This window comes from Paenibacillus sp. J22FR83 (assembly GCF_059691955.1).
In genome coordinates this window covers 230,687-288,357 of record NZ_JCAUAM010000011.1, presented here as the reverse complement: position 1 = coordinate 288,357, position 57,671 = coordinate 230,687, and the positions used below count along the sequence as shown (strand labels likewise).

The 57,671-nt window shown below is 45.9% G+C and carries 55 protein-coding genes and 1 other annotated feature (2 of these 56 running past the window's edge); of the genes, 48 read left to right on the top strand and 7 right to left on the bottom strand.

Annotated elements, in window-relative coordinates; translation table 11 throughout:
- The 18 genes from AC58PV_RS21200 to leuS all read left to right on the top strand — a co-directional run.
- Window positions 1–627: the 3' portion of a DUF421 domain-containing protein gene (locus AC58PV_RS21200; RefSeq protein ID WP_497434378.1), read on the top strand. Its footprint begins 234 nt before the window's first position; 627 of the gene's 861 nt are visible here — the last part of the coding sequence; the start codon falls outside the window, past its left edge; it ends in the stop codon at window positions 625–627.
- Between the two features lie 23 nt (window positions 628–650).
- The gene (gene spoVAC / locus AC58PV_RS21195; protein ID WP_497434377.1) at window positions 651–1,121 is read left to right on the top strand and encodes a stage V sporulation protein AC; all 471 of its coding nucleotides are present in this window, start codon (window positions 651–653) and stop codon (window positions 1,119–1,121) included.
- 4 nt (window positions 1,122–1,125) lie between these two features.
- On the top strand, window positions 1,126–2,145 hold the full coding sequence (spoVAD, locus tag AC58PV_RS21190; protein ID WP_497434376.1) for a stage V sporulation protein AD: 1,020 nt from the start codon (window positions 1,126–1,128) through the stop codon (window positions 2,143–2,145).
- The gene (spoVAE, locus tag AC58PV_RS21185) at window positions 2,142–2,492 is read left to right on the top strand and encodes a stage V sporulation protein AE (protein ID WP_497434374.1); all 351 of its coding nucleotides are present in this window, start codon (window positions 2,142–2,144) and stop codon (window positions 2,490–2,492) included. The genes spoVAD and spoVAE overlap by 4 nt, the downstream gene beginning before the upstream one ends.
- Window positions 2,493–2,809: 317 nt before the next feature.
- On the top strand, window positions 2,810–3,769 hold the full coding sequence (locus AC58PV_RS21180) for an AAA family ATPase (RefSeq protein WP_497434373.1): 960 nt from the start codon (window positions 2,810–2,812) through the stop codon (window positions 3,767–3,769).
- 4 nt (window positions 3,770–3,773) lie between these two features.
- Window positions 3,774–5,060, top strand: coding sequence for a DUF58 domain-containing protein (locus AC58PV_RS21175; protein WP_497434372.1), 1,287 nt, complete (start codon window positions 3,774–3,776; stop codon window positions 5,058–5,060).
- Window positions 5,053–7,284 carry a DUF4129 domain-containing transglutaminase family protein gene (locus tag AC58PV_RS21170; RefSeq protein WP_497434371.1) on the top strand — a complete coding sequence of 744 codons (2,232 nt, stop codon included), beginning with the start codon at window positions 5,053–5,055 and terminating at the stop codon, window positions 7,282–7,284. The genes AC58PV_RS21175 and AC58PV_RS21170 overlap by 8 nt, the downstream gene beginning before the upstream one ends.
- Before the next feature lie 61 nt (window positions 7,285–7,345).
- Window positions 7,346–8,122 (top strand): alpha/beta hydrolase, encoded by a 777-nt coding sequence (locus tag AC58PV_RS21165; protein ID WP_497434369.1) that lies wholly within the window; start codon window positions 7,346–7,348, stop codon window positions 8,120–8,122.
- 91 nt (window positions 8,123–8,213) lie between these two features.
- On the top strand, window positions 8,214–8,708 hold the full coding sequence (locus AC58PV_RS21160; RefSeq protein ID WP_204787687.1) for a YqeG family HAD IIIA-type phosphatase: 495 nt from the start codon (window positions 8,214–8,216) through the stop codon (window positions 8,706–8,708).
- A gap of 8 nt (window positions 8,709–8,716) precedes the next feature.
- Window positions 8,717–9,832, top strand: a complete 1,116-nt coding sequence (yqeH, locus tag AC58PV_RS21155) for a ribosome biogenesis GTPase YqeH (protein WP_497434367.1) — start codon at window positions 8,717–8,719, stop codon at window positions 9,830–9,832.
- An 18-nt stretch (window positions 9,833–9,850) separates the two neighbouring features.
- On the top strand, window positions 9,851–10,714 hold the full coding sequence (gene aroE / locus AC58PV_RS21150; protein ID WP_497434366.1) for a shikimate dehydrogenase: 864 nt from the start codon (window positions 9,851–9,853) through the stop codon (window positions 10,712–10,714).
- A 20-nt stretch (window positions 10,715–10,734) separates the two neighbouring features.
- Entirely contained in the window at window positions 10,735–11,028 is a 294-nt protein-coding gene (gene yhbY / locus AC58PV_RS21145; RefSeq protein ID WP_056609831.1) for a ribosome assembly RNA-binding protein YhbY, read from the top strand.
- A 12-nt stretch (window positions 11,029–11,040) separates the two neighbouring features.
- Window positions 11,041–11,628: a nicotinate-nucleotide adenylyltransferase gene (nadD, locus tag AC58PV_RS21140; RefSeq protein ID WP_497434364.1), complete on the top strand. Its 588-nt coding sequence runs from the start codon at window positions 11,041–11,043 to the stop codon at window positions 11,626–11,628.
- Window positions 11,618–12,190, top strand: coding sequence for a bis(5'-nucleosyl)-tetraphosphatase (symmetrical) YqeK (yqeK, locus tag AC58PV_RS21135; protein WP_497434362.1), 573 nt, complete (start codon window positions 11,618–11,620; stop codon window positions 12,188–12,190). Before nadD ends, yqeK begins: the two co-directional genes overlap by 11 nt.
- Before the next feature lie 19 nt (window positions 12,191–12,209).
- Window positions 12,210–12,557: a ribosome silencing factor gene (rsfS, locus tag AC58PV_RS21130; RefSeq protein WP_497434360.1), complete on the top strand. Its 348-nt coding sequence runs from the start codon at window positions 12,210–12,212 to the stop codon at window positions 12,555–12,557.
- Window positions 12,554–13,450 carry a CvfB family protein gene (locus AC58PV_RS21125; RefSeq protein ID WP_497434359.1) on the top strand — a complete coding sequence of 299 codons (897 nt, stop codon included), beginning with the start codon at window positions 12,554–12,556 and terminating at the stop codon, window positions 13,448–13,450. Before rsfS ends, AC58PV_RS21125 begins: the two co-directional genes overlap by 4 nt.
- A gap of 1 nt (window position 13,451) precedes the next feature.
- Window positions 13,452–14,213, top strand: coding sequence for a class I SAM-dependent DNA methyltransferase (locus tag AC58PV_RS21120; protein ID WP_497434358.1), 762 nt, complete (start codon window positions 13,452–13,454; stop codon window positions 14,211–14,213).
- A gap of 70 nt (window positions 14,214–14,283) precedes the next feature.
- Window positions 14,284–14,527 (top strand) — a binding site (T-box leader).
- 80 nt (window positions 14,528–14,607) lie between these two features.
- The gene (gene leuS / locus AC58PV_RS21115; protein WP_497434357.1) at window positions 14,608–17,067 is read left to right on the top strand and encodes a leucine--tRNA ligase; all 2,460 of its coding nucleotides are present in this window, start codon (window positions 14,608–14,610) and stop codon (window positions 17,065–17,067) included.
- Between the two features lie 27 nt (window positions 17,068–17,094).
- On the opposite strand, the gene comER is transcribed toward leuS, so the two are convergent.
- Window positions 17,095–17,928 carry a late competence protein ComER gene (comER, locus tag AC58PV_RS21110; protein WP_497434355.1) on the bottom strand — a complete coding sequence of 278 codons (834 nt, stop codon included), beginning with the start codon at window positions 17,926–17,928 and terminating at the stop codon, window positions 17,095–17,097.
- Between the two features lie 227 nt (window positions 17,929–18,155).
- Here comER and AC58PV_RS21105 point away from each other — a divergent pair, with 227 nt between their 5' ends.
- Together AC58PV_RS21105 and AC58PV_RS21100 are read left to right on the top strand one after the other, a co-directional pair.
- Window positions 18,156–18,695 (top strand): ComEA family DNA-binding protein, encoded by a 540-nt coding sequence (locus AC58PV_RS21105; protein WP_497434354.1) that lies wholly within the window; start codon window positions 18,156–18,158, stop codon window positions 18,693–18,695.
- Between the two features lie 98 nt (window positions 18,696–18,793).
- Window positions 18,794–19,306, top strand: a complete 513-nt coding sequence (locus tag AC58PV_RS21100; RefSeq protein WP_497434353.1) for a deoxycytidylate deaminase — start codon at window positions 18,794–18,796, stop codon at window positions 19,304–19,306.
- Window positions 19,307–19,383: 77 nt separating this feature from the next.
- Here AC58PV_RS21100 and AC58PV_RS21095 read toward each other — a convergent pair whose 3' ends face one another.
- Together AC58PV_RS21095 and AC58PV_RS21090 are read right to left on the bottom strand one after the other, a co-directional pair.
- Window positions 19,384–20,646, bottom strand: coding sequence for an MFS transporter (locus AC58PV_RS21095; protein ID WP_497434352.1), 1,263 nt, complete (start codon window positions 20,644–20,646; stop codon window positions 19,384–19,386).
- A gap of 15 nt (window positions 20,647–20,661) precedes the next feature.
- A complete protein-coding gene (locus AC58PV_RS21090; protein WP_497434350.1) occupies window positions 20,662–21,117 on the bottom strand; it encodes a MarR family winged helix-turn-helix transcriptional regulator in 456 nt (151 codons plus the stop codon).
- Window positions 21,118–21,416: 299 nt separating this feature from the next.
- On the opposite strand from AC58PV_RS21090, the gene AC58PV_RS21085 reads away from it, so the two are divergent.
- The 4 genes from AC58PV_RS21085 (at window position 21,417) to holA (ending at window position 27,249) form a co-directional block, all read left to right on the top strand.
- Window positions 21,417–23,972, top strand: a complete 2,556-nt coding sequence (locus tag AC58PV_RS21085) for a ComEC/Rec2 family competence protein (protein WP_497434349.1) — start codon at window positions 21,417–21,419, stop codon at window positions 23,970–23,972.
- Window positions 23,973–24,253: 281 nt separating this feature from the next.
- Window positions 24,254–24,802, top strand: coding sequence for an RNA polymerase sigma factor (locus tag AC58PV_RS21080; RefSeq protein WP_497434348.1), 549 nt, complete (start codon window positions 24,254–24,256; stop codon window positions 24,800–24,802).
- A complete protein-coding gene (locus AC58PV_RS21075) occupies window positions 24,799–26,025 on the top strand; it encodes an anti-sigma factor family protein (protein ID WP_497434347.1) in 1,227 nt (408 codons plus the stop codon). The genes AC58PV_RS21080 and AC58PV_RS21075 overlap by 4 nt, the downstream gene beginning before the upstream one ends.
- A 195-nt stretch (window positions 26,026–26,220) precedes the next feature.
- A complete protein-coding gene (holA, locus tag AC58PV_RS21070) occupies window positions 26,221–27,249 on the top strand; it encodes a DNA polymerase III subunit delta (protein ID WP_497434346.1) in 1,029 nt (342 codons plus the stop codon).
- Between the two features lie 74 nt (window positions 27,250–27,323).
- Here holA and rpsT read toward each other — a convergent pair whose 3' ends face one another.
- Both rpsT and AC58PV_RS21060 read right to left on the bottom strand, forming a co-directional pair.
- On the bottom strand, window positions 27,324–27,575 hold the full coding sequence (rpsT, locus tag AC58PV_RS21065; RefSeq protein ID WP_056609803.1) for a 30S ribosomal protein S20: 252 nt from the start codon (window positions 27,573–27,575) through the stop codon (window positions 27,324–27,326).
- 1,172 nt (window positions 27,576–28,747) lie between these two features.
- Window positions 28,748–29,422 (bottom strand): DNA-binding response regulator, encoded by a 675-nt coding sequence (locus tag AC58PV_RS21060; RefSeq protein WP_497434344.1) that lies wholly within the window; start codon window positions 29,420–29,422, stop codon window positions 28,748–28,750.
- Between the two features lie 261 nt (window positions 29,423–29,683).
- On the opposite strand from AC58PV_RS21060, the gene gpr reads away from it, so the two are divergent.
- The 17 genes from gpr (at window position 29,684) to AC58PV_RS20975 (ending at window position 48,462) form a co-directional block, all read left to right on the top strand.
- Complete coding sequence (gene gpr / locus AC58PV_RS21055) at window positions 29,684–30,682, top strand: GPR endopeptidase (RefSeq protein WP_497434343.1); 999 nt, start codon at window positions 29,684–29,686, stop codon at window positions 30,680–30,682.
- A gap of 178 nt (window positions 30,683–30,860) precedes the next feature.
- Window positions 30,861–32,096 (top strand): stage II sporulation protein P, encoded by a 1,236-nt coding sequence (gene spoIIP / locus AC58PV_RS21050; protein WP_497434341.1) that lies wholly within the window; start codon window positions 30,861–30,863, stop codon window positions 32,094–32,096.
- Between the two features lie 28 nt (window positions 32,097–32,124).
- Window positions 32,125–32,526, top strand: coding sequence for a DUF3679 domain-containing protein (locus AC58PV_RS21045; protein ID WP_497434339.1), 402 nt, complete (start codon window positions 32,125–32,127; stop codon window positions 32,524–32,526).
- A gap of 73 nt (window positions 32,527–32,599) precedes the next feature.
- Complete coding sequence (gene lepA, locus AC58PV_RS21040; RefSeq protein ID WP_497434337.1) at window positions 32,600–34,414, top strand: translation elongation factor 4; 1,815 nt, start codon at window positions 32,600–32,602, stop codon at window positions 34,412–34,414.
- Window positions 34,415–34,499: 85 nt separating this feature from the next.
- Window positions 34,500–35,651 (top strand): radical SAM family heme chaperone HemW, encoded by a 1,152-nt coding sequence (gene hemW / locus AC58PV_RS21035; RefSeq protein WP_497434336.1) that lies wholly within the window; start codon window positions 34,500–34,502, stop codon window positions 35,649–35,651.
- A 142-nt stretch (window positions 35,652–35,793) separates the two neighbouring features.
- Window positions 35,794–36,267: an N-acetyltransferase gene (locus AC58PV_RS21030; RefSeq protein WP_497434334.1), complete on the top strand. Its 474-nt coding sequence runs from the start codon at window positions 35,794–35,796 to the stop codon at window positions 36,265–36,267.
- 110 nt (window positions 36,268–36,377) lie between these two features.
- Window positions 36,378–37,406 (top strand): heat-inducible transcriptional repressor HrcA, encoded by a 1,029-nt coding sequence (gene hrcA, locus AC58PV_RS21025; protein WP_497434333.1) that lies wholly within the window; start codon window positions 36,378–36,380, stop codon window positions 37,404–37,406.
- Window positions 37,403–38,944: a TCP-1/cpn60 chaperonin family protein gene (locus tag AC58PV_RS21020; RefSeq protein WP_497434332.1), complete on the top strand. Its 1,542-nt coding sequence runs from the start codon at window positions 37,403–37,405 to the stop codon at window positions 38,942–38,944. The genes hrcA and AC58PV_RS21020 overlap by 4 nt, the downstream gene beginning before the upstream one ends.
- An 84-nt stretch (window positions 38,945–39,028) precedes the next feature.
- A complete protein-coding gene (gene grpE / locus AC58PV_RS21015) occupies window positions 39,029–39,592 on the top strand; it encodes a nucleotide exchange factor GrpE (protein ID WP_497434331.1) in 564 nt (187 codons plus the stop codon).
- A gap of 216 nt (window positions 39,593–39,808) precedes the next feature.
- Window positions 39,809–41,647 (top strand): molecular chaperone DnaK, encoded by a 1,839-nt coding sequence (gene dnaK / locus AC58PV_RS21010; RefSeq protein WP_497434329.1) that lies wholly within the window; start codon window positions 39,809–39,811, stop codon window positions 41,645–41,647.
- 127 nt (window positions 41,648–41,774) lie between these two features.
- Complete coding sequence (gene dnaJ, locus AC58PV_RS21005; RefSeq protein ID WP_310499106.1) at window positions 41,775–42,908, top strand: molecular chaperone DnaJ; 1,134 nt, start codon at window positions 41,775–41,777, stop codon at window positions 42,906–42,908.
- A 538-nt stretch (window positions 42,909–43,446) separates the two neighbouring features.
- Window positions 43,447–45,177 carry an alkaline phosphatase gene (locus tag AC58PV_RS21000; RefSeq protein WP_497434328.1) on the top strand — a complete coding sequence of 577 codons (1,731 nt, stop codon included), beginning with the start codon at window positions 43,447–43,449 and terminating at the stop codon, window positions 45,175–45,177.
- Between the two features lie 82 nt (window positions 45,178–45,259).
- On the top strand, window positions 45,260–45,937 hold the full coding sequence (locus AC58PV_RS20995; RefSeq protein ID WP_497434326.1) for an ABC transporter ATP-binding protein: 678 nt from the start codon (window positions 45,260–45,262) through the stop codon (window positions 45,935–45,937).
- A complete protein-coding gene (locus tag AC58PV_RS20990; protein ID WP_497434325.1) occupies window positions 45,934–47,139 on the top strand; it encodes an ABC transporter permease in 1,206 nt (401 codons plus the stop codon). Before AC58PV_RS20995 ends, AC58PV_RS20990 begins: the two co-directional genes overlap by 4 nt.
- A 12-nt stretch (window positions 47,140–47,151) precedes the next feature.
- Window positions 47,152–47,943 carry a hypothetical protein gene (locus tag AC58PV_RS20985; RefSeq protein WP_497434324.1) on the top strand — a complete coding sequence of 264 codons (792 nt, stop codon included), beginning with the start codon at window positions 47,152–47,154 and terminating at the stop codon, window positions 47,941–47,943.
- A 94-nt stretch (window positions 47,944–48,037) separates the two neighbouring features.
- Window positions 48,038–48,187, top strand: coding sequence for a YfhD family protein (locus tag AC58PV_RS20980; protein ID WP_497434323.1), 150 nt, complete (start codon window positions 48,038–48,040; stop codon window positions 48,185–48,187).
- Entirely contained in the window at window positions 48,187–48,462 is a 276-nt protein-coding gene (locus AC58PV_RS20975; protein WP_497434321.1) for a hypothetical protein, read from the top strand. The genes AC58PV_RS20980 and AC58PV_RS20975 overlap by 1 nt, the downstream gene beginning before the upstream one ends.
- A gap of 81 nt (window positions 48,463–48,543) precedes the next feature.
- Here the strand turns inward: AC58PV_RS20975 and AC58PV_RS20970 are convergent, their stop codons facing one another.
- Entirely contained in the window at window positions 48,544–49,350 is an 807-nt protein-coding gene (locus tag AC58PV_RS20970) for a glycerophosphodiester phosphodiesterase (protein ID WP_497434320.1), read from the bottom strand.
- A gap of 208 nt (window positions 49,351–49,558) precedes the next feature.
- On the opposite strand from AC58PV_RS20970, the gene prmA reads away from it, so the two are divergent.
- The 5 genes from prmA to deoC all read left to right on the top strand — a co-directional run bounded on the left by prmA (window position 49,559) and on the right by deoC (window position 54,253).
- Entirely contained in the window at window positions 49,559–50,533 is a 975-nt protein-coding gene (gene prmA / locus AC58PV_RS20965; RefSeq protein ID WP_497434318.1) for a 50S ribosomal protein L11 methyltransferase, read from the top strand.
- Between the two features lie 10 nt (window positions 50,534–50,543).
- Window positions 50,544–51,215 (top strand): site-2 protease family protein, encoded by a 672-nt coding sequence (locus AC58PV_RS20960; protein WP_497434317.1) that lies wholly within the window; start codon window positions 50,544–50,546, stop codon window positions 51,213–51,215.
- Between the two features lie 123 nt (window positions 51,216–51,338).
- Window positions 51,339–52,106, top strand: a complete 768-nt coding sequence (locus AC58PV_RS20955; protein WP_497434315.1) for a 16S rRNA (uracil(1498)-N(3))-methyltransferase — start codon at window positions 51,339–51,341, stop codon at window positions 52,104–52,106.
- 6 nt (window positions 52,107–52,112) lie between these two features.
- Window positions 52,113–53,447, top strand: a complete 1,335-nt coding sequence (gene mtaB, locus AC58PV_RS20950) for a tRNA (N(6)-L-threonylcarbamoyladenosine(37)-C(2))-methylthiotransferase MtaB (RefSeq protein WP_497434314.1) — start codon at window positions 52,113–52,115, stop codon at window positions 53,445–53,447.
- A 125-nt stretch (window positions 53,448–53,572) separates the two neighbouring features.
- Window positions 53,573–54,253, top strand: a complete 681-nt coding sequence (gene deoC / locus AC58PV_RS20945) for a deoxyribose-phosphate aldolase (protein WP_497434312.1) — start codon at window positions 53,573–53,575, stop codon at window positions 54,251–54,253.
- Here the strand turns inward: deoC and AC58PV_RS20940 are convergent.
- Window positions 54,216–55,250 carry a Na/Pi cotransporter family protein gene (locus AC58PV_RS20940; RefSeq protein WP_497434311.1) on the bottom strand — a complete coding sequence of 345 codons (1,035 nt, stop codon included), beginning with the start codon at window positions 55,248–55,250 and terminating at the stop codon, window positions 54,216–54,218. The two genes, deoC and AC58PV_RS20940, sit on opposite strands and share 38 nt — an antisense overlap.
- A 120-nt stretch (window positions 55,251–55,370) precedes the next feature.
- Here AC58PV_RS20940 and AC58PV_RS20935 point away from each other — a divergent pair, with 120 nt between their 5' ends.
- Both AC58PV_RS20935 and addB read left to right on the top strand, forming a co-directional pair.
- Window positions 55,371–56,744, top strand: a complete 1,374-nt coding sequence (locus AC58PV_RS20935; protein WP_497434310.1) for a class I SAM-dependent rRNA methyltransferase — start codon at window positions 55,371–55,373, stop codon at window positions 56,742–56,744.
- A 429-nt stretch (window positions 56,745–57,173) separates the two neighbouring features.
- A protein-coding gene (gene addB, locus AC58PV_RS20930; protein ID WP_497434308.1) for a helicase-exonuclease AddAB subunit AddB crosses the window boundary here: on the top strand, window positions 57,174–57,671 show its start. Its footprint extends 3,057 nt past the window's final position; only the first 498 of its 3,555 coding nucleotides appear in the window; it begins with the start codon at window positions 57,174–57,176; its stop codon lies off the right edge, out of view.

The window sequence follows — 57,671 nt, the reverse complement described above, 5'->3', positions numbered from 1 at the left end:
TTGACCTTAAAGAGCAAGACGCTTCGCGTCTGGTTTGAAGGCAATGGTCGAGTTCTCATCAAGGATGGCAAGATTTTAGAAGATAACTTGAAAAAAGAACGATATACGGGTGATGAATTACTCGAGCAGTTGCGTACGAAAGGGGTATTTCGGGTAGCGGATGTAGAATTCGCGATGCTGGAGTCCAGTGGTGATCTGAGCATTCTGCTGAAGTCGGAGAACCAACCCCTAACCCCTAAGCATATAGGTCTTAAGATGGCCATAGAGAAGCCGACGCAAGCAGTTATTATGGACGGTGTTATTCAGGACGAGCCCTTGGCAGCGGCTGCTAAAAGTCGAGGATGGCTCCAAGCAGAGCTTGAGAAATTGGGAGTAACAAAAGACAATGTATTTCTTGGACAAGTGGATTCGCATGGCGAATTAACGGTTGACCTATTTGATGACAAATTAGTCATACCTGCACCTACGGAACGACCTGCCGTACTGGCATGTTTGAAGAAATGTGAGGCAGATCTCGAGCTGTACTCCTTGACGACGCAAAATGCGAAGGCCAAACAGATGTACGAAACATGTTCCATTCAATTAACTCAAGTCATACAGCAAGTACATACGATTCTCAGAACTTAGTTTTGAGGGAATAGGAGATAGTCATGCCTAACAACAAGAAGAAAAACTTAACGATGACCCAACAGGAGTACCAGAAATTAGCTAAGGAGCAGGAACCCAAACGACCTGTTCTCAAGAATTGCGGCAGAGCTTTTCTCGTAGGTGGGACTATCTGCTTGATCGGTGAATGCTTTATGCATATGTTCATCAATTGGTTCGGGTTTACTGAGAAAACTGCCGGCAATCCGACTGTTGCTGTTATGATCATTATCTCAGTTATCTTAACAAGCTTTGGCATCTACGACAAAATTGCACAGTGGGCAGGCGGCGGAACCTCCGTACCTGTAACAGGTTTTGCCAATTCACTCTGTTCTGCAGCGATTGAACATCGTGCAGAAGGTCTTGTGTTAGGTGTTGGCGGTAACATGTTTAAATTAGCGGGCTCTGTCATCGTATTTGGAACTGTGGCGGCCTTTTTTGTAGGGATTGCACATCTGATCTTCACAGGGGGCTGACGAGATGCTGAAGGGGCACCAAAGCTGGTTATTCGAGAATCGGCCTGTTATTCTTTCGACAGGCACTGTTGTGGGACCTGATGAAGCGAAGGGACCGCTTAATGAAGAATTCGATATTGTTCACGGCGATCTGACCATTGGTCAAAAGACGTGGGAAAAGGCGGAGAAAGCGCTTCTTGAAGAAGCTGCTCAGCTTGCACTGAAGAAAGCCGGTCTTACCGACGGCCAAATCCAATTCTATGTTGGCGGGGATCTGATGAATCAGATCATCTCCAACACGTTCGCTGCGCGGACACTGAATATCCCATACCTAGGGATATTCGGTGCTTGCTCCACATCGATGGAAGGACTGGCGCTAGCCGCGCAACTCATCGACTCTGGCGCAGCCAATCATGTTATGGCTGGCACGTGCAGCCATAACTGCACGGCGGAGAAGCAATTCCGTTATCCAACGGAATATGGATCGCAGAAGCCGCCGACGGCGCAGTATACCGTCACCGGAGCTGGCGTCGCCGTGCTCGGGAAGACCGGAGACGGTCCGGTCGTCACCTCGGCCACGATCGGACGCATCGTGGATATGGGGATCACGGACCCCTTTAATATGGGCGCTGCGATGGCGCCTGCCGCTGTTGACACGATTCAAACACATTGCCGCGAATTGAATCGCGACCCTTCCTATTACGATCTCATCGTTACAGGCGATCTTGCTGCAGTAGGAACGAGCATTGCGCGCGAGCTCTTCCATAAGCATCAATTCCCAATCGAGCAGACCACCTATAGTGATTGTGGATTAATGATCTTTGATCGAGAAACGCAAACGGTACAAGCAGGAGGAAGTGGCTGCGGATGCTCTGCAACAGTTACCTATGGGCACTTATTAAAACGCATAGCAAAGGGAGAATTGAAACGAATTCTCGTTGTTGCTACTGGGGCCTTACTTTCACCCATTTCCTTTCAACAAGGTGAGAGTATACCCTGTATCGCACATGCTGTTTCCATAGAGTCTGGAGGTTTATACCAATGAGCTTTTTTTGGGCATTTGTTGTTGGAGGGGCCATCTGTGTACTAGGGCAATTAATGATGGATGTTGGTAAATTAACACCAGCCCATACGATGAGTACGTTGGTTGTGCTAGGTGCCATTGCAGATGGCTGCAATTTATATGAACCGCTGATTGCGTTTGCTGGCGCCGGTGCAACGGTTCCGATCACGAGCTTCGGAAATGCGCTTGTTCATGGGGCTCTGGAAGAGCTGCATAAGGAAGGCTATATAGGTATTATTACAGGTATTTTCAAAGTGACCAGCGCGGGTATATCCGCCGCGATCATTTTCTCCTTCATCGCTGCCCTGTTTGTGAAACCTAAGGGTTGAAATAAGGGATGCGTAAGGCTAAATATCGTATGAAAACAGGCGCCGTGAGGCGTCTTTTTCTTATTCATAGGGAAGTCATTATCCAAGGCTCATTTACGTGGTTAATTTTAACAAATAACTTTAGAGGATTTACAAGTATACGGAAGAAAAACTTTCCTGTAAACTAGATTTACGTACATTTTGTTTGTTTTCTGAGCGAAACAGAAGATGAAGCATGTTCGTATAAATACGCTTAGTTTACGATACAATTATCGATGAAAACTCAGCAATGCTTACGAAGCAAGTATGGCAAGCAAAACTCTAAGGAGGATCAACACATGGAAACTGCCACTCACCATCATGTAGAAGTACTAGCTAGGCTGAAATCAAATTTGGAATCATGTATTCTTGGCAAAAGTGCCGAAATTGAATTGTTGCTTACTGCAATGTTGGCAGGTGGTCATGTTTTGCTTGAGGATGTCCCAGGGACAGGTAAAACAGTACTCATTAAAGCGCTCGCGAAATCGATTAACGGGCAATTTCGCCGTATCCAATGTAACCCGGACTTATTGCCAACGGATATAACTGGCGTATCTATATATCACCCCAAAGAAGAGAAGTTTCTTTTCCGTTCGGGCCCGATAATGACCAATATTTTACTCGTCGATGAGATTAACCGTGCCACCACCAAGACACAATCTGCGCTACTTGAAGCAATGGAAGAACGACATATTACGGTTGATGGTGATTTGCATGAACTTCCATCCCCATTCCTCATGCTGGCCACTCAGAATCCGATTGATTTTGAGGGTACGTATACATTGCCGGAAGCACAATTGGACCGTTTTATGATCAAGTTGAGCTTAGGCTACCCAAGCGAAGCTGCCGAGAAATTGATGATTGCTTCCCAAAGCAAAGTACATCCGATGGAAGCGCTGCAAGTTATTATGGATACGAAACAAGTTCTTGATATTCAAGAACAGGTTCGCCAAGTACATTTGGATGAAGCCGTAGCGGATTATCTAGTTACCATTTCGAGAAAAACAAGAGAACATCAAGCCGTATTCCTCGGTGCCAGTCCACGGGCTACATTGTCATTGGTCTTAGCTTCCAAAGCCTATGCCTTCCTACATGGTCGTGATTATGTCATCCCGGATGATATTAAATATTTAGCTCCTTTTGTGCTGGGTCATCGTATGATCCTTCAAATGGAAGCGCGTATGGATGGTGTCAGCATTGCCTCTGTGCTCGCGACGATTTTTGAGGGAGTACGGGTTCCGGTTAGATTGGAGAAGTGAGCTTATGAAACGACCGGTATTCACACGATTCCGGGAATTCCCCCGGCTTCCGGCACCTTTTTGGCTACTTATGACTTGCTTGTTGTCTAGCTTGTTATTCATGTTATTTCAAGGTGGCAAGCTAGCTTCCATGCTGTTTATTACGATGACTTTTTTGGCGATCTATTTGCTTTCTGGGAATTGGAGCGGCATCAGACGTGTGCAAGGGACTCGGAAGTTTACCAATACCAGCATTGAAGCTAAATTGGAGGCAGGGCAATCGTTGCAAATTGGTCTCGGTGTCCAATTACCAGGTTATTGGCCAGTTCCTTATGTCATGATTAAAGATCAACTTATTCGTCAGAACGGGGACGAAGCTATCTTCGAAGGCTCGATCGTGCCGGATTGGAAGCGTCGAGGTGAATTCACGTATAGCACGCCGCCACTGCGAAGAGGGTATTATCGTTTCGGAGAAACGGAATGCTTAACCGAAGACATATTTGGCTTCTTCCAGCACAAGGGTCGATTAGACCTGCAACAACCGATAACTGTGTATCCACAAACGGTTGCGATTCGCGAATGGGCGCAATTTCATCAGATGCTCAAAGGGATGCAGCATCATTCAACGGCGACGAGCGCACATCGGGAAACGACGCAAATCAATGGTGTTCGTGAATATATTTATGGTGATCGTCTGTCTCGTATCCATTGGAATGCGACCGCGAAGACAGGAACTTGGAAATCGAAAGAGTTCGAGCGTGAATCGCTGCCGAAAACCATCATTTTATTGGATCGAACTGCTCGCGCATACCGAGATGCAGCCGAATTTGAATTAGCTGTTTCCGTTGCGGCTTCTCTATTCCGATATGGAACTGGACGTGAAATGGCACTTGGTCTGCTGTCGATTGGCAAGGAATTTACTTATTTTGAACCGAAGCATAGTCAGCATCATTACAAGGAGATTGTTAAACATCTCGTTGGTGTTGATGCGGATGGACATCAGACGCTTAGCCAGATTTTGAAGGAACGCTCAAAAGATTGGCCAGCAGGAAGTTTAATTGTACTCATCTCTCCGCAAAAAGGGAGTGCCATGCTGCAGATGTTCCAACAAATGGCACTGCTTCAAATGAAGCCATGTCATATCTGGATTCATGCGCAAGCAGATCAAACTTTCCGTCCCCAAGGTGTGGAACGTATTTCCGCTCATGAGGATTATATCAAGGCGATTCGCTCGCAAGGCTATATGGGGTATGAAGTAAGTCAATTAACGGACTTGCCTAACCTCTTGGGAGGGGCGAAACGGTATGCCTAATACATGGTGGAGTAGAATTCTTCTTAAGGATTGGGCGATGCGTGTTTCTGCGATATTCGTTGGAATATTCCTTTACCAATTTCTGATTTGGATTATGAAAGAAGATGGCTTATGGCTCCCAGAGACGGTATCTTTCGTTACTTGGACCTTAGTTCTTACAACAGCGACATACTGTATTCCCAAAATAAAAGACGGATGGCGAGCGTTTCTCCAATTCGTTCTTATCATCTGGTTCCATGGCTTGAGTATGGGCTATCATTGGGTAGCTGTACATATTACATCATGGAAAGAAGCCCTTCGTTTCATTGGACAGAATGCGGGGCAGCTTGAACCGTATATTTGGTTTAGCTTAGGAGCATGGATCATTTATTTATTCGCCATGTGGTCTGTTCAATCCAGGTTTCGCATTGTGGTCCTTATCTTTGTTAGCATTTTGTTTTTTGCGGTTCGCGATTCCTTCAGTATGATTTTTCTATGGCCACAAGTAGCCATGATCCTGCTTTGTGGATTCCTACTCTTAATTGTGAGACATTTCTCCCAATTAAAGAAGAAAGCGCCAGGCGTATGGGAAACGATTTCCGATTATCCGTCCTCATTTACCGTTCCTATTCTTATTCTGATTGGCGTGATTACGTTAGCGGGGGTATTCGCTCCGACCGTTAATCCTGTACTGACAGATCCGTATACAGCTTGGAAAGTGAGTCGTGGAGAATCCGTGCCTTTGCTCGGCAAAGGTGTTAGCATTGCCACATCAACTGCAGACGCCTCATCTGGGTATAGCCGGGATGACAGCCGCCTCGGTGGCGGGTTCCGGTTTGACTACACGCCGGTGATGACCATTGAATCTACCAAACGGACCTACTTTCGAGGGGAAACCCGTTCCATGTACAACGGTAAAGGATGGGAGCTTGGCCCAACGGAGAAGAGGTTGCCAGCATACCGCGTGAATTTAAACCCATTGCCGTTAGATCCAAGATTCGATGTGTCGCAATTGAAGACGCAAGAAGTTACACAAAGTGTCGTGATGGATCGAGATGAAACTTTCCCGGTGTTATTTGGGGGCTATGCGATTCAGAAAATCGTAGAAATCAATCAAGGTGAGAATCTATTCCAACGCATCATATGGACACCGCGACAATCGGAACTTCGCTTTACGGGTCGAACGAATTATCCGAAAGACTATTCGATCGTTGTCCAAGAGCCGATTCTAGAGGAAGATTTATTACGCCAAACGCAGCAAGATTTTACAAACAAGCCGGAATGGGCTGAATACTTACAAGTACCGGTTGATTTGCCTGAGCGAGTGAAGCAACTAGCACTGGATATTACGAAGTCTGCGACGAATTCTTATGATAAAGCCAAGCTGATTGAGAAGTATTTATCCGAACATTATCCGTATACGAATACGCCGGATGAGACGAAAGGAAAGAGCAAGGATTTCGTTGATCGATTCTTATTCGAAGTGAAACAAGGATATTGTGACTATTACTCGACAGCAATGGCCGTCCTCACAAGGTCGATTGGCTTACCTACACGTTGGGTGAAAGGCTACTCCTCTGGCGCTTCTTCTATCGCTGATGACATCCGCGATCAGGGGATATTAAGTCAATTAGGAGCAACGATTGATCTTGATGGTGCTGGTACTTACACGGTCCGTAACTCAGATGCACATTCTTGGGTAGAAGTTTATTTTGAAGGTTTTGGCTGGATTTCTTTCGAGCCAACCTCAGGGTTTGCATTGCCGAATGTGTTCCCTGAAGCAGCACCTGTGGTCGAAGATGTAACGACAGATACAGAAACGACCACTGTGCCTGAAGAAACGACGGAAGCCGCAAGTTTCACTTGGCTCTGGCTGACACTTAGTGGCGTTGTAGTTGCAGCACTTCTTAGTGTCGCTGTATTCTTTCTCCTTAGAAGCGAGGCATGGCATAATTGGCGTGCACACAGGAAGCAGCTGCAAGTTGTGAATTTCAATCAGAAAATTATCGTTGAATTTGAAAAAATGCTTCGTGCTTGTCGGCGTAAGGGGTACACGCGTTATGAGCATGAAACAGTACGTGAAGCAACAACAAGATGGTCAACACAGAGTAAATGGATGAAGAAAGAATTGGACGCGTTAATTGAACTGTTTGAACGTGCCAAATACAGTCAACTAGCTGTGTCCGAAGTCGAATATCAACAAGCGAACCAATTGATTGTACGTGTTAGAGAACAAATTAAATGATGAGCCGAAGCCACTCTCTAATTAAGGAGGGTGGCTTCCATATGAGAGGAGTTTTATTCAAATGGCCTTTATTGATTGTCATTTTCATTCAGAATCCCTTGGTGTTGCAGCATCCATGCATGTTATCTTACCTCAAGTTGCCAAAAGTCAGATCGGACTCGCTTCCCATGCCTATGGCAAGAAACATCCTACGTTACTTTTGTTGCATGGTTTATCGGATGACCATACCATTTGGATGCGCAGAACATCCATTGAGCGCTACGCTTCTCAGCATGGTATTGCGGTAATAATGCCAGCTGTGAACCGCAGCTTTTATGCCGATATGGCCTCAGGTCCGAAGTACTGGGAGTTCATTAGTGAAGAATTACCGGTGTTAGCAAGATCCTTCTTTCCCTTAGCGGAAGAGCGGGAGTTGAACTACGTGGCGGGACTCTCGATGGGTGGATATGGCGCGATGAAGTTAGCGCTTTCGCATCCGAATCGTTATGCAGCGGGAGCGAGCCTATCTGGTGCAGTAGATATTGTTGAACGTGCGTCAGCATTTCCGAATGATTTTAAATTGATTTATGGCGATGTGACGACGATCCGAAATAGTCCTGACGATTTGTTCTATCTTGCCAATCAGCTTGTTGCTAGTGAACAAGAACAACCTAAGCTCTATCAGTGCTGCGGTACTGAGGATTTCCTATATGCAGATAATCTTCGATTCCGGGATCATTGCCTTGCGCAAGGGTTGGAAATTACCTATGAAGAAGAGTCGGCCACACATGAATGGGGCTATTGGGATCTCAAAATTCAGCGTGTATTAAACTGGCTGCCCTTACCTACAAGAGAATAGAGAGAAAATATGTTCTTTTCTTTTTGCAACAAACGAGGCACTGTGATATAGTTTCACGTATATGTCAAGGAAGCAGTTGGAGGGAATTTGTTTGCTGAAAAAGCTTGTACCCAGACAGTCTGTTCATACAATTTATGATATCGATGCCAATCACCTGTGGGGATTCGGTATTCGCGGAATTATAACGGATCTTGATAATACACTTGTCGGTGCACGTGATCCACATGCGACACCTGAGTTAATAGTATGGCTGAATCATCTGCAACAGATCGGATTCAAAGTCGTTATTGTGTCGAATAACCACCATAACCGGGTTTCGACTTTTGCAAAGCCACTGGGCATTCCGTTTATTCACCGTGCCAAAAAACCGACGAATGCTTCCTTCCATAAAGCGATGAAGTTGCTTGGAACGAATGCACGACAGACGACTGTTATCGGGGATCAAATGCTGACCGATGTACTTGGCGGCAATCGAATGGGGCTATACACGATCCTCGTTCAACCCATCTCACGAAAAGATGAAGGCTTCTTCACGAAAGTGAACCGCCAAATTGAGAAATGGGCGCTAGCAAGGATGAAGAAATAGGAGGTTTCATGCGTACAGAAACAATTGGGAATTGTGCGGGTTGCGGCATTGCGCTGCAAACAGAAGACAAAACGAAACTGGGCTTTATTCCAGAGGCTGCCTTACAGAAGGAGCCTTTGATTTGCCAGCGTTGCTACCGAATCAAGCATTATAATGAGTCTTCAAGTATTACCTTACAGCAAGACGACTTCCTGAAATTACTAGGACATGTTGGTCAAACGAAGGCGTTAGTCGTGAAAATCGTGGATATTTTTGATTTTGAAGGCAGTATGATTAGCTCGCTTGCCCGATTTATTGGTAATAATCCCGTTCTGCTCGTGGTTAACAAAATTGATTTACTTCCGAAAGTCACGAACGCTAACAAAATCATTAACTGGGTGCAGCGCAGAGTGAAGGAAGAGAATCTTAAAGTTGTGGATATCGTACTGTGCAGTGCGAAGAAAAACATCGGTTTCGATCGTGTTATTTCGGCTGTACAAGAATATCGTGGCAACATGGACGTATACGTAGTCGGTGCAACGAACGTAGGGAAATCGACGCTTATCAATCGTCTGATCAGTGATTATAGTGATCTGGAAGCCGAATTGACGACATCGCAATATCCGGGAACTACGCTCGATTTAGTTAAAATCCCATTGGATGACGGGAAGTTCATTATCGATACACCTGGGATTGTGTATAAGCATCGTCTGACGGAAATCGTGAAGAAACGTGATTTATCACCGCTAATGCCGGATAAACCGCTTAAACCGATGGTATTTCAACTGAATGAGGCACAAACGTTATTTTTCGGTGCGTTAGTTCGTTTTGATTTTATTCAAGGTGAGCATCAATCCTTCACGATATACACATCGAATGCGATTCAGATTCATCGCACGAAGCTCGAGAAAGCGGATCAGTTATATGAAGATCATAAGGGTGTCATGCTGACGCCTCCGGCGCAGGCGGATCTTGAAGAGCTGCCGAAGTTGGTCAAACATCCGTTGCACATTCCGAAGGGGAAACAGATGGACGTGCTGATCTCTGGTTTAGGTTGGATTAAAGTGAATAGTCTAGCTGGCGCGAGTCTTGCTGTTCATGCACCGAAAGGTATTAAAGTCATTACACGGGAGTCATTGATTTAGGAGGCAAACGGGGAGAACATGGAGAAACTAGTGACGCGGATTGATAGTCATACAGTTTTATATGGGGTTTTCGGGGATCCGATTAGGCATTCTCGTTCACCGATTATGTTGAATCGTGCTTTTCAGGAAGCGGGCATCAACGGCGTATATGCAGCATTTCACGTTAAACCAGAAGCGCTTGGGGAAGCAGTTCGGGGAATCAGAGCACTAGGATATCGCGGCGTGAATGTGACGATTCCCCATAAAGTTGATGTCATGAACTATTTGGATGAGATCGATGAAGGGGCAATGATCGTTGGCGCAGTCAATACCATTGTGAATGAGAATGGCAAGCTCAAAGGTTTCAATACGGATGGGATTGGGTATGTCCGCTCCTTGAAAGAAGAGACAGGAATCGAGCTCAAAGGGAAACGTGTTCTTGTATTAGGGGCAGGCGGTGCTGCGAGAGGTGTAGCCTACGCACTAGCTAAAGAAGGTACGAGCTGTATTTATATCGCGAATCGTACCAAAGAGCGTGCAGTTGAATTGGCAGCAACCATTGGTGCTTTCACTGAAACCGTCGGTCTTGGAATGGACGAGCTAGAGGATGTAGTGGATAAGGTTGAATTCGTGCTGAACACGACGTCAGCAGGCATGCATCCTAATGTGGACGAACTCCCTTTACAGCTTCACCTGCTTCGTCCGCACCACCTCGTTAGTGATCTTATTTATAATCCGCGAATCACGAGATTTCTTCGTGAAGCAGAAGCGGTAGGAGCTCGGATTCATGGCGGGCTCGGTATGTTTATTTATCAAGGCGCGTATGCCTTCGAATATTGGACGGGGACCCCTGCGCCGGTTGCGGCGATGAGACAGGTGGTAGAACAGTCATTAACTGAATAAGAATGAATAGAGGGACATCCATGTTATCAGGCAAACAAAAAAGATATTTGCGCTCTTTGGCGCACCATGTAGATCCAATTTTTCAAGTAGGAAAAGGTGGCGTGAACGAGCATTTGATTCGTCACATCAATGAAGCCATTGAAGTTCGTGAATTGATCAAGATTACGGTTCTGAACAACAGTGGAGAAGATCGTCAAGAGGTCGGAGCTGAATTATCCGAGAAGTCTGGCGCAGAACTTGTTCAGGTGATCGGGAAAATCGTAGTGCTGTACAAAGAATCGCGTGACAATAAGAAGATTGAACTGCCGCGCTAATGAGGTGGACGTATGCTTGTCGGAATTATGGGAGGCACGTTCGATCCCATTCATACCGGTCATTTGATTGCAGCTGAACGTGCAAGGGTGGAAGGGGGCTTGGACGAGGTTTGGCTAATGCCAGCCAACGTCCCGCCGCATAAGCCTAATGCCCCAAAAGGAACGAGCCAGCAGCGTTGGGAGATGGTTTGCCTTGCTGCAGAAGGCAATCCTTTTTTTCGTCCTGTCGATATCGAAATTAACAAAGGCGGCGTATCCTATAGTATCGATACGATCGAGCTGTTAATGTCGCAATATCCGGACATCGCGTTCTCTTATATTATTGGCGCGGATATGGTTCAGTATTTGCCGCAGTGGCATCGTATTGATGACATCGTGCGGCATATTCATTTTATTGGATTAGCCAGACCTGGTTATGAACTGGACCTGGGGCAACTTCCCGAACATATACGAAACCGAGTGAAGCTTGTTCCGATGCCCCTCGTTGAAATTTCATCGACAGCTATTCGGGCGTTGAGACAGAAGCGGGACCCAGTTAGATATCTGGTTCCAGATAAGGTTGGGCATTTCATGGAGGTGAATAGCTTATATGAATCGTGAGGCTCTTATGGCAGCTGTGAAGGAGCAAATGCCCGAGAAGCGTTGGCAGCATACCCTTGGCGTGATGGCAACGAGCGTTATGTTGGCAGAGCGATTTGGCGGGGATGCGGTCAAAGCGGATATTGCAGCGATTTTGCACGACTATTGCAAGTATTGGCCTACCCATGAGCAAGCTAAGATTATTCGTGAGAATGATTTACCACAAGATTTGTTAGCCTTTGACAAAGAGCTATGGCATTCGCACGCAGGTGCATTCATTGCTCAGTCGCAATTCGGAATTGATGATGAAGAAATATTAGATGCGATTCGGTATCATACGTCTGGTCGAGAAGGGATGACCCTGCTCGACAAAATTGTTTGCCTAGCGGACTATATGGAGCCAGGACGTGATTTCCCAGGAGTTGAACATATTCGTGAACTGGCGAAGACGAGTCTTGAACGTGCATTAATTGCCGGATTTGACTCCACGATCAACTTCTTGATTTCCAAAGGAAAGCGCATTTATCCATTAACGATTGGCACTCGAAATGACTTATTAGAACAGATACAACAGACAACTTAATGACATGGAGGATGATTGCATGAGTAAAAACCCAGAAGAAATACTAGCATTCGTTGTTGAGGCAGCGGAAGACAAGAAAGCGGCAGATATTGTTACCCTGAATTTAAAAGGTGTATCCTTAATCGCTGATTATTTCGTGATTTGTCACGGGAATTCGGAAACACAAGTTCAAGCGATTGCGGGCGAGGCTCGTAAAAAAGCCCATGAACATGGTGTTCATATTAGAGGCTATGAAGGTATCGATACAGCAAGATGGGTGCTGCTTGATTTAGGGGATGTAGTTCTCCACGTTTTCCATCGTGATGACCGTGAATACTATAACATCGAAAGACTTTGGTCCGATGCTAAAGTTGTGGAGCGCGTATGAGAATGGAAGCAGGATCCCTTGTTACCCTCGAGGTAGCAAGGGAAGTTCCACCAAACGGCTTTTTTCTAACCGATGGTACGCAAGATTTTCTGTTGCCGTATGCGGAAATCGTAGGGAATCGCATCAGTCCTGGAGATCAAGTGGAAGTGTTCTTATTCCATGATACCTTGGATCGGATGATGGCTACTATGAGGAAACCTCTGTTGACCATGGGTCATGTGGGGCTTCTAGAAGTCGTTGATATTCATCCGCGTTTCGGTTATTTCCTAGAGATGGGGCTAGGGCGGCATTTGCTATTACCTTACCGACATGTACCTGAATTAGACGAGCTTCGACCTCAGGTTGGGGACAAAGTATTCGCAACGCTTGCTCATGATCGCCAGGGCCGATTAATCGCGAAGTTAGCGCTTGAAGACGACTTGGCTCCTCTTTGTGTTCGAGCTCCTTCGAGTTGGACGAACAAATGGGTGAAAGCAAGGGTGTATCGTCCTCTTCAAATGGGGACTTTCGTCATTTGTGATGCTGGTGTGCTGGGCTATGGCATCATCGGGCTTATTATCCCACAAGAGCGGACTCGCTTGCTTCGCGTAGGTGAGGAAGTGGATGTGAGGATTGCGTTCGTACGTGAAGAAGATGGACGAGTTAACCTATCCATGAGACTTCCCAAAGAAAAAGGCCGCGACGAAGATGCGGAACGCATACTAGAAGTGCTGCGTGGACGTCCAGGGAATGCGATGCCATTTTCGGATAAAACACAGGCTGATATTATTAAAGATAAATTCGGGCTCAGTAAGGGAGCCTTCAAACGTGCGCTAGGCAAACTAATGAAAGATGGGCTTGTCTATCAGGAAGCGGACTGGACCTATCTGAAGCAAGAGGAGACGCAAGGCTGAGATGAGTTACGAAAAATTCGCCTACACGTACGATCGCTTGATGAACAGCATGCCGTATGCCGATTGGCTTCGATTCGTGAAGGAAAGTTTCCAACGGTTTGGTATAAAGCCTGCAACGCTCGTTGATTTAGGCTGTGGGACTGGCAATTTATCCATTCCATTGGCTGCAAAAGGCATACAGGTAACGGGTATTGATCTATCCGAGGACATGCTTGCTGTCGCTGAGCAGAAGTACAGCGAACAACCTAGTCAACTTCGCTGTGGCGGCATCCGTTGGATTCAGCAGGATATACGCGAGTGGGAGCTTGGCGAGGAAGTTGATGTTGCGATCTCTTTCTGTGACAGCCTTAATTATTTGTTAGAGGAAGAGGACATCGTGGACGCTTTCCGCCAAACATGGGCAGGACTTAAGCCCGGTGGATTATTCCTATTTGATGTACATACGCCTCAGCAATTGTTCGCTTACGCAGAATCGCAGCCTTTTTTTCTCAATGAAGACGATGTGGCTTATATCTGGACAAGCGAGTTAGATGAGGAACGCGTTCAGATTGAACATGATTTAACGATCTTTGTCAAAGACAGCGGAACAAGCGAAACTTTCCGTCGCATTGATGAGCAGCATGAACAAAGAGCGTATCCCTTGCAGTGGCTGGAACAGATGCTGATCGAAGCAGGTTTCCGTGAAGTGCATCAAGCAGCAGACTTTACTTGGGAGCAGCCAACAGCGAAGACCGAGCGAGCTTTCTTTATTGCAAAAAAATAATACCGACGGAATCGTCATCAGCTTGACAGTGCGGCATTATTTTACATATAATCAAAGCTAATCAGTTGTATGGAAAGCTTAGATGAGGAATAGTACCTTGAACAGCATCTTTCAGAGAGTCGGAGCTAGGGTGTGAGCCGACAGATGTTCGTCTTGAGAACTCGCCTCGGAGCTAGAAGGTGAACCGCCTGATCCTGGATCAGATGCGCTAGCTGGATCGTCTCACCCGCGTTAAGGGGCAGAGTGAACACAGGTGAAGAACGCCTTGTGTTAACTAGGGTGGTACCACGGGAATTATACCTCTCGTCCCTAGCGATATCCGCTAGCGATGTGAGGTTTTTTTGTGCGTATAGGCATACATGAGCAGAGAGTAATTTAAGGAGGCATATAAGCTATGACACAGGAATTGAAAGAAACGAAAGAACAACAGGGCTATAATCCGCAAGCGATTGAACCAAAATGGCAGGCGTATTGGGATGCGAAGAAAACATTTAAGGTGTTGGAAAATTCGGATAAGCCGAAATTCTATGCGCTAGATATGTTTCCGTACCCTTCAGGTGCAGGCTTGCATGTAGGACATCCAGAAGGCTACACAGCGACAGATATCGTTTCTCGTTTTAAGCGGATGAGAGGCTTTAACGTCCTTCACCCGATGGGGTGGGATGCGTTCGGTCTTCCTGCAGAACAATACGCCTTAGACACAGGGAATGACCCTCGCGAGTTTACGAAGAAAAACATCGATACATTCCGTCGTCAAATTAAGTCCCTTGGATTCTCTTACGATTGGGATCGTGAGATCTCCACAACGGATCCGGAGTACTACAAATGGACACAATGGATTTTCATCCAACTGTACAATAAAGGTCTTGCTTATGTTGATGAAGTACCTGTTAACTGGTGCCCAGCGCTTGGTACTGTACTTGCGAACGAGGAAGTCATTGATGGATTAAGCGAACGTGGTAACCACCCGGTTATTCGGAAACCGATGCGTCAGTGGATTTTGAAAATTACGGAGTATGCAGAGCGTTTGCTTGAGGATCTGGAGGAGCTTGATTGGTCCGAGAGTATTAAGGATATGCAGCGTAACTGGATTGGTAAATCCACAGGAGCCGAAGTTCAATTTGCAATTGAAGGTCATTCGGACAAAAGCTTAACTGTGTTCACAACACGTCCAGATACGCTTTTCGGAGCGACGTACTGCGTGTTGGCACCCGAGCATGAGCTAGTCGCTCAGATTACAACAGAAGCGCAAGCTACTGCGATTAAAGAATATCAAGAGAAAGCTTCACGTAAAAGTGACTTGGAGCGTACAGACTTGGCGAAAGACAAATCAGGCGTGTTCACAGGGGCTTATGCAATCAATCCCGTTAATGACACGAAAGTGCCAATTTGGATCGCTGATTATGTTCTTGGCGGTTACGGCACAGGAGCGATTATGGCGGTTCCAGGTCACGATCAACGTGACTGGGAGTTTGCGAAGCAATTTGCTCTGCCAATTATCGAAGTTGTTCAAGGCGGAGATGTGGAGAAGGAAGCTTATGCTGGCGATGGCAAGCATGTGAACTCTGGTCCGATCGATGGCTTAAACATTGAGCAAGGTATCAATCACATGATCACTTGGTTGGAGCAAAATGGCAAGGGCCGCGGCAAAGTAACGTATCGTTTGAGAGACTGGTTGTTCAGCCGTCAACGTTACTGGGGTGAGCCGATTCCGATTCTACACCTTGAAGATGGCACAATGAAGCCAGTTCCAGTGGATCAACTGCCATTATTGCTTCCGGAAGTGGATGAAATTAAACCGTCCGGTACAGGTGAGTCACCGCTTGCTAACGTTTCTGAATGGGTGAACACAATCGATCCAGAAACAGGTATGAAAGCTCGTCGTGAGACGAATACGATGCCGCAATGGGCAGGAAGCTGCTGGTATTACCTACGTTTCATCGATCCGAAGAATGATCAAGCATTCTGCTCAGATGAGCTGCAAAAACAATGGCTTCCGGTTGATCTGTATATTGGTGGAGCGGAGCATGCGGTTCTTCACTTGCTGTATGCGCGTTTCTGGCATAAAGTGCTTTATGATCTTGGTTTTGTTCACACCAAAGAGCCGTTCCATAAGCTTGTTAACCAAGGGATGATTCTTGGCGAAAACATGGAGAAAATGAGTAAATCACGCGGCAATGTCGTGAATCCAGATGATATCGTGAATGATCAAGGTGCGGATACGCTTCGTATTTATGAAATGTTCATGGGGCCACTAGAAGCTACAAAACCGTGGAACACAACAGGTGTAGATGGCATTAACCGTTTCTTGAATCGTGTATGGCGTTTGTTCGTTGATGACAACGGCCAGCTTCATACGAAAATTAGCGGGGATGAGACGCTAGGCAGTGATGCATTCAAGCGTACTTGGCACCGTTCGATCAAGAAAATTACGGAAGATTTCGAGGCACTTCGCTTCAATACAGCGATTAGCCAAATGATGATTTTTGTCAATGAAGCTTATAAAACAGAACGTTTGCCACTCGAAGCGATGAAAAATTTTGTACAGGTGCTTTCACCACTTGCACCTCACTTGGCTGAAGAGCTTTGGGAGAAATTAGGCGGAGTGGAATCTATCACGTACGAACCATGGCCAGCTTATGACGAAGCATGGACGGTAGATAACGAAGTTGAAATCGTTGTACAGATCAATGGCAAAATCGTTGACCGCATCATGATCTCCAAAGATACAGATGAAGCAGCGATGGAGAAATTGGCTTTCGAACTCGACAAAGTCAAAGAAGCGACCGCCGGAAAGGCCGTTCGCAAATTGATTGTTGTTAAAGGTAAATTAGTTAATATCGTTGTAGGTTAAGAACGAAGGATTCATGCATTGGGAAGGCTACTGCTTTTGTTTTATCGTAAGGAGCTGCTCAGCCTTCTCAATGTCTTCTTCATACTTAGCATGCGTAGCACGAATGACTTGAGAGAACACACCGCAAAATTCCTTTTCCAAAATGCGCAAACCTTCTGCTGTAATTCCTCCTGGAACAGATACCCTTTTTTGTAAGGAGATAGGGTTAAATCCTCCCGTTGTAAGCAATTTCCCAGTACCTAATGTCATTTCACTAGCAAGTAAAGTAGCTTCCTCAACAGAAACACCTGTTTCTTCCACAGCTGCATCAATGAATGCTTGAATAAAACTAGCTAGGAAAGCAGGGCCGCAACTTGATAAATCAGATGATATTCTCGTATAACTCTCGGATACTCGAATCGGTGTAGAGATATGTGTGAAAATGTTTTCAAGCCATTCTTTATCTTCAGGCTGCATGCGATTCCCATGAATACATAGCGTAGCACCACTTAACACATAATTCGTAATACTCGGTATGATTTTACTTATTTTAGCTGGTAATAGGCCTTCCAAATGCTTAATCAGAATGGGACTTGTGATGGATATTATAAATTGAGAGGAAAGCACGTCCTCTTTGATTTCATCAATAACCTTTTTAAACTCGGATGGTTTCACACAAAGGAAAATCAAATCACTTCCACGTACGACTTCACGATTCGATTCTGCCACCTGTAGACCAGGATAGTTCTCCGCAAGTAGTTCAACTTTACGCAATGTCCGATTGCTAGCAATAATTTGCTCGGGATTGAATGCCCCGGAATGAATGAATGCTTCTATCAGTATACTTCCCATACTCCCAGTACCGATGAATCCAGCTTTCATCAAGTAATCCCTCCCGATAAAATCAGTCTGTATACGAAAACCAACCTATAATCGCGGTTACTCAGCCATGAAAAGCAAGCCTAAACATACATGCACGTCTCATACATTGTGTGACTAACCGTGTAGCCATGGGACGCTTTTTTATGTATATGGTTGCCTAATGGCAAATATGCTAAGAAAGAAGGTAGCATGTGGATTTATTTGGAAATAGAGTAAGGAGAATTGGAATGATTCTTGGCGGTGTCGCGCTATTCGTTTGGGTGGTGTGGCCATTTCTACGTGGAGGGCAGCCAACGATACAAACAGCGTTCATGCCAATCAATACACAGATGGAAGAATTGCTTATGCAAGGGGAGAATGAGAAAAAAGCGGCAGCAGGAAAAGCAGTGTCTGTCGGCTCAGATAAACCGAAAGCGACACCAAAAGCGAGTGCGACCGCTGCACCTAAGTCTGAAGATGTATCCACTTACACAGCTCCACGATCTGAAGAATCAAACTCCGTAGGAACTGACACGCAGGCTACAGCTTCGCCAATCCCTGTACCTACATTGAATGAATCTCAAAAGGGACTTCTCGATTTGAATACCGCTACATTGGAGCAGTTAGATAAACTTCCTGGGATCGGTGAAAGTAAAGCTAGGGCCATTCTCGAGTACCGTATGAAGAAGGGACGTTTCAAGCGAGTCGAAGAACTTATGGACGTGAAAGGAATTGGAGAGAAAATGTTTGCGAAGATAAAGGGGCAAGTGTTTGTGGTGCCACTCTAGCTCGTCTTTTCATTTCTAGCAAAATATGAGAAAATACTAGAAATAGTTTGAACATCGAAAATGAGTAAAGAAATGTCATCAGGAGGGAGTCAAGCATCATGAGCATCCGGAAAGATTGGGATACCTATTTCCTCGATATTGCCTATATGGCCTCCACGCGCTCGCGGTGTAACCGTAGACATGTTGGAGCGGTGCTAGTTCAAGGAAAAAAGTTGCTCGGAACAGCCTATAATGGCGCACCCATGGGCGTAGCGGATTGCACAGAAGCAGGCTGCATGCTAGTGGAAGAAATCGAGCTGAAGGTCGTTGCTGACGTGGAGGAAGTCATAAGGAAACACCGTTGCATTCGCACCATACATGCGGAACAGAACTTGTTACTGTTCACCGATCGGGAAGATCGGGAAGGCTCAACCGTCTACGTGACGGATCAACCTTGCTGGACTTGTGCGAACATGTTAGCTAATAGCGGGGTAACCGAGATCGTGTTTCATCGAGGGTATCCAAAGGATCATGAGAAGGTGAGCGAATTAATGGGAGCCAGAGGCATATCCTTCCGTCAGTTGAGCGCATATGAGCCCCCAGCGGGCACGGTTTCTGAAGTTGTGAATTAAATCGTGTGGCGCCAGATTGGACAGCTAGGGAGTTGGTCATTAGGTTGACAACTCCCATTGCTGTTTTTGATGAAAATTTATAAACGTACAGTTTGCTTTTTATGTTGTCGCTGTATACGAATAGCGAATAGAGCAGCTATGAAGCAAGTAAGACCGGCAATGAAGAAAGCTTGTGAGTAGCTGCCAAGCCAATCACGCATTAAACCTGCTCCGTATGCCGCAAATGAAGCCCCCATCTGATGAGCCACTACAATCCAGCCAAATATCATGCCAGATTTCTCTTTACCGAAAGTTTCGCCTGCAAGTTTAGCGGTTGGCGGTACGGTCGCAATCCAATCGAGTCCGTAAAATACCGAGAATATGACTAGCATGTAAGGTGTAGTCGCCAATGCATAAGGTAGGAATAGAAGGGATAATCCGCGCAGACCGTAGTACCAGAAAAGCAGCCAGCGGCTGTCAAATCGGTCAGTTAACCAACCAGATATCGTTGTACCGAATAAATCAAACGCCCCCATCATTGCAAGAAGTCCAGCAGCCGCAACTTCCATCATTCCGAAATCTCCGCAAGCGGCAATGAGGTGAGTGCCGATCAAACCATTCGTTGAGAAACCACAAATGAAGAAGGTGCCTGCGAGCAGCCAAAATGTTTTATTTTTCGATGCAAGAACAAGGTTTTGGATAGGGGTAAGAAATACATTGCCCTTGAAAGGTTCTGGCTTTACAACTTCTGTTGTACCATATGGCGCTGCCCCAACATCGGAAGGATTGTTCCTCATCCATAGTGCTACAAGAATAAATACAACTAGGATAGCGACTACCGCTGCATACATCGCATACCGCCAGCCGTAATCCGAAGTCACCTTCGCAATCAAAGGGAGGAATAGCAGTTGACCCGTTGCTGCACTTGCGGTCAGTATGCCAACGACGAGCCCTTTACGCTTGACGAACCATAGATTGCTGACCGTAATACCAAGTACATTCGCCATCATTCCGCTTGCAAGCCCGGAAACGACTCCCCATAGCAAATCGAACTGCCATAAGGAATTAATTAGCGGTGTGACGGCAAGGCTGGCACCTAAGATGGACAGTGCGAGCAATACAACCTTGCGTATTCCAAAGCGCAATAGCAGTGCTGCAGAAAACGGACCTACAAGTCCATATAGCAAAATGCCGATAGAAGCAACACTTGATATCGCCCCGCGGCTCCAACCGAATTCTTCTTGGAAAGGGATCATTAAGACACTGGGCATGGAACGGATGCCAGCTGACACAAGTAATGTGACAAACGTTAGCATAACAATGATCCAGCCATAATGTAACTTGCTTTTTGTCTGATTCATATTCTACACCTCATCTTATATTTCTAACTTCTCACTAGCTGATTCCAAAGATTGCGTCAAGATTGTCGCGATTTCATCTCCAAGAATAGCCTTATAAGACCGAAGAAGCTCCTTTGATGCTGCGCGAATGGTTGGCTCGAGTTCTATAGCCTTTTCCGTAGGAAAGACGAGCACAGTTTTACCCTTCACTTGGCGCTCTACGAGCCGTTTGATTTCCAATTTATCGATAAATCGGGTGAGCGTAGATGGTGTGATATAAAGTTTTTCTGAAAGTTCTTTCTGAGAAATGCCGGGTTTTGCAACAACCAGTCTGAGTAAATAACCGTAAGCAGGTGCAAGTCCTGTTGTTGCAAAGGCATCATCGGCCATTCGACTAATTGCCCGACTAAGCCGATTCGTCGTGAAGTATAGGCATTGATGCAAGAAATCTTCATTGCCATTGGTTTCAGGTGTTTGAGAGTTGTTCGTCATGTTATACCTCCGATAGTATTTTGTATGTACAACGAATATAGAACAAGTTCATTTACCTGTCAATTTAATTTTATGAAACATTGTGATCTGGAAAAAAGTGAGGAAGTAGTTTGAGGGATTCAGAATTGTTAATTAAATGAATGTAGTAAGGGGAAGAACCTCTTTCTTGCGCAGCTATTTGGGGCGCGAGGGAGGTTTTTTGGTGTGGGATCATTAGAAAAAGAAAAAGAAAAAGAAGAACCAAAAGTAAAAATGAAAAGTGAAAAAATGAAAAAGAAAAATGAAGGAGAGATTAACGCGTGAAAAGACCAGTTGTTCAAGGATGCTGTCTGTGGATAAGTGGCTATGTGCTCGCGATTTATACCGAGCTCGCGTGGCTGACATGGATGTCGAGCGCGCTGTTGTTAGCCGCGCTTCTGATTATTTATGTGCTGCGGCTGCCTGGCCGCCAGCCGCTGGGCGCTTTGCTGCTGGTCTTAATAGCCTACGGCTATTATCAAGGGAACGACCAGCGCAACATCACTGCGCTGCCGCTGGCGCAGCAGGGGCAGGTGGGTGAGGCGGGCAGCGAGGTCACGCTGCTCGGCCGGTTTGCCAGCCCTGTCACCATTGACGGTGACAGGGCTAGCTTCACCCTGGAAGCGGAGTCCGTCCGCTTCCCAGAGGGCACCGCTTTCCCGCTCCGCGGGGAAAGCGTGCAGGTGTCGCTGCGCCTGATGGAACAGGCGCAGCAGACCGTGGCGTCGGGCTGGCGCCGCGGCGACGCCTTGACGTTGACGGGGACGCTGCGCAGCCCGTCCCCGGCCCGCAACTTCGGCGGCTTCGACTACCGCCGATACTTGCGCCTTCACCACACCCATTGGCTGCTTTCAGCCAAAGGGGTGGATCAGGCGCAGGTGCAGCCTGCGGCGGCGCAGTTCAGCGTCGTCCAGCCCCTGCGCTGGAACGACGAGCTGCGCGCTGCGCTCAGCAGGCGAATGGACGTGATCTTTCCCGCGTCGCAGGCGGGATTCATGAAAAGCATGTTGATCGGCCTCACGGACGATCTGGATCCAGATCGTTTCCAGCAATTTTCGGAGCTGGGACTTACACATATTTTAGCAATCTCAGGCTTGAATATTGCCGTTTTCCTAGGCGTGTGCATCTGGGTCTTACGACGCTTTAAAGTGACGAAGGAAACTTATTTGCTCATATGCATGTGTCTACTCCCGTTTTACGTTCTCGTCACTGGGGCATCACCGTCCATCGTTCGGGCAGGTCTTATGTCGATGATTGCGTTGTATGCTGCACGTCGAGGAGGAATGAAAGAGGTGCTGCACATCTTAGCACTGGCCGCTTGGTCGATGCTTGTATGGGATCCTTACTTCTTACTTGATGTAAGCTTCCAGCTCTCCTTCCTAGTCACACTTGGACTCATCCTCGGGGTACAGAGAGTAACAACCTTAATATCTCCTTGGATGACTTCTTCCACACTCAAAAACACCCTCGCCATCACACTCGTTTCCCAATCCGTTTCTTTTCCTGTTTCGATCTACTATTTCAATCAATTTTCATTGTTATCTTGGTTGGCGAATGCCGTGTTGGTCCCTGTCATCAGCATGATTGTGTTTCCAGCAGGCTTAGTCGCCTTAGCGCTTGGATTAGTATACATTCCGTTAGGTCAAAGAATTGGTCAACTCATTACATGGCTGAATCAAGCGATATTCTGGATTACGGATCAACTTCAACAGATTCCTCATCTCACCATGATCTGGCCATCGCCAAGTATGGCATGGATCTGCTTCTACTATGGATTCCTAGTTATTATCTATTTACTCTGGCATCGCAGTTACCTAAGTTCGAAGGATGAGATACCTATCCAATTGGAACTTGATCCGAAGGGAAATGCACAGCGAATGCCGATTAAACTTAGTCTCCTTCTTGCAATAGCTGGCTTTCTCATCCTGTTATGGATGGGGTATTCACCGAATCGGTTTCAACGAACAGGTCTAGTCCAATTTATTGATGTTGGGCAAGGGGATGCCATTTTAATTCGAACGCCGTACGGTCGTCATATATTAATTGACGGTGGAGGGACACTAACATTCCGTAAGGCAGGGGATGAGTGGAAAATCCGCAAGGATCCATTTGAAGTCGGGCAAAAACTACTAGTTCCTCTGCTTAAAAAACGAGGTATTCAAAGTCTAGATCTTCTCGTTCTCACACATGAGGATGCCGACCACAGCGGTGGTTTACAAGCTGTTATCGAACAGATTCCCGTGAAACAATTTCTATTTAATGGCACATTTAAAGAGAGCAGCACCATGACGACCTTTTTTTCTACATTGGTTCAAAAGAAAGTCCCCTTATTACCTGCGCAAGTAGAAGATTGGATCCCCATTGATCCTGTTACGAAATTGCAGGTGATTTACCCGCTTGAAACCAACTCCACAATGGTTGAAATTGTCAAAGAGCAGAATGCGAGATCGGTTGTTTTCTTGCTTGACATGCAAGGAACTCGTTGGCTTTTTACAGGAGATATGGAGAAAGAATCCGAAGCGGCAGTACTGGAATACCTGCGTGATCCCCGCAACTCCCCTAACACAGCCCCGACCCCGAACAACAAGATCGATGTTCTTAAAGTTGCCCACCACGGCAGTAAAACCTCAACAACCTCGGAGTGGTTGACATACTGGCAGCCATCCGCAGCAGTTATCTCGGTAGGCGCGATGAATACTTACGGACATCCTTCACCAGAAATTATAGATCGCTTGGTAGAGGCAGACGTGGCTATTTTTCGTACTGATCGCATGGGGGAAGTGCAGATGGAGGTGCAGAACTCGGGGATTTTGACACGGATGAAGTTATGGAAATAGTAATGACAATATTTTCATAGATAGACGCTGGTGACTTATTAAAATAGTCTTGGAACAGCCGTAGCAGTAATATTTCCGAATGGAAATGCCTGTCTAGGGCATTTTCTTTTATAAAAATCGACTGTTGTGAAACTAATTTTCATTTTTTACGTCTAAAAGATGTTATGTAGCTTATTATTTGTTATTCTGATAGATGCAAGTTATTAATATATTTATTCTAAAAAAATGCAACCTTATGAGACGCGCTCACGTCTGTAAGATTGCAAGGGGGAGGGATCCCAGTGATAGCACCCGAACTGGTAAGAAAAGCACAAGCCGGTGACCGTGATGCGCTCATTACCCTATTGCGAGAGATTGAGTCTCACGTTTATCGAACGGCTTTTTATATTTTGAATAATGAACAGGATGCGCTTGATGCTTCGCAGGAAGCTCTTCTTCGGATTTATACCAAAATTAATTCCTATGAAGAAAAAGCTTTGTTCAAAACGTGGGTTCAGCGGATTGTTACGAACATCTGCATCGATAAATTTCGCAGAGCGAAGCCAACGGTTTCAATGGATGAGCATGAGATGACTTTTACAGCTGATAATGATGTAGAACAAGAAATATTGACAGGCTACCTCGCTCAGGATATCAGAGAGGCAATTGAAAAGCTTCCCGAACACCATCGCACTGTAGTTGTTCTACGTTATTTGCAAGACTTTTCGTATCATGAAATTGCAGAATCGCTTAACTTACCACTCAATACGGTGAAGTCTTACTTATTCCGAGCTAGACACACCTTACAGTCGTTACTCCAAGATTATCAGAAAGGAGGTGTTCGGGGATGAAATGTCAAGAGGTGATGATGTACATGCAAAGACAGCTAGATGGAGATTTAGCTCCAGAAGAAGAAAATGAGCTGCATGCTCACCTAATGCATTGTTCGGACTGTGCACAGATGTTTGAGCGTCTGCGGGCATTGTCGAACGAATTGTCCCAGCTTCCTAAGGTTACGCCACCTTTTAGTTTGGTTGATGCTATTATGCCGCAACTGCTCCAATTGGATAAGCAAAATGAGGCGAATGCAGCGGACAATGTCGTTGTATTCCCATCGAAGGTTGCAAGGACAGAATTAGAAGAAGACATGCCAAAGCGCACAGGCTTGAGCCGGTTTAAAGATCAGTTCTCGTGGAAATTCGCTAGCGGTGTCGTTGCCGCGGGATTGATTATTGGATTCTTCGCATTTAACTTGGGGAATCCCGTTATCGACAATGCAGACGGAATCATGTCACGCTCAAGCTCGGATAGCAAACCAGCACCTGAGAAGCGTGCAGCTGCAACTTCCCAAGAGAATCAAAGTATAGAGAACAATCAGATTGCAAAAAACCAGGAAAACGCTGGATTAAGTGAAGCAGCACCTGTTGCCCCAACAGCGGATGTGTTTGTAAAAGGAACAGACACAGCTAACACGCCTAGGGATAATGGTGGGAATGCGCCGCAAGCTACTTCCAATGCCCAGTTGGAAAAACCTGGTGCTTATAGTTCACCAGCAAGTGGTGGTGAGTTAAAGACCAACAAGATTTTACCTTCTACCTCGGCTCCTGAGCGATTGAAAGATCCGGAAGTTTCGGTTCCAAAGTCAGATAAGGTTGATCCAATTCCAGAAGTCACAAGTCCGACTGCTAGCTTAAATGTTCCGAAATCGACGTTAGAACCGAAGCCGACAGAGTCTTCCAAGAAAATGGCTCCTGCACCTTCCGTTGATCCATCGAGTTCAGATCGAATAAGTGCAAGTCAAGGTATTCTTTCATTAACAATTCCTCAAGGGGATGTTAAGTTGAAGTCTTCGACGGGTATTTATGAGGCAACGATTGAAGATGCGCACGTGGTCATTCGGCATACACAAACACTTGAGCTCGTATATGCTTCCAAGCATGTTTGGCAGGCAGAGGATCAAATCAAGTTGTTGGAATGGTCGAAGGATGACAAGCTGTTTTACGAGGTAACTAGCAAGGGCGTGCTTCAAACGATTCTGATCGATGTCAAAGAGAAAACTGAAGCCAATAAATAAGCGAATTATTATGCACCAATTTGGCTGACTTGCGTAAACTAACTTAGGGAACAAGGAACAGTTCATTCATCCACACGAGTTAAGGTTTCTAGGGCCTTAAGTCGGTGTTTAAATAGACTGGCGAAGGGATTGCTTCAAAGTCTTCGGGCTTTGACGTAATCCCTTTGTTGTTGTTAAAATAAACAGGAGGGGTGAATGCACGTCATGGATGCCAAAAGAGCATTGAAAGATATACAAGCAGGTCGCCCAGCGCCCGTCTATTTGTGCTACGGACCTGAGAAATATAAAATGCGCGAATTTATTCAGATCTTAACGGATTCACTCATGGGGCCAGAGGATCGGGAATTTGCGGTGAGTAAATTCGATTTGAGTGAAATGTCACTTTCCTCTGCGTTAGATGATGCAGAAACGCTACCTTTTATGGTGCCTAAGAAATTAGTTATTGCTAAAAATGCCTTGTTTTTCACAGGTGCCAAGGAAAACACGAAGATAGAGCACAATATGGATCGTTTAACCGCCTACTTGAAATCACCTGCAGAACATACGATTGTGGTGTTTACGGTTGATGCGGATAAGTTGGACGAGCGTAAGAAAATTGTCAAAGCTCTCAAAGACATGGAAGCCGCTGTGCCATTTCTTTCTTTGAGCCCAGAGGAATTGACACACTGGGTTGCGAAACAAGCGAGCACGTTAGGTTTTGCCTTCTCAGGCGGCGCGGCTGATCAATTAATTCTGTACACAGGCGGGAATTTGCAATCATTATCAGCTGAACTCGAGAAAATTTCATTATTTGTCGGTGCTGAAGGCGTAGCTTCGCCTGATGTTATTGATCAGTTGGTTGCTCGGAGCACGGAGCAGAACGTATTCATCCTTATTGAAGATATCGTGAATGTGAGGTTGGAGCGGGCTTTTGTGATCTTAGAGGAGCTTCTGAAGCAGCGTGAGGAGCCGATCAAAATCGCTGCACTTATCGCCAGACAATTCCGGATCATGTTGCAAGTGAAGGAACTTGGCAAGCAAGGCTATTCGCATCAACAAATGGCTTCACAGATTGGTTTGCATCCATTTGCGGTCAAAGTTGCTGAAGGACAAGCGCGAAAGTACGATGGGGAGAAGCTGAGTCGGATTATGGGCGAGCTGGCTGATCTTGATTTGCAGATGAAAACGGGGAAAATCGATAAAGTGTTAGGCTTGGAACTATTTCTTCTTAGGCTCGCTGCCTAGGAAGAAATTTTGGCGTGAACGGAAAGAAGACTAATTCTCCTAGGAGGATTAGTCTTCTGCTTTATGTCCGTGAATTACGCTTGAGCCGAAAGAGCGTTTAGCTTTTTAGCTAGACGGGACTTCTTGCGGTTAGCGGCATTTTTATGAATTAAACCTTTAGAAGCAGCTTTGTCTAATTTCTTAGAAGCAGAAACTAAAGCTTCAGGGGTCAAAGCTGTTTCGAAAGCTTTCACAGCAGTACGCAAAGCGGACTTGTGGGAAGCGTTACGAAGACGACGCTTTTCGCTAACTTTTACTCGTTTAATAGCGGATTTAATGTTTGGCATGAAATTCACCTCCTACTTACAAAACACGTTCAACGTTACATTTGTATGTTTGCTGACAACTTTAAGTATTCTACCACGCAATATTTCAAATTGCAAGAGCTGTCAATAGGTTTTCAGTGGTCATCAGTAGCTGCTCAGGGCCTCGCTGTCACATTAAGCTCATCCCTCTTTCTCACTTACAGGCTTAAGCACACCCCAGAATCTCCAATAGTCCGATTTCTCCGAACTAATTCACGGATTCTTTCCACAAAGTGATGAATAGTCAGGTTTTGCCGAACTAAATTGCCATTTTTCACACGTGGAGGTAGTTTGAGCTGATTTAGTTGTGTTTTTTCTGACTAATTGTGATTTGATGAGTTGTAAAGGTGATTTAAGTGGGCAAATTCGGACTAATTGTTCAGGTGTATATGTACGCTGCTGTTGTTTACTGTGTCACACTTTAACTCCTCGATTTCACTTCACTTTAGTTCATCACTCCCGCTCACCGGAGCTCCTCTTTTATTGTAACACCTTTCCGTCTATTGCAGATCCTTACCATCTGTTGTAACTCACTTCCGTCTAAATTAGCTCTTTTCCCTCTATAGTAGCTCCTTTTTCCGCTAAAGTAGCTCCTTTCCGCCTATAGCAGCTCGCTTCCGTCTATTGTATCTTCACTTCTCTCTACAGTAGCTCCTCGCTATCACTTCAAGCCCAACCCTCTTTCGCTTTCAGGCTTAAGCCAATCTCAGAATCTCCAATAGTCCGATTTTCCCGAACTAATTCACGGATTCTTTCCATAAAGTGATGAATAGTCAGGTTTTGCCGAACTAAATTGCCATTTTTCACGCGTGGAGGTAGTTTGAGCTGATTTAGTTGTGTTTTTCCTGACTAATTGTGATTTGATGAGCTGGAAAGGTGATTTAAGTGGGCAAATTCGGACTAATTGGAGCAAGTGTAGTAGTAGGAGTGAGTACAGTAAGGGGAGCGAGTGCAGAAGTAGGAGTGAGTACAGTAAGGGGAGCATGTGCAGGAGTAGGAGTAGTGACTGCAGTGGGGGGTAAGTGCAGAAGAAGTAGTGAGTGCAGCTGGAGGAGCGAATGCAGAAGTAGGAGCAAGTGCAGAGGGTGATGGGAGGTCATGAGCGGGCATTTGGTGATTTAGCCACCGGGAGCGCCGAAAAGTTCCCCACACCGTCACAACAATGGCGGCCTGCGAGTCGTATCGACTATCCAAGTATGTATCCTAGCGGCGCCTTTGACTTCGGGAAGAAGCCATTTCTTATCTTCTAGGCGTCTGATGTATTTCCTCGCAGTATCATATCCGTAACGCAACACGTCTTTCACATCGGCGAGCTTAATCGGACGATCCATTCGTAGTGCTAACCGTAGAATATCTCTTTCTTGGCCACTTAACTGACTTGCAGTAGATTCGTGTTCCCCGAACAATCTACCAATAAGCTGCTGGAGCAACGCTTGCCATAGACGCGGACGCTCTCTTATGTCATCTAAACTGATTCGGATGATGATCCAACCGTCATTCACAAGGTGCATATGACGTACCCATTGATTCGAGTATTGCCTTCGATCCAATTTATCATAGTGAGTACCATAGGGATCGATCTCAAGCGCAATGCGGATACCCGCACGAATATACGCGAAATCGAGATATCTTTTCCCATCCGCGAAGTCAACAATCTCATATTCCGGATGAAAATAATGAAAATGCCCAAAAGCGTTCCACCATAGTGAACGTAGAAACTCTTTTTCAGCAAAAGCGTGTCCGGTTTGTAATTTCCTTAGCGCTTCGCCTTTCCTCTTGGCCAAATGGGAATTCAGCCATCGTTGGTGTTCGCAGTCAAATTGATTCAAGGTTATTTCAGCACACTCCTTCGAAAATAAAAATAGCGCCGCTTCCACAACTCTAGTGAGAAGTAGAAACGGCGCATGCTTTGCGTGAGATTAGTATTATCAGTTGAAATGAGCATAACATTTTCATGCGTTTTTTATAAACATTAACAATTACCCGGCTGGGTATGAGGGTGAGGAAACTAAGGCTTCCCATCTCTGTATAACGCCGCGGTAACTGTCGCACAATATGCAATACAGCGCAAGTATGAAAGGGGACCTCCAATGGATTTAGGCATGTTTAACACACAGACCGATCTTGCACTTGATGCAAGGGATATGGCCCATGCAGCCAATCAGGGGCAACCGATTCCAGGTATTGAACAGGAGTTCACACGGGAAAACGGGATTCGCGTAACCAAAATTAACGTACTAAACGAAGAAGGCTCCAAAGCGCTTGGTAAGCTTTTGGGTCATTATATAACGATTGAAGTACCTGCACTGCGGGAGAAGGACAGCCAGCTTCAAGATCGCGTTGCGACGAAGCTTGCTCAGGAGTTTGAGCAGTTTTTAAAACAAATTGGCATTCCCAAAAATGCGAAAGCGCTGATTATCGGACTGGGCAATGGGAATGTGACGCCCGATGCGCTAGGACCTCTTGTCGTTGAGAATGTCATGGTGACGCGGCATTACTTTGAGCTGGTGCCGGAAGATGTGAGTCCAGGCTATCGAGCCGTGAGTGCCGTTGCACCTGGAGTACTTGGTACGACGGGGATAGAAAGCAGCGATATCGTGCAAGGGATTGTGGACAAATCCAAACCGGATTTCATCATCGCGATAGATGCGCTTGCTTCCAGATCCTTGGATCGTGTTAATACGACGATACAGATCGCGGATACCGGCATCCATCCAGGTTCAGGCATTGGTAACAAGCGCAAAGGTTTGACGAAGGAACAGCTAGGCATCCCTGTTATTGCAATTGGTGTTCCAACGGTCGTATATGCCTCGACTATTGTGAATAATGCCTTTGACCTTATGCAGAAGCATTTCAGCGGTCAGACGAGCAATACGGGGCAGATCTTTGGACTTCTGGATAATATCAACGAAGATGAACGGCTTCAACTAGTGAAAGAGGTACTAAACCCCGTAGGGCATGATCTGCTCGTTACACCGAAGGAGATTGACCAGTTTATTGAGGATATTGCCAATATCATCGCCAGCGGCTTAAATGCGGCCTTACATGACGCGGTAGATGTCGATAACGTGGCTGCCTATACCCATTAATGAAACGAAAGAACTGAGCCTACTAATGTGGGTCAGTTCTTTTTGGCATTCGCATCTTCCCAAATCGGGAAGCTTGGTTTCCTCTCCTTTTCTATTAAAAAAATCTAGCGAAAACTAGTTCTATCGTTCGGGCTCGTTTCATAGATTGAATTAAGATAGTTTAGGAGGATGGGTAACTATGAAATGGACATCAGCCACATGGAATTTCAGCCAAGTTCGCAAAACCTTTCAGAGCGCCAGTTCCGTCGGGAAAACGTTTATTGTTCTCAGCACCTCGACCTTAGCTCTATTCGTACTCATTGGTCTGGGTGGCGTCCTACAAAGCCGATTAATGTCTACATCGCCTGTTTCATCCATGAAAGGTCTTGCCGCATCTGTCACGAATCAGTTTTTTATCGATATGTTGGGTATGGAAGTCCCTCATTTAAATAAGGATCAGAAAAAGTTCACTTTCTCCCAACACAACGTGTTTCATTTCGCTTTTCAAATGATGACAGATATTAATCCGAGTGATCCCAAGAGCTTAGTCGCAAGTGAAGTGCCGGGCATGGAGTTAAATAAGTCGACGGTATTGGTAAGAGGGAGCGAAACGAATCCGAGTGCCCCCTATGATCTCAACCCGATATCCAAAGATTTGGAAGCAGAAGCTAAGTTTCCACAGCCAACTGCGGCAGCGACCGTGGAGCCCACGCCAATTAACGCGGCTTCCCCTTCGCCCAATGCCGTTGCACAACCACCAAAAACAGCTGGCGATAACATTGCTTTTATCTATCAAACGCACAGCAATGAGTCCTTCCTACCAGAGCTTAAAGGTGTAACAGATCCAGATAAAGCCTACAGTGATAAAGTGAATATCATCTCCGTTGGGCAACGGTTAGCTCAGAATTTAGAGAGAGATGGCATTGGTGCTGTGCATTCTTCGACGGTTTACCCTAGCACGGTCAAAGGTTTTGAATATCCATATTCCTACAAATATTCGGCCAAAACGCTTCAAGAAGCGATGACTTCGCATAAGGATTTGCAGTATTTCTTCGATATACATCGCGATTCGGCAGCTCGAAGCAAGACAACAGCCACAATTGAAGGCAAGGATGTCGCACAGGTGTATTTTATCATCGGAGGAAAAAATCCAAACTGGAAAAAGAATGAGGAATTTGCTAGAAAAATTCATCAAGTGTTGGAAGAGAAGCACCCTGGCGTCTCGAAAGGGATCCATGCCAAAGAAGCAAGCGAGGGCAACGGTTTGTACAACCAGAACATATCGCCAAATAGTATTTTGATCGAGGTGGGAGGGCCATACAATACCCTCGAAGAATGCTACCGAACGACTGATTGGTTGGCAGAAGCGATTTCCGAAGTGATTTTGAATGCGAAAAAAGTCGATGCACCGGTTACTACACCTAAAACTTCGTAAACGAGCCAAGATTGAAGGAGGGAATGAAATGAGGCTGAGGCACTTTTATATCAAGGTTGGTTTGTTTGGACTCTTGCTGTTGTTTTGTATCTTGTTCGGCGTTAGTCTGGCATCCAGCGGCATGGAACGAATAGAAGGTCCTCAGCCTTCCTCCAAAGCAACCGTACAAGCGGCGCCAACCAAAGTGCCGGGCAAAATAACATCTACAGCGACAACGTCAAACGTGGCAAAAGCAACACCGACTCCTGCAGTGAAAGACACGGCAACGAAAGCTAAGCAACCTACTGAACAGCATGCAGATCCTATTGCTATTCAAGACCATTCGTTAAACCGTGTCGGGAATAAATTAGGTGATCTTTTACAGATAACTGCGCATCATGGCATTAAATTGTTTATTTCTTTATTCGATGCCGTTTTGGGCAAAGGATAGGTGTGCATTGCTCCGACTTCCCACAACTGCTATAATGAAAATTATTTGCATGTAGTGGGGGTTAGTCTTTAGCATGACGGACATTCGAGAAAGACAACAAAGAATTCGCAACTTTTCAATTATCGCTCATATCGATCACGGTAAATCAACACTAGCTGATCGTATTCTGGAATATACAGGTGCATTGTCTTCACGTGAGATGCAAGAGCAAGTTCTCGACCAGATGGATCTGGAGCGTGAACGTGGGATTACGATTAAACTTCAAGCGGTGAGATTGGCTTACCGCGCTGATGATGGTGTTGATTACATTCTTAACTTGATTGATACACCAGGACACGTAGACTTTACCTATGAGGTATCCCGAAGTCTTGCTGCATGTGAAGGGGCATTGCTAGTTGTCGATGCTGCGCAAGGTATTGAAGCACAAACACTAGCGAACGTATATCTAGCACTGGAAAATAATTTGGAAATATTACCTGTCATTAATAAAATCGATTTACCAAGCGCAGACCCGGATAAAGTAAAACAAGAGGTTGAAGACGTAATCGGACTTGACGCTAGTGATGCTGTTCTTGCTTCAGCTAAGGCTGGAATCGGGATTAAAGAAATTATTGAGCAAATTTGTTTGAAGGTACCGGCTCCACAGGGTGATCCTGACGCTCCATTGAAGGCTTTGATTTTCGACTCCCATTACGATAGTTACAAAGGTGTTATCGTGTACGTGCGTGTTGTCGATGGTTCAATTAAAGCTGGTTCCAAAATTAAAATGATGGCGACGAATAAGGTATTCGAAGTTATCGAAGTTGGTGCGTTCAAACCGAGAATGTCATCCGTTCCTTCCCTAGAGGTCGGAGATGTTGGTTTTATCGTTGCCGGCATTAAAAATGTGGGAGACACCCGTGTCGGTGACACGGTAACGGATGCAAACCGTCCTTCCGTTGAACCGCTTCCAGGTTATCGTCGCATTAATCCCATGGTATTCTGTGGTCTTTATCCAATTGAAACGACTGACTACAACGATCTTCGTGAAGCGTTGCAAAAGCTTGAACTTAATGATGCTTCCTTGCGCTTCGAGCCTGAAACATCAACAGCATTGGGCTTCGGCTTCCGTTGCGGATTCTTGGGCCTCCTGCATATGGATGTCATACAAGAGCGTATCGAACGTGAATTTAACATTCCGTTAATTACAACGGCACCAAGCGTTATTTATCGCGTTACATTAACGAATGGCGATGTTATCGAGATCGATAACCCGTCGAACTATCCAGATCCGCAGCGAATTGACTTCGTGGAAGAGCCTTATGTGAAAGCTTCCGTTATCGTACCGAACGATTATGTAGGCACGATCATGGAGCTTTGCCAAGGCAAGCGCGGCGAATATTTGAACATGGAGTACTTGGACACGAACCGTGTGACATTGACTTACGAGATTCCACTCTCGGAGATCGTTTATGATTTCTTCGATATGTTGAAATCACGGACGAAGGGCTATGCTTCCTTTGACTATGAAGTGTGTGGTTACAAGAAATCCAATCTCGTTAAAATGGACATCTTGCTTAATTCCGAGCAGGTGGATGCCCTTTCCTTCATCGTTCACCGTGATACCGCGTATCACCGCGGCAAAATCATTTGTGACAAGCTGAAGGAACTGATCCCGCGGCAAATGTTCGAAGTGCCGATTCAAGCGGCAATCGGACAAAAGATCGTGGCGCGTGAGACGGTTAAAGCGATGCGTAAGAACGTACTTGCGAAGTGTTACGGTGGTGACATTTCTCGTAAGCGTAAATTGTTAGACAAGCAAAAAGAAGGTAAAAAACGCATGAAGCAAGTCGGTAGTGTAGAAGTGCCGCAAGAAGCGTTCATGGCGGTTTTGAAAATCGACGAATAGATGTTAGAACGAGAAAGCTGGGGTGGCAGCGTACGCTGTCCCTTGGCTTTTTCCAATTCGCAAGCTAGTAGAAAGGAATACCCTTATGTTAGTTACTTATACAACGCCTACAGCGGTGTACATCCATATCCCTTTTTGCACGAATAAATGTCATTATTGCGACTTCAACTCGTATGTGCTCAAGGGCCAACCGGTGATGGAATATTTAGATGCGCTTGAGCGCGAAATGGAGCTTACTGTGAGAAGTCATCCACCACAGAAGGTGGAGACGATCTTCGTCGGAGGGGGAACGCCTACGGTGTTGCTTCCTGATCAAATGGAACGCTTCTTACGCATCGTACGTACTTATTTCCCAGCAGACAGTACGGAAGTGGAATTCTCCATGGAAGCCAACCCTGGAACAACGGATGAGGATAAGCTCGCAGTTATGAAAGCAGGCGGTGTGAATCGCATCAGTTTCGGTGTGCAATCTTTTAACAATGAAATTTTAGCGGCAATTGGCCGTATTCATAATACAGATGATGTGCATAGAAGCATTGCGAATGCCAAGAAGCTGGGCTTTGATAACTTATCTATTGACCTCATGTTCGGGTTGCCCAAGCAAACGGTTGATATTATGCAAGCCACATTAGATGAGGCCCTGTCGCTCGATTTGCAGCACTACTCCATTTATAGCTTGAAAGTAGAAGAAAACACGTTATTTCACACTTTGTTTAATAAAAATCAATTGCCGCTCCCAAGTGAAGATGAAGAAGTCGATATGTATGAGCTCATCATGAAAAGGTTGGAGGGGGCAGGTTACAAGCAGTATGAGATCAGTAACTTCGCTAAACCGGGCCGCGAAAGCAGGCACAACACGATGTATTGGCGTAATCGTTCCTATTATGGCCTAGGAGCTGGTGCTCATGGTTATATGAATGGGCAGCGACACGTTAACGTAAAAGGCATTCAACCCTACATTGATGCAACCAAAAACGGTTTGCCAATTATGGAGCAATTCGGGGTGACGCCTCAAGAAGCGATGGAAGACTTCATGATGGTCGGATTACGACTACTAGAAGGTGTGCGAAAACAAGATTTCATCGATCAGTTTGGAGAGACCATTGAAACCCACTTTGGAGATACCTTACAGGGCTGGATCAACAAGAAGCTGATTGAACAAACACCAGAAGGCTATCGGTTATCCAAACACGGCATTTTGTTAGGAAATGAAGTCTTTGCCTCATTCTTAAGCTAAACTGAATTAACGCAAAAAATGCTTGTGCATTTATACGTTTCGTTGTATATTTATTCATGAATCCACAAGCGAAACAGCGGAAAGCCGCAGGGCGCTAGCGTGGCTTTTATGCATTTTTGTGTGATTGGTGGGTGAGAGAAGCATGAATACATCAACTACGGTGTCGGTAAGAAAAGCTTTGGTGGATGATATCGATAAGCTTTATGAAATTATACAAGGGTATGCCAAACAGGGCATCATGCTGCCGCGGAGCAGGGAAATGCTCCTAGATCAAATTGATACGTTTGTTGTCGCTGAATTCGATGGCTTATTAATAGGCTGCGGTTCATTGACGAGGCTGGGGCCAGATCTTGTTGAGATTCGCTCACTTGGAATGACGCCTGGTTACAAAGGTCAAGGGATCGGCGGTAAGCTAGTTGATTTCTTAGTTGAAGAGGCTAGAAGCCAAGGAATTACCAAAGTTATGGCACTTACTTATGAAGTGGCTTTCTTCCAAAAAAACGGCTTTACACTCGTTCCGAAGGAGATTTTCCCAGAGAAAGTTTGGAGAGACTGCATGCATTGTAAAAAACAGTATTGCTGCGATGAAATCGCCGTACTTAAACGTTTGGATTGACTTGACAACAGACCTTAGGGTCTGTTATTTTTGTATTAGGATTTAGCACTCACTAAATACGAGTGCTAACGATGATGATAAATAGTGAGAAGTGAGGAGGAGGGGTACTCATGTTGACAGAGCGCCAGCGCATGATTTTAAGTGCAATCATTGATGATTACGTTCGTTCAGCGGAGCCAATTGGTTCGCGAAGTATTTCGAAACGTGGGAATGTTGGGTTTAGTCCAGCAACCATACGTAACGAAATGTCTGATCTCGAAGAAATGGGTTATCTAGAGCAGCCTCATACGTCCGCAGGTCGTATTCCTTCGCACAAAGGTTATCGCTATTATGTCGATCATTTGCTCCAGCACGGTTCCTTGCATAGTCATGATTTGGACTCCATGAAAGGGGCTTTCGCAGAGCGTATTCAAGAGATGGAAGGTGTTATTCAGCACGTTGCTGGCATGCTTTCTAGCCTTACGAATTACACGTCTATCGTGCTCGGTCCTGAGGTTTTTAGTACGACATTGAAGCATATCCAAATCATTCCGATCTCGGAAACAACAGCTGTTGCGATTCTAGTGATGAATACGGGTCATGTTGAAAATAAGACAGTAACGATACCCGAAGGAATGCCAATGTCGGAAATCGAGAAGGTCGTTAATATACTGAACACGAGGCTTAAGAATGTGCCACTGGTTCAGTTTAAATCGAAGCTTTACAATGAGATTTCTAATGAGTTAAGCAAATATGTCACTGGCTATCAAGAGCTTCTTGGTTTGGTGGAAAGCGTGCTTCAAAGTGATGAGAAGGACCGTGTTTTCCTTAGCGGGATGACGAATATGCTCACACAGCCTGAATTCAAGGATGTGGAGAAAGTGAAGAGCATTTTTGATCTGTTGGAAGAAGCACCAACCCTTATCAAGTTATTTACGCCATCAAATGAAGGCATTGAGATTAAAATTGGTGCTGAGAATAGCATTGAAGCGATATCGAATTGTAGTTTAATTACAGCTTCCTATTCCATTGGCGGTACACCGCTTGGAACGATTGGTATTTTGGGACCTACTCGCATGGAATACGGCAGAGTCATAGGCTTAATGGAGCATCTATCGAAGCATATGGAATTGGTCCTAGGACGATGGTATGGCAAATGACAGGAGTCAAACCCATGCACGGTGAGAGCGAAGAACGGTACTCCACGTTAGTGAATAATGCCGCGGCTGTTCGGGCGATTTGTTCGGCAGTTGAAGGAACTTTAGGTCCTAAAGGGCTAGATACGATGCTAGTTGGCGGCCAAGGCGATGTTATTATAACCAACGATGGTGTAACCATATTGGAACAAATGGATGTGACCCATCCAGCAGCAAGATTAATGATTCAGGTTGCTCGTAGTCAACAACGCCAGATTGGCGATGGGACAACGACAGCAACGGTCCTTGCAGGAGCGATGGTGCAAGAAGGTGTCGCGCAAGTTACACGCGGGGTACCTGTTGCCAAGGTAGTCACTGGCATGCTACAGGGTATCGAGTTGGCCGTAGCAAGTCTAGAAGGCCGCAGTCGCAAGATCGCAGGTCTTACGGATCGCGCGTTGCAGCGGATTGCTTATACGGCGGGGCGCGAGCAAACCGATATTGCTAAGCTCATCATTCAAGCGGCCGAAGCCGTCGGTGAGGCGAAATTGCGCGAAGAGGGCTATCGCTTCGCGGATAGCGTGCTCGCACATGAAGAAGCGAGCAGTGAAGTGTGGACCGGCATTCTGCTGAATGGGAAGCCGATGAACTTGCATCCGGTGCAGGAGCGCCACGATGCCCGGATTCTCGTGCTGCATGATGCCCTGGAGCCTGAGGTGGTCAGCGAGGAATCGCTGGTCACCGAGGCAGGCTTCCAGCGCTACATGCAGCTCCGGGAGATCTTCCGCAGCTCGCTCGGCGCGCTGCTGGATCTCGGCGTCGGTCTGATTGCCTCAGACCGCGGGGTTGACCCTGAGGCGGAGCAGTTCTGCTCCGACCATGGTATTCTCGTGCTGCAGCGGCTGTCCCGCAGGGACCTGCAGCGCTTAAGCGATCACACCGCCGCACGGCCGGTGCGGCGCACGGCGCTGCGCAAGAGCGCGCCGGAGCTCAGCGCTGCGCTCGGTCACGCGGGCTATGCCGCGTATGACGAGCGGCTGGAGCGCGTGCGCGTCGCGCAGGGTCACGGTGAAGGACACGTGACCGTGATCGTAGGTGCCGCGACGCGCGAAGCGGCGCATGAGCGCTCGCGCATCGCGAAGGACGCTGCGTCAGCCGTCCAAGCCGCCGTGCGCGGCGGGTACTTGCCTGGCGGCGGCGCAGCGGAGATGGCCGTCGCGCATGATCTGGAGCGTGTGCGCGAGACAATGAAGGGCATGGAGGGTTTTGGTGTGGCTGCTGTCGCAGGCGCACTGCGCAAGCCGTTGTCCCAAATCGTCGTGAATGCAGGCTACAACCCGCTCGAGAAGGTTGAAGAACTGAAAGCGGCTCAGCTTGCGCAGGATACGGACAGCCTAGGTATCGACTGTGATACAGGGATGATTACGGATTTTGTGGAAGCGGGAATCATGGATCCGACAGATGTGAAAATTCACGCTCTGCAAGCGGCTGGTGAAGTAGCTGCCGCGGTGCTGCGTATCCATACAGTGATTAAGATGAAACAGCCTTTTGAAGAGAACTAAAGATGGGTAAACTAAGCGCAATTGAGTCGATTGGTCGTATGATGGTTAAATAACTGTGTATTATGTTTAGGAGGTGAAGGACAATTGAGTACTGGAGATAACAAAACAGTCGAGCAAGACATTGACACTACATACGCAGCCGACAACGAAGCAACAACTGAAGAAGTTGGAGCAGAAGTTTCCGAGGATGCAGCAGTATCTAGCGAATTGGAACAGGCGCGTGTGCAAGCAGAAGAAAACTATCAGCGTTTATTACGCGTTCAAGCGGACTTCGACAACTTCCGTCGCCGTGCAAGAGCGGAGAAGGAAGATTTCGCGAAATATGCTTCGGTTAAATTGATTGAGCAGCTATTACCGATTGTGGATAACTTTGATCGTGCGCTGTCTTCAAGCAAAGAGACGAAGGATTTCGACGCATTAGTGAAGGGCTTGGATATGACATATCGCGGTTTGGATCAAGTATTATCTGCTGAAGGGCTTAAACCAATCGAAGCAGTAGGCCAACCGTTCAATCCTGAATTCCATCAAGCTGTGATGCAAGTGGAATCTGAGGACCATGAAGAAGGTATCGTCGTAGAAGAATTGCAAAAAGGCTATATTCTAAAAGATAAAGTCATCCGACCAGCAATGGTTAAAGTTAGCGTATAAGTCTAATTTTGATCACGAAGTAGTCCAAGAAGCTTTTTCGACATCGAATATTGAATTCAGCCGGAAATTCCGGTGCTCACGTAGTTTACACTACGCTCCGCTCCTCATTTCCTAGCTTCTTTCAATCTTCTCGGTGCTGAAAACTAGACTAAAGGATCTTATTTCTTCTAATAAAACTAATGACGTCCCTAGGGGACATAAGGAGGCATCTTTACAATGAGTAAAGTAATTGGTATTGACTTAGGTACTACGAATTCATGCGTTGCCGTTATGGAAGGCGGAGAAGCAGTTGTCATTCCAAATCCAGAAGGTAACCGCACAACGCCATCCGTTGTAGGTTTCAAGAAAGATGGCGAGCGTGTTGTTGGTGAAACAGCAAAGCGTCAAGCAATCACAAACCCAGACAAAACAATCTCTTCCATCAAGCGTCACATTGGTACGAACCACAAAGAGAACATTGATGGCAAAGATTACACGCCACAAGAGATCTCTGCAATCATCCTGCAAAAGCTAAAAGCGGATGCGGAAGCTTACCTTGGTCAAACGGTTACACAAGCGGTAATTACAGTTCCTGCATACTTCAATGACAGCCAACGTCAAGCGACGAAGGATGCTGGTAAAATTGCTGGTCTTGAAGTTCTTCGTATCGTCAATGAGCCAACTGCAGCAGCACTTGCTTACGGTTTGGAAAAAACAGAAGACCAAACGATTCTCGTTTATGACCTTGGTGGCGGTACATTTGACGTATCTATCCTTGAACTTGGCGACGGATTCTTCGAAGTTAAAGCAACAAGCGGCGACAACAAATTGGGTGGAGATGACTTTGACCAAGTCATTATCGATTACCTCGTTGCCGAATTCAAAAAAGAGCAAGGCATCGATCTTTCCAAAGATAAAGCAGCTGTTCAACGTTTGAAAGATGCAGCTGAAAAAGCGAAAAAAGAACTTTCCGGTGTTTTGACTACAACTGTTTCCCTTCCGTTCATCACGGTAGCAGACGGCGTTCCTCAGCATTTGGAGTTGAACTTGACTCGTGCGAAGTTCGAAGAATTGTCAGCTGGTCTTGTTGAAAGAACATTAGGACCAACTCGTCAAGCACTTCAAGATTCCGGTTTGTCCACAAGCCAAATCGACAAAGTTGTTCTTGTTGGTGGATCCACACGTATTCCAGCGGTTGTAGAAGCGATCAAAAAATTAATCGGTAAAGAGCCTCACAAAGGTGTTAACCCGGATGAAGTAGTTGCGCTTGGAGCAGCTGTTCAAGCTGGTGTCTTGACTGGTGAAGTGAAAGACGTTGTCCTTCTTGACGTAACACCACTTTCCCTTGGTATCGAAACAGCAGGCGGTGTGTTCACGAAAATGATCGACCGCAACACAACGATTCCGACAACGAAATCACAAGTGTACTCCACTTATGCAGATAACCAAACTAGCGTTGAAATTCACGTGCTTCAAGGTGAGCGTTCCATGGCTAGCGGTAACAAAACACTAGGCCGTTTCATGCTTGGTGACATTCCTCCAGCTCCACGTGGCGTACCGCAAATCGAAGTTAGCTTCGATATCGATGCGAACGGTATCGTTAACGTATCTGCTTTGGATAAAGGAACAGGCAAAAGCCAAAAAATCACCATCACTTCCTCCAGCGGTTTGAGTGACGCTGAAGTTGAACAAATGGTGAAAGACGCCGAAGCACATGCGGAAGAAGACCGTGCACGTAAAGAGCTTGTAGAAGCTCGTAACGAAGCGGATCAATTGGTATACTCCGTTGACAAAACGATCAAAGATCTTGGTGATAAAGTAGATCAAGGTGAGATCGACAAAGCTAATGCAGCGAAAGAGAAAGTTACAGCAGCTCTTGCTGGAAACGATCTGGAAACAATTAAAGCTGCAACTGCAGAATTGACAGAAGTGATTCAACAACTTTCTGTTAAATTATATGAGCAAGCTTCGCAAGATCAAGGCCAAGGTCCTGATGCTGGCGCAGGTGAAGCTCCTAAAGGCAGAGAAAATGTTGTCGATGCTGACTACGAAGTGGTTGACGAACCTAAAAAATAAACATATTCTAACTTAATAGAAGTTTAAAGAAATTGTTTAAACACTGTTTGTTAGTATGTATGGAACGTAAGAGTCAAAGCCAAGGGGAGAACTCCGTGGCTTTGACTTTCCGTTTGTAGTCTTGAACATGGGAGTGGAACAAGTGAGTAAACGTGATTATTACGAGGTATTAGGTCTCGGTAAAGATGCTTCACAGGATGAGATCAAGAAAGCTTACCGCAAAATGGCACGTCAATATCACCCTGACGTGAATAAAGCAGCAGATGCTGAAGATAAGTTCAAAGAAGCAAAGGATGCGTACGATGTCCTGAGTGATGATCAGAAGAAAGCTCAGTATGATCAGTTTGGTCACGTAGATCCAAATCAAGGATTTGGCGGCGGTCAAGACTTCGGTGGCGGTTTCGGAGATATCTTTGATATGTTCTTCGGTGGCGGCGGTGGTGGTAATCGTCGTAATCCGAATGCCCCGCAACGTGGTAATGATTTGCAATACACGATGACAGTGGAATTCAAAGAAGCCATTTTCGGTAAAGAAATGGATATCAACATTCCACGAACTGAAAATTGCGATACGTGTCATGGTTCGGGTGCCAAAGCAGGTACAAAACCGGAAACATGTGGCGGCTGTCATGGCAGCGGGCAACAAGAAGTGGTTCAGAATACAGCATTTGGCCGTATTGTGAACCGCCGCGTGTGTACGTCATGTAATGGTTCCGGTAAAATCATCAAAGAAAAATGCGGAACATGTCATGGCGCTGGTAAAGTGAAAAAGACGCGCACCATTCACATCAAGATTCCAGCTGGTGTAGATGATGGCGCTCAACTTCGCGTTTCTGGTGAAGGTGAAAGCGGAACGCGTGGGGGTCCATCTGGTGACCTTTATGTTGTGATTCGCGTGAAAAACCATGAGTTCTTCCAACGTGAAGGTAATGATGTGTACTGTGAAGTGCCATTAACGTTCATGCAGGCTGCGCTTGGAGATGAAATTGAAATTCCAACGTTGACTGAGAAAGTGAAGCTCAAGATTCCAGCAGGTACGCAAACGGATACGTACTTCCGTCTCAAAGGCAAAGGCGTTCCGCATCTTCGCGGCTTCGGTCAAGGGGATCAACACGTGAAAGTCATCGTGATGACACCAACGAACTTGTCCGAAGATCAGAAGGATTTGCTGCGTCAGTTCGGCAAGCAAAGCGGCGAGCATACGCATGAGCAAAGCCAGTCTATCTTTGAACGTATGAAAAGAGCCTTCTTAGGCGACTAGCTCACTATGGCACCTTGTGTGTGTGAATGATAGATGCAATCTATTCATTCATGCGCATGAGGTGCTTTTTACTTTCTAGATGAACGCGAACCCAATGCGGTCAAGTTAGGTGGTGCGGTCAGAACTCAAAAATGCAAAAATACAACCTTTTCTACTGATTTATAGATGAAATTGGAAAATAAGTGCAAATAGACAACTTTTTTAACGTATTTCATCCTTATCTCCTGAAATCACTCCAAATTGATGCCTATTTGCATCAATTTCCAATAGTTGCGAGGGAACCCCGTTCGAAAAGTGCTCTTTTGCATTTTTGAGAGGGGGGCGGGTTCTTCATACCAGCATCGCGCGTAGAACGTCGTCACCTCATAGATTTGACAGCAGCCAAGTGGCAAATCTCGCACATTAGAATGATGCCCCCTGTTTATCATCGCTTAATAAATCCTACCATTTTTACAAAACCTCCATATAATTTTGACGTTCTCCAAATCTATGAGCTTTATGCTAATAAGGTGAAATACTATTTTTGGAGGGAAAACATTTGAAAAAAGCGTTGAAGCAAATAATGGGTTCAGGAATGGCCGTTTCCTTATTAACACTAAGTTTAGCAGGCACAGTATCAGCTGCAGATTCAACAACATCAGCAACCGCTCCAGCGACGTCTCCTTCTAAAAATTTGATCGTTCTTATCGGCGATGGAATGGGGCCAGCTGAAGTGACAGCTGCTCGTTACTACGCGAAGAAGTTCCTCAATAAAGATCGCCTTGAATTGGATGGCGGTTATTATGTGGGCAAAGCAACTACATACTCGCAAGCGAGTCCTTACACAACAGAGTCAGGTACAGTTACGGACTCAGCCGCAGCGGCTACTGCTTTTTCAACAGGCAATAAAACATACAACAATGCGATCAGTGTATCCAATGGGGATGTAGCTAAGCCATATGCTTCTGTTATTGAAGCAGCGATGAAGCAAGGTAAAGCAACTGGTTTAGTATCAACGGATAATATTACGGGTGCAACTCCTGCCGTATGGGCGTCACATGTTCGCCAGCGCAGCAACCAGAACGCCATTGCTTCGCAATATTTGAACAGTGGTGTCGATGTAATCTTCGGTGGAGGAAAGGTTAACTTCACAACCAAAGAGGAGAAAGGAAAACGTACGGACAAGAATATCATTCCTGATTTTGAAGCAAAGGGCTACCATACAGCTTTTGATAAAAAAGGTTTAGATGCCATCCCGGCAACGGCGGGCAAAGCACTTGGTCTTTTCGCAGACGCCGAAATTCCTTACGTACTTGATCGTGGAGATACGGTACCGTCGTTACCACAATTATCGCAAAAAGCTCTGGATATTTTATCCCAAAATAAAAATGGTTTCGTCTTGCTAGTTGAACAAGGGCGTATTGACCACGCGGGTCATGCGAACGATCTTCCTGCGAATATTCAAGAGATGCTAGAGTTGGATGCTACATTCAAAACACTAGTAGATTGGGCCAAAAAAGATGGTAACACTTCCGTAGTCGTATCGGCCGATCATGAAACAGGTGGTTTGTCCCTTGCAAGAGACAATGTGTATGAATTGAATGTTGATTTGTTCAACAAACAGAAGCATTCGTACGAGTACATTGATGCAATTCTGAAAAAAGCTCAAACGGCAGACGATATTCGCAAAATCGTAGCAGACAATATTGGTTTCACAGATCTATCTGATGAGGAAGTTCAATTGATTCTAAACGGCGATGGCTCATCTTATGGTCGTGGCGGCGGTTACAATGCAGTCGTGTCGAAGCGCTTAGCTGTAGGCTGGACAGGGCATGGGCATACAGGGGTTGACGTTGGTGTTTGGGCGTACGGTCCGATCGCTGCGCTTGTCAAAGGTGATGTAGATAATACGGATATTGCTAAAAGTGGTGCGAAAGTGATCGGTGCTGATTTAGCGGCGGCAACGAAAGAGCTTCAAGATAAATATCTGTACCCGATGTTCAAAGTGACGCGTGATTCCAAAACGTTATTTACGGCAAGATCGTTAGCAGAATCCCTTGACATCCAAGTAGCTTGGGACGAAGCGACAGGTTCAGTAACGTTTACCAAGGATAGTCAGAAGGTGTCCGTGCTAGTGTCATCGGGAGCAATCACAGTGAATGGTACAGCAAGTGCTTGGGTTGGTAACGTAGATAACGGTAAGTTGTACTTGCCACTAGAAGTGTTTAATCAGCTAACAGGTAAAACGTACACTTGGGATTCCTTTAATGAGCGTATTGTGAAAAATTAATCAGTGGAGCAGACGGACATGGGGAGCTCCTTCCCTGTGTCCTCTTTTCTTTTGGAGTCGAATGGGAGTGAGGGGCATAGGGATGATAAGTCTACAAGGAATATCGAAATCTTTCCATCTACAAGGTCAAAATTTGCCTATCTTGCAGGTAGCCCAATGGCAAATTCAGAAAGGCGAAAGAATTGCTCTGATGGGTGCGAGCGGCTGTGGAAAAAGCACACTTTTACATTTGCTTAGTGGCGTCATAACGGCTGATCAAGGAGAAATTTGGGTCGCTGGACGCCCCGTTCATCTTCTCAACGAAAGTAAACGAGATCGCTTTCGGGCGGAGAATATCGGTTATATTTTTCAGGACTTTCATCTTATTGCTTCACTGACAGTTAGGCAAAATATTGAACTCGTTATGCCTCACACCGGTACGAAGCAGGAGAGAAAGATGGTGCTCGACGATTGGTTGGAGCGTGTGGGTTTGCAGGCTCGTGGAAATCATTTACCTTCTCAGCTATCTCGTGGTCAACAGCAACGAGCGGCTATCGTACGAGCGTTAATTACGAAGCCTCCTTTGCTTCTAGCGGATGAACCTACAGGCAGTTTGGATTGGGAGACGGCGAGTGAGATGATGACATTACTGCTTGAGATTTGCAGAGAGGAAAAATTGACTTTACTGACAGTAACGCATGATCGACATATCGCTGAGATGTTCCCCAAACGTGTGTACATGCAAGAACTGAATGAACTTCTTAGGAGTGTTTCCGTATGAAAGTAATTTCTTTGCTTTGGAGTCATATATGGCATCGCAAAACGTTGTCACTCTTAACTATTTGTTCAGTAGCGATTACCGCAGCACTTGTTGTCTTCCTTCTGTTATGCAGCCAAGGCGTGGAGCAAGGTGCTGAGAAAGGCTACGGCCCCTTTGAAGTCACAATTGGAGCTAAAGGCAGCGCCTCACAGCTTGCACTAAATACCTACTACCATATTGGTGCGCCGACGGGCAATATTCCGATGACTGTTCTCGAAGATGTTCGCAAAAATGAATTCGTCGATTCGGCTTATGCGATGACGACGGGTGATAATTATAATGGTTTTCCGATTGTTGGAATGGAGTCCGGTTATTTCTTGACGCGTTATGGTGCTGCCAAACAAATGGCACAAGGGAAGCTCTATAGTAAGCTAGGGGAAGCCATTGTTGGTTCCTATGTGGCAAGCTCAAAGGGTCTTCGTGTAGGAGACACTTTCGCTGGTGCGCATGGGCTTATTCAAGGTTTGGAAGAAGAGGAAGAGGGCGAAGAAGAGGAACATCATCATGCCTTTACCTATACGGTAGTGGGTATATTGCCACCCTTCCACACATCGGATGATCGCGCTGTTTTCACAACTTTGGATTATGCGTGGGCTATTCACGAGAATCAGCCCGACAGGGCGAAAGAAGTTACTTCCATCGTCGTTAAACCGAAATCACTACTAGGAGCCCAGTCAATCAAAACGGTATTCGCACAATACAATAACGTGCAGGCTGTTTATACAAGCAAGGCGATTGCCGATGTTGTCAATGTGGTTGATCAGGGGACACAGGCCGTGAAGTTCGTGACGATGATCTGTATTCTGCTTGCAGCGGGATCCATTCTGCTATCGTTGACTGCTGCGGTACATGAACGTAAGAGAGACGTCGCATTGTTACGACTCATTGGGAAATCCAAGTATTTCATCTGGCTTTCGCTTATTGGTGAAGGTGTTATTCTAACGTGTATTGGTTTAATGTTGGGTCTTGTCGCAGGGCACCTTGGAGGATATCTGAGCCGTGATGTGGTGTTTGCAAATACAGGCCTACAAATACAGGCAGGGGCTTTGGTGCCAGGGGAATCCTTACTCGTAATCGTTACGTTGTTGATCGCGATTGTCGCATCCATCGGGCCCGCCATTCAAGCTTATCGTGTGGATCCCTTGCAATTATTCCGTTCTTGAGGTGAGATAAAGATGAGAAATACACATAGCATCACTGGGTTGAGCTTGTTAGCCTTCGTTATTATGCTTTCGGGTTGTGGGCAAAAGGAAGCCATGCTTTCAGGGCAATCGTTTGGAAGCATCGTCTCGAATGAGACGACTGTCACATCCGTGACACCGAACACACTTGTCCCCTCCAAGGAGACAGTGGAAGTCAAACCTACTGAAACAGCATCCAAAACACCAGATGCAACACCCACTGCAACATCGACTGTAGGTCCAAGCCCAAGCGCTGTTATTCAAAAAGAAGTGGCATCTGCAACGTCTATAGCTGCGTCAACCCTAACGCCAACGCCATCTCCGCAGACGCAGATTGAAAGTAGTAAGACAACACCTGTAGTGGGCGTAACGAAGCCTGCAGAGAGTGTAGCGGCGTCTCCGACGAAACAACCACAACTGTCGAACGAACTCACATGGGATGAGTTTTTCGATTCGGATAAACAAGATACACCTTCTAATAAGTTTTGGGATTTAAATGGGAAAACGGTTCACATCAAAGGCTTTATGGGGGAAGTACTTTCTTTCGATAAACACTGGTTTCTCCTAATTCCTAAACCTGGTGCTGAGTGTCCATTTGATAACGGAGATGAAACGTACTGGAATAAAATTATGATTGTTTATGTGCCTGATTCCATGAAACTCAGGTATACGTCTGGCCCGTTGCAACTAACGGGGAGGCTAGATGTCGGCATTAAACTGGATGAATCGGGTTACAAAACGATGTTCCGTTTATACGATGCTTCTTTTGAGAAAATAAAGGAATAGACGAGATCTGTCTCTTGCATAGAACGATGACCTTTCGCAAATGATAAATGGGGCTATCATGAAAGAAATTAGGAATATTTGGAGGCATAACAACATGAATCAGAAGAACAACAGTCAAGGACAAAGCAATTTACCTGTGGCAAAGCAAGAAGATGTAGAATTTTCAGCGGAAGTAGCAGATAAAGATGATTTTGAAGCTGCTGAGCGCGCGCAAGCGGCGGATGATCGTCAGGAAGGTCAGTAATGGCTGAACGTGGGATTCTTGCCTATTTTCATTCCCCCGAACAAGCGGAAGGTGTTGCTTCCAAACTGAAAGCTTTGCGCGCCTTGGATGTACAGGTTGAACGATTTACGAATAATATCGGCAGTGAAATAGAAATGTCTATGGCAGATAGTATGATTAGTCAAGATCATGAGGTCGATTCAGTAGGACTTGATATTGTATTAGCTGCAGTCATTGACGAGCAGTGTTATGAGCAGGCTATTCGCGTGATCGAAACAGCAGGCGGTTCAGTTTAAATAAGAAGCATCTGTTCCATTGACCTCCAATAAAGAGGGCCGACGGGACAGGTGCTTTTTACCATTGTGCTCCTAACATATTTATTCAACGCTCATCAGTTTGACGAGCTTATCTGGATTATTTGTAATAATACTGGACACACCGAGAGCTAACATGCGTCTCATCATTCTCGTATCATTAACTGTCCAAACATAAACTTCTTTACGGTGAGACTCTGCAAGCCGCATGAAAGATTCATTCACTAGCGGGTAAGCTGCAGAAATGACTTCATAATCTGGGCTTTTCATTAGTTGTTCGAGATCTTCTGTTTTTTGACCTACGATAAGGCCAGTTTTAATAGAATTATTAAGCGCTTTCACTTTGTGTAACAACTCTTTATCGAAAGAGGTCACCGTGCATTCTTTTACAAAATTATGCGATTGAATGATGTCTACTGTTTTTTGGGCAAGGTCCACGGTGTGGCCGTTATTTTTCAACTCGATATTCAGTTTCATATGACCTTTGGCGAGTGAAATGACTTCATCCAGCGTAGGGACGCGCTCTTTTTGAAAATCTTTATGATACCAACTTCCAGCACTTGCTTGTTTGAGTTCCGTGGAGGTGACTTCCCACATATTTTTGGGAATACCAGTTGTTCTATTGGCATTGTCATCATGCATGACCATGACGACACCATCAGCAGATTCTTGTACATCCAATTCGGCATAACCAGCATGGTCGAGAATCGCTTGTTGAAACGCAGCTAATGTATTCTCAGGTGTGTTCCCGGAACTCCCGCGATGGGCGGTAACCTGACTGTAATTATCAGCCATCATAGTTTGGGTAGTCAGGGGTGCGATAAGTGCCATGGCTAGGAAAATAGGAAGAACCATAAGTGTTTTGCGCATAAGATGTCTCCGTTCTTACGATACATAATGATGATGACAAATCCAATGTAGCATGCAAGTGTTAGAAGTGTATTAGGAAAAATAAAAAACGCTTACATTGATGTCTCCATTTTACCCCGGAAGCGAAGTGTAGTACAATACTCTTTGTGAAAATAGACCTATAAGGTTCATTTTACATAGGGAATAACCGACAGGAGGAGCAATACCGATGCTTTGGCAAGAATTAACTGTACATACGACAGAAGAAGCAATTGAAATGATAACCAACTTTGTTCATGAATTGGGAGCCGGAGGTGTTTCCATTGAAGAATCCGGAACTTTAAATAAAGAGCGAGATACTTCATTTGGCCAATTATACGAAACGCCATTTAACGATATTCCGGAAGGAAGAGCTGTGATCAAGGGATACTTCTATCATGGCACCGACATGGAGCCTGTTCTGGCTAATTTGAAAGCTTCCGTGGAACAATTAGCAGATTTCGATATCGATACGGGGAACCCCACTTTTGAAGTAGTTGAAGTAGATGATGAAGACTGGGCGCATGCTTGGAAAACATATTTTAAACCAATTCGTGTATCTGATCGCTTGACGATTAAACCAACGTGGGAAGAATACACGGCCTCGCCAGACGAATTGATTTTGGAACTCGACCCCGGTATGGCGTTCGGAACAGGTACGCATGCAACTACTTCACTTTGCTTGAAAACGTTAGAGAAGGTGCTTCAGCCTGGTGACGATGTGATCGATGTAGGGACCGGCTCAGGCATTCTATCCATTGCAGCAGCTAAACTTGGAGCGAAGCATGTACTTGCTGTGGATCTAGATCCCGTAGCGGTTACAAGTGCGTTGGATAATACGAAGCAGAACCAACTTGAAGATCAAATTACAGTGAAACTTAGCGATCTTCTTGGCGTACTTAAAGAAAGCGAGTCCGAAGGGGATGCGGGCCTAGGTGTTTCCATTCCAGTACAGCTCGTTGTTGCGAATATATTGGCTGAAGTCATTGTCATGTTTGTTGATGATGTGTATGAAGTGTTGCAGCAAGGTGGTTATTACATAACTTCAGGAATCATTACGAATAAAGAAGCGGATGTAGAAAAAGCACTGGTTGCAGCAAAATTCACGATCGTAGAGAAAAACTATGATTCGAATTGGGTTGTGATCGTAGCTAGAAAGCTGTAGGTGTTGGCTAATGGGAGGTTTATTATTTTACGATTGGAATACGTTGCCGTTTGTTGTATTGGCACTTATTCTTTCGTTCACAATTCACGAGTGGGCGCATGCATACAGCGCATACAAATTAGGAGATGATACGGCTTTTAAATTTGGCCGCGTATCACTAAATCCTATGGTTCATCTGGACCTTTTCGGGACAATTATGATCTTATTGGCTGGTATCGGTTGGGCGAAGCCCGTTCCTGTTAACCGTGGAAACTTTAAGCGTCCGCGGTTATATGGAATTATTGTTACAGCTGCAGGCCCGCTTAGTAATTTTGTTTTAGCGTTTGTCTGTGTTTTTATTTATATGATATTTCATAAATATGGTTGGAAGAATAATATGTCGACAGGAAGTGCTGATGCAATTAATCTGTTTTTAGTTCAGATGTTTGTGCTCAATATGAGGTTATTTCTGTTTAACTTAATTCCAATACCACCACTAGATGGCTTCAGAATCATTCAAGATGTAGTTAATCTAAGGTATACTGAAAGATTAGTAAAGTTTGAACAATGGGCATCTGTAATCTTCCTATTATTAGTATTTATTGGTCCTTTGCGTAGAATAACATTAGATCCATATTTAAGATTAGGTGAGGATATTCTAAATTGGTTCGCAAAAATAATTGCTTCCATCTTAGGCATGTAACCACAACCAACTAGTTCCATATGGATTTTCCAGTTCAAACGAGGTATGATGGTGTGTGGAAGTTCTACTTGAAACAAGCTGTTTAAATGAAGTTCACATGAGCGAAGATAGAGAGGCTTGACTATGCAACGTTATTTTTTACCGCCCCAGCAGTTCCATGCTGCTACACAATCAGTCACCATTGAGGGTGACGATGCTCATCATCTTGGTCGCGTCATGCGAGCAGAAGTTGGGGATCAGGTGATTTGCAGCAATGGCGTGGATCGCGAGGTTCTCGTTCGTATCACTCACTTGGATAAGGGAACTGTTACTGCGGAAATCGTGGAGGAGCTTGCGATGGATGCGGAAGCAGCTGTTGACGTGTGGATTGCACAGAGCTTGCCCAAAGGCGATAAGATGGAGCTTATCATTCAAAAAGGTACCGAGATCGGGGCAGCCCGGTTTCTTCCTTTTTTATCGGAACGAACCATTGTGCAATACGATGCGAAGAAGGAAGCTAAGCGCACTGAGCGTTGGCAGAAAATCGCGAAAGAAGCGGCAGAACAAGCCCATCGTAATCGTGTTCCGCAGATTGAATCCGTCTACTCGTGGAAGCAACTTCTGCAGCGGGCGAAGGAAGCGGACGTGGCTTGGATTTGTTATGAGAAAGAAGATGGTCAACAGCTGAAACCTGCGATCCAGTCGGCGATTGCAGCAGGGCAGATCGAACCAGGCAAGCAAGTGTTGATTGCGGTTGGCCCCGAGGGTGGATTCACAGAGCAAGAAATTAAGCAAGCTGAAGAAGCTGGCTTTCGCTCGGTTTCGCTGGGGAATCGCATTTTACGGACGGAGACGGCAGCAATGGTTGGCCTTACGTGTCTGTTCTATGAAACCGGAGAAATGGGAGGATAAGCGATTATGGCAACGGTAGCGTTTCATACACTAGGATGTAAAGTAAACTTTTATGATACAGAAGCAATTTGGCAGCTTTTCAAAAATGAGGGCTATGAGCAAGTTGATTTTGAACATACAGCAGATGTCTATGTCATCAATACATGTACGGTTACGAACACAGGGGATAAGAAGAGTCGCCAAATGATTCGTCGTGCGATTCGTCGTAATCCAGAAGCAATCGTTGCAGTAACCGGTTGTTACGCACAAACTTCACCAGCTGAAATTATGGCTATTCCAGGTGTAGATATGGTGATCGGGACACAGGACCGTGACAAAATCATTCCGATTGTGAAGCAATTTGAGTCGGATCGTCAACCGATTAACGCCGTTCGCAACATTATGAAAACCCGCACTTTTGAAGAATTGGATGTGCCAGATTTTGCTGATCGTACTAGAGCTTTTCTGAAAATTCAAGAGGGCTGCAACAACTTCTGTACGTTCTGCATTATTCCTTGGTCTCGTGGACTTATGCGGAGTCGGGAACCGCAAAGCGTAATTGCACAAGCGGAGCAACTGGTAGCAGCAGGCTATCAAGAAATCGTACTCACAGGTATTCATACTGGGGGCTATGGCGAAGATATTGAAGACTACAGCTTAGCGAAGCTTCTCAAAGATTTGGATAAAGTAGAAGGCTTGAAGCGCATTCGTATTTCCTCTATTGAAGCGAGCCAAATTACGGATGAAGTGATTGATGTTCTGAAATCTTCGGACAAAATGTGCCGACATTTGCATATTCCGTTGCAAGCAGGCGACGATCAAGTACTTGCGCGGATGCGTCGGAAATATACGACTGCGGAGTTCGCTCGCAAAATTGAGCGTCTGCACGAAATTATGCCGGATGTCGCTATCACGACAGATGTGATTGTTGGTTTCCCAGGCGAAACAGAAGAGATGTTCCGTGATGGGTATAAGTTCATGGAGCAAATGAAATTCTCCGAAATGCACGTATTCCCTTACTCCAAGCGGACAGGTACACCTGCTGCGCGAATGGAAGATCAAGTGGATGAAGAAATCAAAAACGCACGAGTTCACGAACTCATTGACCTTTCTGAGAAAATGCAATTGGCGTATGCGCAGAAATTTGTAGGGCAAGTCCTGGAAGTCATTCCGGAACGTACGTACAAAGGTGCTCCAGATAGCGGGTTGTATAGTGGCTACTCTGATAACTATGTGCAATTAGTTTTTGAGGGCTCGGATGAAATGATCGGTCAAGTGTGCCGTGTGAAGGTTACGGAAGCTGGTGTAAATGAAAGTAAGGGTCAACTTGTACGCATTCTTGAAGGCGTAGTGAATTTGTAAGTTGTAAAGCAATTACCTACCTCTACGCGTGGTCGTTCCTTCGAATGGCCTCGATAGAGGTTTTCTCGATTACATGGAGCTTAGAGCTTTGAGTGAAATAATTAAATCTGATGAGGTGCTTCATAATGACATTGAACGCGAAAGAAATTGCTAGTTATATTGACCATACGCTATTGAAAGCCGATGCGAGCACAGCCGCCATTCACAAACTGTGTGAGGAAGCTGCGCAGCATCAATTTTTCAGTGTGTGCGTGAATTCGCAGTTTGTAGCAACAGCTGCCAAAGCATTGGAAGGAACAGGTGTTAAAGTTGCAGCAGTCGTTGGTTTTCCACTTGGCGCGAGCTTGAGTGAAGTAAAAGCATTTGAAGCGGCTAAAGCTGTTGAAAATGGTGCTGCTGAAATCGATACCGTTTTGCCGATTGGTTTACTGCTTGAGGGACAACTGGATGCGGTTCGTTCAGATATAAAGCAAGTCGTAGATGCTGTCCAAGGGAAAGCTATCGTCAAAGTCATTATGGAAACAGGTTTCCTAAATGACGAGCAGAAAGCAACGGCTTGCCGTCTTTCCGAAGAAGCGGGTGCTCATTTCGTGAAAACATCGACGGGCTTTGGCCCTGGTGGAGCTACGGTAGAAGATGTTCGCTTGATGCGCCAACATGTGTCGGGCACGATTGGGGTAAAGGCTTCAGGCGGTGTTCGCGACGTAGAAACGGCGATTGCGATGATTGAAGCAGGCGCGACAAGATTAGGTACTAGTTCAGGTGTAGCTATTGTGAACGGAACTCAAGGCGCTTCCACATACTAAGATAGCAGAGCGGCAGCGCAATAAGAGATCCTACGATGTTGAAAATGGTTTGGGAACGCGCAATCTGTGAAGCTGCGTCATCGGCGAGCATTGCTGAAAGACTTACAAGCACATGGATAATCGGGTAAAAGAGGATTGCGCCTCCGACATTCAGCAGCACATGCGACCAGGCAACGTATCGCCCTGCGCGAGAGCTGCTCATGCCGGCAATTAGGGCGGTGACACAGGTGCCGACATTGGCACCGATCGTGATCGCAACCCCGAGTTCGACGGGGATGGCTCCCGTGGCGGCGAGGCTCATCGCCATCGCAATGACGGCTGCGCTGCTATGCACGAGCGCAGTGACGGCTGCGCCTGCGAGGATGCCCCAGAGCAGGCTCGTTTGCGCCTGGTGCACGAACCAGGCGAACAGACCGCGGGACTGCAGTGCGGGCCCGATGGTTTGCATGATCTCGATGCCGAGCAGCACGAGAGAGAAGCCGGCCACCGCGAGCGATCCGTAGCGGACGCTGCGCAGCCATTGGCGACCGCCGTGCTGTGCGGCGGTCTGAGGTTGTGCCGCGGCGGCCCGGCGCGCGGCTGTGCTGTGGGGGCCGCCAGCCTGCGGCAGCGGCCCAGCTAGCCAGCTCGTCAGCCAGACGCTGAAGCTGGCGATCAGAATCGGCACGCCGATGCCACCCAAGCTGAGCCCGATCAGCTCAGTGGTGAGGCACGTGCCGATGTTCGTTCCGAGAATCACGCCGAGTGTTCTCGGGAAAGACAGGACGCCAGCGCCGACGAGGCCGATGGCGATGACTGTGATAGCGGTGCTGCTCTGCAGCGCCGCGGTGAGCACGGTGCCGGTGATAAGGCCGCGCACCGGTGTGCGGGTGAACCGCTCCAGCCACAGCTGGAGGCGGGGGCCTGCCCAGGTTTGAAGCGAAGATTCCATAAGCTTCATCCCGAGCAGAAATAAGATAAAGCCTGTTGCGACAGGCAAGATAATAGCATGAATCATGAGAAGATCTCCTTTTCGTGAGCATACGACGTTTTTCAACCAATATATGTGACCGTAAAGACAAGCATGACAAGCTAGATGGTAGAAGTGAACGGTTTCACGCAAAGGACGGCTAAAATAATGGCAGCAGTAATATTACATAAGAAACGCAAACCACGCTTGGAGCAAGGACATCCGTGGGTGTATAAGAGTGAAATTGAGCGCACGGATGGAGAGATTGTACCTGGACAACTGGTATCGGTTCAGAATCATCTAGGCAAATATCTAGCAACTGGCTATTACAATGAAGCTTCGCAGCTTACGGTACGCATTGTATCGTATAGCCCAATTGAGGCGATGACGACGGAGTTTTTCATCGAACGTTTTACACGTTGTTTCTTGCACCGTCAGCGTTTTGTGAAAGGAGCGCAGTCGTATCGTTTGGTTTATGGAGAAGCGGACTTCCTGCCTGGTCTTATTGTTGATAAATTCGAGAACACGTTGGTTGTTCAGCTATTGACTTTGGGGATGGACCTCTGCCGAGACAATATCGTAGAAGCTCTTGTACAGGTGATGAAGCCTGTAGGGATTTATGAACGAAGTGACGTTTCTATTCGTGAACTGGAAGGTCTGAAGCAGACGAAGGGACTTCTGTATGGCGATTGTGCGAAGCATGTTGATATTTTGGAAAATGGCCTTCGCATCCGCGTTGATATTGAAGAAGGTCAGAAGACGGGTTACTTCTTCGACCAACGTGAGAATCGCGCGGCGATCGCTCCGTTGATGAGAGGTTGGGGGCACCGTAGTGGCATCCAATTGGCAGCAGTTGAAGAGAATGGCGTAACACAAATGCTCCCAGTGAATGCGAATGGCAAAGTAGTGACGTTTCCTCTGTGGGATGGCGCTTCAGTGCTGGAATGCTTCTCACATACGGGGAGTTTTACATTAAATGCTTGCCAATTCGGCGCAAAAAAAGTAACGTGTCTCGATATCTCCGAGCATGCCATTGAAAGTGCACGCACGAATGTTGCATTGAATGGCTTCGAGGATCGTGTCGAATTCGTCGTCGCAGATGCTTTCGAGTACTTGCGTACGCAAGTGAAGGGATTAGATGAGCGCAAGCTTCGCGCTGTGGCTGGTGCAGCAGGACAAGCCAAGATCGACACCTCGAAGCCGGTAGGTACGGGCGGACGTACGTGGGACGTTGTCATCCTCGATCCACCTGCCTTCGCCAAGACCAAAAGTGCGGTGGAAGGAGCTTGCCGCGGCTACAAAGACATCAATTTACATGGCATGAAACTTGTGAATGAAGGTGGTTATCTCGTCACGGCAAGCTGTTCATATCACATGCATCCTGAACTATTCCTTGAAACGATTCATGCAGCAGCAACCGATGCAGGTAAACTGTTACGCCTAATTGAGTTCCGTGGAGCAGGCATGGATCACCCGCGAATTCTAGGTGTGGATGAAGGGCATTATCTGAAATTTGCGATTTTTGAAGTTCGCAGCAAATAAATTGAGTACAGAAAGCGAAGCTGGTTAATCTGGCTTTGCTTTTTTGTTGTGTTTGCTGGTGTTAAATGGAGGAGGTTAGAGTGGCAGACGTCAAGAGTATCAGCGTGACTACAGCTCCGTAAGTCGAAAAAATCGAGTAATAACATAGTTTGTCGTATTTGTGCAACTACAGCACCAAGAGAATGTAGTATTGAGTTATGAAAGTTACAATATTAATAGTTTACACAACATAGTCCTTTTTGTTTTTTGCTATCCATGTTATAATAATAGAATATATGTTCGTATACCGATCTTCAACTTAACTCCTCAGATTCCCCTCCATCATCTACCACGCCGACTCATCACTAGAAATATGATAGAATAGAGAGATAGATAAAGAGAATTGCTTACGAAGCAAGCTTTCCGACGGAAAGTGTTAGGAGGCCATGAATGACCATTCGATTCGTGATTGGTAGAGCCGGAAGCGGCAAGAGTGAACGTTGTTTGACTGAAATGAAACAACAGCTGGCAATGGCGCCAGAAGGTGATCCGTTGATATTGCTTGTTCCTGAACAAGCTACATTTCAAGCTGAGCACGCACTAGTATCGGATCCTAGTATTCGGGGAATGATTCGCGCACAAGTCTTAAGTTTCCATCGATTAGCATGGCGTGTTATGCAAGAAGAGGGTGGGACAGCGCGTCTGCCAATTGATGATACAGGTAAGAAATTGCTGTTAACGAGCATTTTACATAAATATAAGGATAAACTCCGATTATTTGGTCATTCTGCGGAGCAAATGGGCTTTGTGGATCGACTTAATCAGCTTTTTACAGAAATGAAACGTTATTGCGTGACGGCAGAACAGCTGGAAACGCATGAAAATAAAAGAGTAACTCTCCTGAGTGAACATGGTTTGCTTAGGGATAAAATGCACGATATTCAACTG

Bases quoted from the DNA above. Each gene is read 5' to 3' on its own strand.
- spoVAC (WP_497434377.1), top strand. From the start codon at position 651: ATGCCTAACAACAAGAAGAAAAACTTAACGATGACCCAACAGGAGTAC.
- spoVAD (WP_497434376.1), top strand. From the start codon at position 1,126: ATGCTGAAGGGGCACCAAAGCTGGTTATTCGAGAATCGGCCTGTTATT.
- spoVAE (WP_497434374.1), top strand. From the start codon at position 2,142: ATGAGCTTTTTTTGGGCATTTGTTGTTGGAGGGGCCATCTGTGTACTA.
- AC58PV_RS21180 (WP_497434373.1), top strand. From the start codon at position 2,810: ATGGAAACTGCCACTCACCATCATGTAGAAGTACTAGCTAGGCTGAAA.
- AC58PV_RS21175 (WP_497434372.1), top strand. From the start codon at position 3,774: ATGAAACGACCGGTATTCACACGATTCCGGGAATTCCCCCGGCTTCCG.
- AC58PV_RS21170 (WP_497434371.1), top strand. From the start codon at position 5,053: ATGCCTAATACATGGTGGAGTAGAATTCTTCTTAAGGATTGGGCGATG.
- AC58PV_RS21165 (WP_497434369.1), top strand. From the start codon at position 7,346: ATGGCCTTTATTGATTGTCATTTTCATTCAGAATCCCTTGGTGTTGCA.
- yqeH (WP_497434367.1), top strand. From the start codon at position 8,717: ATGCGTACAGAAACAATTGGGAATTGTGCGGGTTGCGGCATTGCGCTG.
- aroE (WP_497434366.1), top strand. From the start codon at position 9,851: ATGGAGAAACTAGTGACGCGGATTGATAGTCATACAGTTTTATATGGG.
- yhbY (WP_056609831.1), top strand. From the start codon at position 10,735: ATGTTATCAGGCAAACAAAAAAGATATTTGCGCTCTTTGGCGCACCAT.
- nadD (WP_497434364.1), top strand. From the start codon at position 11,041: ATGCTTGTCGGAATTATGGGAGGCACGTTCGATCCCATTCATACCGGT.
- yqeK (WP_497434362.1), top strand. From the start codon at position 11,618: ATGAATCGTGAGGCTCTTATGGCAGCTGTGAAGGAGCAAATGCCCGAG.
- rsfS (WP_497434360.1), top strand. From the start codon at position 12,210: ATGAGTAAAAACCCAGAAGAAATACTAGCATTCGTTGTTGAGGCAGCG.
- AC58PV_RS21125 (WP_497434359.1), top strand. From the start codon at position 12,554: ATGAGAATGGAAGCAGGATCCCTTGTTACCCTCGAGGTAGCAAGGGAA.
- AC58PV_RS21120 (WP_497434358.1), top strand. From the start codon at position 13,452: ATGAGTTACGAAAAATTCGCCTACACGTACGATCGCTTGATGAACAGC.
- leuS (WP_497434357.1), top strand. From the start codon at position 14,608: ATGACACAGGAATTGAAAGAAACGAAAGAACAACAGGGCTATAATCCG.
- comER (WP_497434355.1), bottom strand. From the start codon at position 17,928: ATGAAAGCTGGATTCATCGGTACTGGGAGTATGGGAAGTATACTGATA.
- AC58PV_RS21105 (WP_497434354.1), top strand. From the start codon at position 18,156: ATGATTCTTGGCGGTGTCGCGCTATTCGTTTGGGTGGTGTGGCCATTT.
- AC58PV_RS21100 (WP_497434353.1), top strand. From the start codon at position 18,794: ATGAGCATCCGGAAAGATTGGGATACCTATTTCCTCGATATTGCCTAT.
- AC58PV_RS21095 (WP_497434352.1), bottom strand. From the start codon at position 20,646: ATGAATCAGACAAAAAGCAAGTTACATTATGGCTGGATCATTGTTATG.
- AC58PV_RS21090 (WP_497434350.1), bottom strand. From the start codon at position 21,117: ATGACGAACAACTCTCAAACACCTGAAACCAATGGCAATGAAGATTTC.
- AC58PV_RS21075 (WP_497434347.1), top strand. From the start codon at position 24,799: ATGAAATGTCAAGAGGTGATGATGTACATGCAAAGACAGCTAGATGGA.
- holA (WP_497434346.1), top strand. From the start codon at position 26,221: ATGCACGTCATGGATGCCAAAAGAGCATTGAAAGATATACAAGCAGGT.
- rpsT (WP_056609803.1), bottom strand. From the start codon at position 27,575: ATGCCAAACATTAAATCCGCTATTAAACGAGTAAAAGTTAGCGAAAAG.
- gpr (WP_497434343.1), top strand. From the start codon at position 29,684: ATGGATTTAGGCATGTTTAACACACAGACCGATCTTGCACTTGATGCA.
- spoIIP (WP_497434341.1), top strand. From the start codon at position 30,861: ATGAAATGGACATCAGCCACATGGAATTTCAGCCAAGTTCGCAAAACC.
- AC58PV_RS21045 (WP_497434339.1), top strand. From the start codon at position 32,125: ATGAGGCTGAGGCACTTTTATATCAAGGTTGGTTTGTTTGGACTCTTG.
- lepA (WP_497434337.1), top strand. From the start codon at position 32,600: ATGACGGACATTCGAGAAAGACAACAAAGAATTCGCAACTTTTCAATT.
- hemW (WP_497434336.1), top strand. From the start codon at position 34,500: ATGTTAGTTACTTATACAACGCCTACAGCGGTGTACATCCATATCCCT.
- AC58PV_RS21030 (WP_497434334.1), top strand. From the start codon at position 35,794: ATGAATACATCAACTACGGTGTCGGTAAGAAAAGCTTTGGTGGATGAT.
- hrcA (WP_497434333.1), top strand. From the start codon at position 36,378: ATGTTGACAGAGCGCCAGCGCATGATTTTAAGTGCAATCATTGATGAT.
- AC58PV_RS21020 (WP_497434332.1), top strand. From the start codon at position 37,403: ATGACAGGAGTCAAACCCATGCACGGTGAGAGCGAAGAACGGTACTCC.
- dnaK (WP_497434329.1), top strand. From the start codon at position 39,809: ATGAGTAAAGTAATTGGTATTGACTTAGGTACTACGAATTCATGCGTT.
- dnaJ (WP_310499106.1), top strand. From the start codon at position 41,775: ATGGGAGTGGAACAAGTGAGTAAACGTGATTATTACGAGGTATTAGGT.
- AC58PV_RS20995 (WP_497434326.1), top strand. From the start codon at position 45,260: ATGATAAGTCTACAAGGAATATCGAAATCTTTCCATCTACAAGGTCAA.
- AC58PV_RS20990 (WP_497434325.1), top strand. From the start codon at position 45,934: ATGAAAGTAATTTCTTTGCTTTGGAGTCATATATGGCATCGCAAAACG.
- AC58PV_RS20985 (WP_497434324.1), top strand. From the start codon at position 47,152: ATGAGAAATACACATAGCATCACTGGGTTGAGCTTGTTAGCCTTCGTT.
- AC58PV_RS20980 (WP_497434323.1), top strand. From the start codon at position 48,038: ATGAATCAGAAGAACAACAGTCAAGGACAAAGCAATTTACCTGTGGCA.
- AC58PV_RS20975 (WP_497434321.1), top strand. From the start codon at position 48,187: ATGGCTGAACGTGGGATTCTTGCCTATTTTCATTCCCCCGAACAAGCG.
- AC58PV_RS20970 (WP_497434320.1), bottom strand. From the start codon at position 49,350: ATGCGCAAAACACTTATGGTTCTTCCTATTTTCCTAGCCATGGCACTT.
- prmA (WP_497434318.1), top strand. From the start codon at position 49,559: ATGCTTTGGCAAGAATTAACTGTACATACGACAGAAGAAGCAATTGAA.
- AC58PV_RS20960 (WP_497434317.1), top strand. From the start codon at position 50,544: ATGGGAGGTTTATTATTTTACGATTGGAATACGTTGCCGTTTGTTGTA.
- AC58PV_RS20955 (WP_497434315.1), top strand. From the start codon at position 51,339: ATGCAACGTTATTTTTTACCGCCCCAGCAGTTCCATGCTGCTACACAA.
- mtaB (WP_497434314.1), top strand. From the start codon at position 52,113: ATGGCAACGGTAGCGTTTCATACACTAGGATGTAAAGTAAACTTTTAT.
- deoC (WP_497434312.1), top strand. From the start codon at position 53,573: ATGACATTGAACGCGAAAGAAATTGCTAGTTATATTGACCATACGCTA.
- AC58PV_RS20940 (WP_497434311.1), bottom strand. From the start codon at position 55,250: ATGATTCATGCTATTATCTTGCCTGTCGCAACAGGCTTTATCTTATTT.
- AC58PV_RS20935 (WP_497434310.1), top strand. From the start codon at position 55,371: ATGGCAGCAGTAATATTACATAAGAAACGCAAACCACGCTTGGAGCAA.